Source organism: Pseudomonas sp. BIGb0558 (assembly GCF_024807515.1).
In the GTDB taxonomy this organism is placed as follows: domain Bacteria; phylum Pseudomonadota; class Gammaproteobacteria; order Pseudomonadales; family Pseudomonadaceae; genus Aquipseudomonas; species Aquipseudomonas yamanorum_A.
This window is the reverse complement of record NZ_JANUEW010000001.1, coordinates 113,715-170,798: the sequence shown is the minus strand read 5'-3', so window position 1 is coordinate 170,798 and position 57,084 is coordinate 113,715. Positions and strand designations below refer to the sequence as shown.

The window sequence follows — 57,084 nt, the reverse complement described above, 5'->3', positions numbered from 1 at the left end:
CTGGTCACGGTCGCGCTGTTCCAGGTCGCCATGCAGGCCGACAGCGGAAATGCCCTTGGCGGTCAGGTGGTCGACGGTTTCCTGCACTTGCTGCTTGGTAAAGCAGAAGGCTACGCAGGAAGCCGGACGAAAATGCGCCAGGACCTTGGTCACCGCGTCCATGCGCTCTTCCGGGGAAATCTCGTAGAAGCGCTGCTCGATCTGGTCGTCCGAGTGGAACGCTTCGGCCTTGACCTGTTGTGGCGCGCGCATGAATTTCGAGGCCAGCTGCTTGATGCTCACCGGGTAGGTGGCCGAGAACAGCAGGGTCTGGCGGCGGGCCGGGGTCTTGCTGATGATGTCTTCGATGGCGTCGTAGAAACCCATGTCGAGCATGCGGTCGGCTTCATCGAGGATCAGCGTGTTCAAACCGTCCAGAACCAGCGAACCCTTGCGCAAATGCTGCTGGATGCGGCCCGGGGTGCCGACGATGACGTGGGCACCGTGTTCCAGGGAAGCGATCTGCGGGCCGAGGGACACGCCGCCGCACAGGGTCAGAACCTTGATGTTGTCTTCGGCGCGGGCCAGGCGGCGGATTTCCTTGGCGACCTGGTCGGCCAGCTCGCGGGTCGGGCACATCACCAGCGCCTGGCAGCCGAAGTAGCGTGGGTTGATCGGGTTCAACAGGCCGATACCGAAGGCGGCGGTCTTGCCGCTGCCGGTCTTGGCCTGGGCAATCAGGTCCAGCCCTTTGAGGATCACCGGCAAGCTTTGCGCCTGGATCTGCGTCATCTCGACATAACCCAGCGAGTCGAGGTTAGCCAGCATGGCGGCGGACAGGGGCAAAGTATTAAAAGCGGTGGCGATGGTAGTCACGGGACTGGCTCTGCAAAACAAAATGTCGCGCAGTGTACCAGTCTCGTGGGAATTTCCCTGCAAGTTCTAGACGAGAAGCCTGTTAATGCTCGATGTCGTGCTCGCGGCTGACCACCCGTTTGCCGTCTTTTGGCGACAGTTGCAGGAAGATCGCCGCCGCCAGCATCGCCATGATGCCTACGGTGACGAAGGTCAGCTGGAACGCACCGAGCACGGTGTCGACCCCGTCGTTGCCCACTTCGGCGGTAAAACCACCCAGCAGCGCACCGGCGCAGGCCACGCCCAGGCTCAGGGACAACTGCGCCACCACCGACAGCAAACTGTTGCCACTGCTGGCCTGGGCGTCGTCGAGGTCGATCAGGGTCACGGTGTTCATCGCGGTAAATTGCAGCGAGTTGATCGCCCCCAGTATCGCCAGCATGCCGAGCAGCAACGGGTAGGGCGTGTGTTCGCTGACCAGGCCCATGCTCGCCAGCATGATGCCCAGCGCAAGGGTGTTGCCGGTGAGCACTACGCGGTAGCCCAGGCGCTCGATCAGCGGCCGGGCGATGGACTTGGCAAACATCGCCGCCGCCGCCAGGGGCAGCATGCTCATCCCAGCTTCCGACGGTGAGTAACCCAGCGCCACCTGCAACAGCAGCGGCACCAGGAACGGCAGGGCGCCGCTGCCCAGGCGGGCGAACAGGTTGCCGAGGATGCCCACGGCAAAGGTCCGGGTCTTGAACAGCACCGGCGAGAACAGCGGGTTATCGATATGCCCGGCTCGCAGCCAATACGCCGCCAGGCAGGCCAGGCCGCCGAACAGCAGCAACATCACCCGCAGGTGCGGCAGGTGCAATTCGCCCAGGCCTTCCATGGCGATGGTGATCAGCACCATCGCCGCGCCGAACAGCAGGAAGCCCACGCCATCGAACCGCGTGCGCTCGCTGCCCCGCAGGTCGGGGATGAATTTCCACACGGCGTAGCAGCCGATGATGCCCACCGGCAGGTTGATCAGGAAGATCCAGTGCCAGGTCAGGTATTGCACCATCCAGCCGCCCATGGTCGGGCCGAGCAACGGGCCGAGCAGCCCGGGAATGGTGATGAAGCCCATGATCCGCACCAGCTCCGAACGCGGGTACGCGCGCAGCACCACCAGCCTGCCCACCGGCAACATCAAGGCGCCGCCCAGGCCCTGGATGACCCGGGCGCCCACCAGCATGGTCAGCGTGCTGGAGAGTGCGCAGAGCAATGAGCCGATGCTGAACAGCATGATCGCGCCGAAGAAAATCTTCTTGGTGCCGAAGCGATCGGCCACCCAGCCCGAGGCGGGAATCAGCAAGGCCACCGTCAACATGTAGGCGATCACCACGCCTTGCATGCGCAAGGGGTTCTCCGCCAGGTCTCGGGCCATGGCCGGCAATGCAGTGTTGAGAATCGTCCCATCCAGCGACTGCATGAAGAAGGCAATCGCTACCACCCAGGGTAGCCAGCGGGCGGTCTTGGCATCGAGAGGGGTGCGATTCGGCATGAGTTACCTTTTTTTGTTAGCAGCCTATGTGTCGGCGATTATGCGCCATCGGCAGCTCCTTTTCCCACTGGCGCTTCGTCTATATCCGACAACGCCACGTCTTTCCCCACCAGGAAGTCGAGCAGCGCCCGGTGCACTGCCAGGGCCGCTTCGCGGGATTCCAGGTCGAGCAAATGGCCGGTGTGTTCGGCGGTGGCGAAGCTGCTGCGGCCCACGTATTTTTTGAACAGTTGGGCTTCATCTGCCGGGGTGTACTCGTCCAGTACGCCGTTGAGGAAGTGCACCGGGGTTTCGATCTGGCTCAGTTGCGGCAGGTAGTTGCCGTCACCGAGGGCCAGCACCTGGTGGATATGGAAGCGTGCCTGGCGATACTCGGTGGTGGCCATGGTCGACAGGTGCCGGTGGTTGTTGCGCTTGAGCCGGGGCGACAGGTATTTGCCCACGGTTTCATTCAGCAGATGGCCGACGGCGGATTTGTCATCGGCCTCGATCAGCACGCGCACCCGTTCTACGTATTCGAGCATGGCCTGGTTGAGGTTGGGCGCCAGCGCCATCACCACCGAGCTTTCAATGGACGGCGGGTTATGGGCCAGGGTCAGCAGCGTGGAAATCCCGCCCCACGAGGCAGATACCAGGTGGTTGACCTGAAAGCGCTCCACCAGTGCCCGCAGGATCTGCACTTCATCGTCCTTGGTCACAAGGTCCAGGTCGGTGTTGTACGGGCGCGAATAGCCGGAGAACGGCAGGTCGAACATCAGCACATTGAAGTGCTCCGACAGGCACTTGCTGGTGCGCGCGAACGAGCGGGTGGTGGACAGCGCGCCATTGACCAACAGCACGGTTTTTTTCTCTGGGTTGTTACCAAGCTGCTCTACGTGAACGTTGTAGTGCTTGAACAGCTTCTCAATGACAAAACTTCCATGGTTCATGTCAACGCTCCAGCTTGCCCTATCCCGGGCAAGGTCATGCATCACTTGCGTGCAAGTGGGTTGAGGACGGCGGGGTGTTGTTTGAGTTTTTTTACCGCGCGGACGTGGCTAGGTGCCACCAACCTTTATAACGAGGTTTTTGATGGGCCACAACGGGGTGGCGCAGGAAGAGAGGGATCGCAGGTGGAGAATGGATTCAGCTGTAGGAGGCGTCGTGCGTAGCAGCTGTCGAGCGCAAGCGAGGCTGCGTCCGCGGTGTGTCTGATACACCGCTGACGCAGCCTCGCTTGCGCTCGACAGCTGCTACGTATGAGTTAAAGGGTCAGGGTCAGCCGTTTTACCAAGGCGCCCGGTAATAGGTTGGACGAGGTATTGCGCTGGCTATACGTACTCGCCGACAACAGCAATTCCCGATCAGCGGTCAATGCCTCCAACTGCGAACCCAGCAGGCTGTACACGCTGTCATCAAAACGCATGGTGCTGACCGGCGCCTTGATCTCGCCGTCTTCGACCCAGAACGTGGCGAAGCGGGTCATGCCCGTCAGGCGCGCGGCGGGCTGGTCGGAGTAGTTCAGGTACCACAGGTTGCTGATGTACAGGCCAGTGCCCAACTGCTTGAGGATATCGGCCTGGGCCAGGTTGCCGGCCGCCATCTGCAACGCGCTTGGGGATTCATCGCTGCTGGCGCCGTTGGTGCTTAACCCGTATTCGGCGGCGCTGCGGGAATTCACCAGTTGGCCTTCGGCCCTGCCGCCGCTGATCAGCTTCACGTCACTGCGCGGATAACCGTCACGGGAAAATGCCGAACTCAAAGAGCCACTGACCTGTTCGTCCACCGTCACCAGCGGGCTCAACGCTTGATCGCCGGCATACAGGCGCTGCAGCGGGCTGCCCTTGCTGGCGATGGCCTGTGCGGAAAACCCGCCCCAGGTGAGCATGCTGATGATCTCTTCCATGGCCGCCGGCGCCAGGTAGGCGCGGTATTGCCCGGGTGCCAGCGGGTGCAGCGGGCGGCCGAGGAATTCCAGTTGCTCGCGGGCCTGCTGGAAACGCTGGGCGAAGGCCGCGCTGTCCCACTCGTTACCGGCGTAGCTGGCTTTTACCGCTTCGCCGTTGGCGTGGAACAGGCTGAAGTCGAAATTGAAGCTGTTGGCCTGGTGCCAACCGAAGGCGCCTGACGAACTGGCAAAGCCACGGCTGATAGGGCCGGCAGCGTAGAAGCCGACCATGTCCACACCTTCGGCGGCCTGGCTGATTGCTTCCAGCACCTGGGCCAGGTCCGGCAGCGGTCGGTCCTGCTGGTCCTTGTTTTGCCAGGCGTTGTGATTGAGCAGCAGGTACGGATCCTGGGGCAGCAACGGCAAGGTCTCGCGCAGTTGTTGCAGGCCGGCGGCCAGGCGCTGGCGGTCCAGCTCCGGCTCGCCCGCCAGGGTGATGCCGAGGTCGGCATGGCGCCCGCCGTCAATCAGCTTGAGGTTCACGCTGGCCTGCTGCACCTGGCCGGCCTGGCGTACTTTGCCGTGATTGAAACGCACGAACTCGGACGACTCTGCCGCGTAACCGAGGTGGAATTGTTCTGTCTCGGTGATGGCCTGCTTGAGCCAATCCACCAGCGCCTTGAATGTGTGCATCAGGCGTCTCCTCCAAATACATCAATGTTGCTGAATACGCAGGCCGGCGATGCATGGCCGACGCGGATCACCTGGTTGGGTTCGCCCTTGCCGCAGTTTGGCGTGCCCAGGACCCGCGAGGTACCGGCATCGCCCACGGCGCTGAGGTTGCGCCAGAACTGCGCAGAAATGGCGCGGTAGTTGGGGTTTTTCACCACGCCTTTGAGCTCGCCGTTTTCAATCAACTGGCCCCACTCGCAGCCGAACTGGAATTTGTTGCGCGCATCGTCAATCGACCAGGAACGGTTGGTGGACATCAGGATGCCGTTCTCGATACCGCCAATCAGCTGCGCCATGCTCTGGTCGCCGGGCTCGATGTTGAGGTTGGCCATGCGGTCGATCGGCGCGCGGTTCCAGCTGCAGGCGCGGCTGTTGGCCACGCCTTGCATACCGGAGCGATATTGCGACAGTGCTCCGCCCAACGGTTTGAGCAACAGGCCTTCGCGAATCAGGAACTGCTTGGTGGCCTTGGTGCCGTCGTCGTCATGGCCGTAGCTGGCAAGCTGCTCGGGAATGTCCGGGTCGAAGGTCACGTTGAGCAGGCTGGAGCCGTATTGCAGGTGGCCGAAGTCGCTGGCCTTGACGAAGCTGGTGCCGGCGTAATTGCGCTCATCGCCCAGGATGCGGTCCAGCTCCAGCGGGTGGCCGATGGATTCGTGGATCTGCAGGATCATCTGGTCGGGCAGCAGCAGCAGGTCGCGCTGGCCGTTGGGCGTGTTGGGTGCCAACAGCAATTGCAGCGCGCTGTCGGCGACTTTCGGGGCCGCGCCCACCAGGCCGAAGCGGCTGATCACGTCAAAGCCGCCTTGCTGGCCGAAGTTGGTGCCGCCCAAGGTGCGGGTCTGGCTGTCGTTGCCGTCGTAGGCGGTGACGTTGACGCCGGGGAATACAAAACGCTGGGCCTGGCGCAGTTCGGCGCCGGCGCTGTTGAGGTAGATCTGTTCGACGTGGGTGATGCCCAGGCTGACTTCCCAGTTCACCAGGCGCTCGTCCTTGGGCACGGCGGCGGATTCGGCGCCCAGCAGTTGGTAGCAATCGCTCAGGGACGGGAAGGGTTGGTCGAGGTTCGGCGACAGGTAGTCGGCGACATCGCTGGACACCGGTTGGTCGCGCAGGTCGAGCAGGGCGTGGGGCAAGATTCGCCGAGCTTGCTGTTCGGCGCGCTCAAGGGCGGCTTGCAGGCCGGGCAGGGAAATGTCGTGGGTCGCGGCGTAGGCTTCGACGCCGTTGAGGCGTACGGTGAGCATCGCGCCTTCGTCCTGGCTCAGGCTGGGCGGCTCGGCGACGTTCTTGCGTACCGACAGGTACTGGCCGGACTCGCGGACATAGCGCAGGGAAAAAAATTCGGCGGTGGTGCGCAGGGCACTGAACTGCTTTTTGAGTGTGGCGTGGTGGTCGAACATGGGGCCTTCCTTGTGGGCGGCTCGGCGCGGGCAGGCAAACAGAGTAGGCCTGGGGCGGGGAGCGGATCAAGGAAAGTGTAGGCAGGCGGGAGGTCTTGCGGTGTCAGACAGGGCCTCATCGCGGGCAAGCCCGCTCCCACATTTTTGGTTTGTGAATACAGTCAAATGTGGGAGCTGGCTTGCCTGCGATGCAGGCACCTCGGTGTATCGGTTACTGCGCGGTAGGACCCACTTCACGCATCGGCTTGCCACGCACCGGCGCGTCGCCCGCTACGTAGTAGTCCGCCGTGCTGCGCGGCAGCGGCTTGCGGCCACGGATCTTGTCGGCGATTTTCTCGGCGATCATGATCGTCGGCGCGTTCAGGTTACCGGTGGTGATGATCGGCATGATCGAGGCATCAACCACGCGCAAACCCTGCATGCCATGCACACGGCCTTCAGCGTCAACCACGGCCATCTCGTCGGTGCCCATCTTGCACGAGCAGGACGGGTGGAACGCGGTCTCGGCGTGCTCGCGGATAAATTTATCCAGTTGCTCGTCGGTCTGCACGTCGATGCCCGGGCTGATTTCGCGGCCACGGTATTGGTCGAGTGCCGGCTGTTGCATGATTTCACGGGTCAGGCGGATGCCGTCGCGGAATTCCTGCCAGTCCTGCTCGGTGGCCATGTAGTTGAAGAGGATGCTCGGGTATTCCCGCGGGTTCTTCGACTTCAGCTGCACGCGGCCACGGCTCGGCGAACGCATGGAGCCCATGTGCGCCTGGAAACCGTGCTCTTTCACACCGTTGCTGCCGTTGTAGTTAATCGCTACCGGCAGGAAGTGGTACTGGATGTTCGGCCAATCGAATTCTTCACGGGTACGGATGAAACCGCCGGCTTCGAACTGGTTGCTGGCGCCGATGCCGGTGCCGTTGAACAGCCACTCGGCACCAATGGCCGGCTGGTTGTACCAGAGCAGCGACGGGTACAGCGAGACCGGTTGGGTGCAGGCGTATTGCAGGTACAGCTCGAGGTGATCCTGCAGGTTTTCGCCGACGCCAGGCAGGTCGTGGACCACCGGGATGTCGAGGCTTTCCAGCAGTTTCGCCGGGCCAACGCCGGAGCGTTGCAGCAGTTGCGGCGAAGCGATTGCGCCGCTGCACACCAGGACTTCCTTGCGGGCGCGGGCTTCAACGCGCTCTTCGGCGGCGCCGATCAGGTAGCGCACGCCAACGGCGCGCTTGCCTTCGAACAGCACCTTGTCGGTCAGTGCGTGGGTGACGATGGTCAGCGTCGAGCGCTTCTTGGCCGTGTCCAGGTAACCGCGAGCGGTGCTGGCGCGACGGCCGTTCGGCGTCACGGTACGGTCCATCGGGCCGAAGCCTTCCTGCTGGTAGCCGTTCAAGTCTTCGGTACGCGGGTAGCCGGCCTGTACGCCTGCTTCAACCATCGCGTGGAACAGCGGGTTGTTGCCCGCTTTTGGCGTGGTCACGCTGACCGGGCCTTCGCCACCGTGGTAGTCGTTCGGGCCGATGTCGCGGGTTTCGGCTTTACGGAAATACGGCAGGCAGTCGAGGTAGGTCCAGTTTTCCAGACCCGGGAGTTTCGACCAGTTGTCGTAGTCCATCGCGTTGCCGCGGATGTAGCACATGCCGTTGATCAGTGAAGAGCCGCCGAGGCCCTTGCCGCGACCGCATTCCATCCGGCGGCCGTCCATGTGTGGCTCTGGATCGGTTTCGTAGGCCCAGTTGTAGCGACGGCCTTGCAGCGGGAACGCCAGGGCGGCGGGCATCTGGGTACGGAAATCCAGACGGTAGTCCGGGCCGCCGGCTTCCAGCAGCAGGACGGTGACGCCTTCGTCTTCGGTCAGACGGGTCGCCAGGGTGTTACCGGCGGAGCCGGCACCCACAATGATGTAGTCGTATTCTTGGGACATTGAATGCACCCTCGTGAAAGTTGGTTCAGGCTGCTTTTGTGGCGAGGGAGCTTGCTCCCGTTCGACTGCGCAGCAGTCGCAAAGTCAGCGCTCGAGTTCTGTCTGAAAGAACTGCGGTACCTGGCATGGGGCTGCTTCGCAGCCCGACGGGAGCAAGCTCCCTCGCCACATGGGCCATGCCAGGCTCAATCAGGTTTTAGAACACCGAGGCGTAGTCGCCCAGCTCAACCTGTACCGATTTGATGCGGGTGAAGTTGTTCAGCGAGCTGATCCCGTTTTCACGGCCAACACCCGACTGCTTGTAGCCACCCACCGGCATCTTCGCGTCGGACTCGCCCCAGGCGTTGATCCAGCAGATACCGGCTTCCAGCTGATGAATCACGCGGTGAGCGCGGTTCAGGTCGCGGGTCACCAAACCAGCGGCCAGGCCGAAGTCGGTGTCGTTGGCGCGGCGGATCACTTCTTCTTCGGTGTCGTAGGTGAGGATGCTCATCACCGGGCCGAAGATTTCTTCACGGACGATGGTCATGTCGTCGGTGCAGTCGGTGAACACGGTCGGTGCAACGTAGGCACCCTTGGCGTATTCGCCGTCGGTCAGGCGGTCGCCGCCGCACAGGACGCGTGCGCCTTCTTCTTTACCTTTGGCGATGTAGCCCAGCACGCTTTCCATGTGGGCAAAGCTGACCAGCGGGCCGAAGTTGGTGTTGGCATCTTCCGGGTTGCCGATGCGGATGCGCGCGACACGCTCGGCGATCTTGGCTTCGAACGCGCCTTTGAGGGCGGTCGGAACGAACACGCGAGTGCCGTTGGTGCAGACCTGGCCCGAGCTGTAGAAGTTGGCCATCATCGCGATGTCGGCGGCGCGGTCGAGGTCGGCGTCGTCGAAAATGATCAGCGGGGACTTGCCGCCCAGTTCCATGGTGACTTCCTTGAGCGACGAGCTCGAGGCGCTGGCCATGACTTTCTTGCCGGTGTCGGTGCCGCCGGTGAAGGAGACTTTCTCGATGCGCGGGTGCTCGGTCAGCCAGGTGCCGACTTCACGGCCGCTGCCGGTCAGCACGTTGAACACGCCATCCGGAACGCCGGCGGCGGTGTAGATTTCGGCCAGTTTCAGGGTGGTCAGCGAGGTGACTTCGCTTGGCTTGAAGATCATCGCGTTACCGGCGGCCAGGGCCGGGGCGGATTTCCACAGGGCGATCTGGATCGGGTAGTTCCACGCGCCGATACCGGCCACCACGCCCAGTGGCTCGCGACGGGTGTAGACGAACGACGTGTCACGCAGCGGGATCTGCTCGCCTTCAATGGCGGGCACCAGGCCTGCGTAGTATTCCAGCACGTCGGCGCCGGTGACGATGTCGACGTATTGGGTTTCGGAGTACGGCTTGCCGGTGTCCAGGGTTTCCAGGGCGGCCAGTTCGTCGTTGCGCTCACGCAGGATATCGACGGCGCGACGCAGGATGCGCGAACGCTCCATGGCGGTCATGGCGGCCCAGATTTTCTGGCCCTTTTCGGCGCTGACCACAGCGCGCTCGACGTCTTCTTTAGTGGCGCGTTGCACGTTGGCGAGAACTTCACCGTTAGCCGGGTTGATGGCTTCGAAAGTGGCATCGCTGCCAGCGTCGGAGTAGCCGCCGTCAATGTAGAGTTTTTGCAGTTCGAAACGGGCCATAAAGTCCTCGCAAGTGCATAAGTGGTTGGCGCGGTTCGGGAGTTGAGCGTCTATGTGTGCTCTAACTCACCTGCTTGGCCAATTGGAAATCCATGTATTCGTAAGCGATCCGTTGCGCCTGCTCCGTGTCGAAAGCGTCTCCCGACAGGGCGCCGCGCAACCACAAACCGTCGATCAGGGCCGCCAGGCCTCGGGCTGCGCTGCGTGCATCGGACAGCGGCAGCGCGCGGCGGAACTGGCAGCACAGGTTGGAATACAGGCGGTGATCGTTGATCCGCTGCAACCTGTGCAATGACGGGTGGTGCATGCTGGTGGCCCAGAAGGCCAGCCAGGTTTTCATCGCCGGGCCGTTGACCTGGCTGGCGTCGAAGTTGCCTTCGATGATCACCTGAAGATGCGCCCGCGGGCTGTCATCTTTCAGCGCCAACCGGCGCTCGGTGACGTTCTCGATCAGGACGTTCATCAGGTACCGCATCGTGGCGGCGATCAGGCCATTCTTGTCCTGAAAATAGTGACTGATGATGCCATTCGAGACACCGGCCAGACGGGCGATCAGCGCAATGCTGGCATCCCCCATTCCAACCTGATCGACCGCAGTCAATGTGGCTTCGATCAACTGCTGGCGGCGTATGGGTTGCATACCGACCTTGGGCATCGTGCACCTCTCCTTAGGCCTGCCAACGGGCGATAAACGTCCGTCGGCTTGTGGGCCAGTCTATTTTGTTTTGATTGAACGTTCAATCAACAAAGAATAAGATCTGCGACAAATGGTCGCTGCCTACAGGTATTTCCTACGTGTATGTGGCGCCACCTGACATCGGGAAAACCCATGAAACAGCCCGGCACAGCGGTTCGCCGTGGGTTCATGGTTTTTCGGGGTGTCTTTATACACCCGTCCGTCGACTGCCGAAAAATCGATGGCTCGGGTCATGCGTTGCCTTGTGTTTCTCTGCACTGCCCGGAGCATCTGTGCCATGAGTTCTGCCTCTCTTATAAAGACCCCGCCAGAAAAGGTGCGGGTCAACGGTTGGGTGTTCTACACCTCCACCGCGCTGATTCTGTTGTTGACCGCGATTCTGATCATCGCCCCGCAGGAAGCCGGCAGGATGCTCGGTGTGGCCCAAGCCTGGTTGTCGAAAAGCTTTGGCTGGTACTACATGGTCGTGATCGCCGCCTACCTGGTGTTTGTGGTGGGCCTGGCGTTTTCGTCCTACGGTAAATTGAAACTGGGCAGCAAGGACGACACCCCGGACTTCAGCTACGGCGCCTGGGCCGGCATGCTCTTCTCGTCGGGCATCGGCATCTCGCTGCTGTACTTCGGCGCTTCCGAGCCGCTGGACCACTACTTCAACCCGCCTGAAGGCGCGTCGGCCACCGGCGAAGCCGCACGCCAGGCGTTGCAGCTGACGTTCCTGCACTGGGGCCTGCACGGCTGGGCGATCTACGCACTGGTCGGCCTGGCCGTGGCGTACTTTGCCTACCGTCATAACCAGCCGCTGGCCCTGCGCTCGGCGTTGTACCCGCTGGTGGGCGAGCGCTGGGTGAAGGGCGCGGCCGGTCACGCAGTGGACGGCTTCGGCATGTTCGTGACCCTGCTGGGCCTGGTGACGAACCTGGGGATTGGTTCGATGCAGGTGTCGTCCGGGTTGGAAAACCTGTTCGGCATGCAGCACAGCAACACCAACCTGCTGATCGTGATCATCGTGATGAGCACCGTGGCGACCATCGCTGCCGTGTCGGGTGTGGAGAACGGCATTCGCCGCCTGTCCAACCTGAACATCGTGCTGTTCAGCGGCCTGCTGATTTTCGTGCTGCTGTTTGGCCCGACCCTGCACTTGCTTAATGGCCTGGTGCAAAACACTGGCGACTACCTGAACGGCATCGTGCTGAAAACCTTCGACCTCTATGTGTACGAAGGCGACGCCGACAAGACCGAGCGCTGGATGGGCCTGTGGACCCTGTTCTACTGGGCCTGGTGGATTTCCTGGGCGCCATTCGTGGGCATGTTCATCGCGCGTATTTCCCGTGGTCGCACGGTGCGTGAACTGGTGGCCGGCGTGCTGCTGATCCCGCTGGGCTTCACCCTGGCGTGGCTGTCGATCTTCGGCAACTCGGCCCTGGACCTGGTGTTGAACCATGGTGCGGTGGAGTTGGGCAAGACAGCGCTGGAACAGCCGTCCATGGCGATCTACCAACTGCTTGAGCATTACCCGGCGTCGAAGATCGTGATCGGTGTGTCGATCTTTGTGGGCTTCGTACTGTTCCTGACCCCGGCGGATTCCGGCGCGGTGATGATGGCGAACCTTTCCTGCAAGGGCGGCAACGTTGACGAAGATGCGCCGCACTGGCTGCGGATTTTCTGGTCGGCGGTGATCACCCTGGTGACCATCGGGCTGTTGTTCGCCGGTAACTTCGAAGCCATGCAAACCATGGTGGTGCTGGCAGGTTTGCCGTTCTCGGTGGTGCTGGTTTTCTTCATGTTCGGTCTGCACAAGGCGATGCGCCAGGACGTGGCGATTGAGCTTGAGCAGGCGCAACTGGCCGAGCGTGGCCGTCGTGGTTTCAGCGAGCGCCTGACCGCCCTGGACCTGCAACCGAGCCAGGGTACCGTGCAGCGCTTTATGGACAAACATGTCACGCCGGCGCTGGAAGAAGCGGCGACTGCGTTGCGTGATCAGGGCCTGGAAGTGCAAACCCTGCTGGGCAAATCCAAGCGCTGCATTGGTGTGCGCATCGAGATGGAAGAGGGTAATCCGTTTGTCTACGAGGTGAGCCTGGATGCTTATTCGTCGGCACCGAACGATTTGCCCGAGGAAGAGCGCACGCGCTACTACCGCGCCGAGGTTTACCTGCACAACGGGCCTCAGGAATACGACCTGATGGGCTTTGCCCAGGAACAGATCACCCGGGACGTGCTCGATCAGTTTGAAAGCCATCGGCAGCTCCTTGGCCGTGTCTATAGCTGATGGTTGAGCCGAGCGGCGCCTTCACTGGCGCCGCTGTTCCAAGGTCGGAATGGGGTCAAATGTGGGAGCTGGCTTGCCTGCGATTGCAGTGGTGAATTCACTGCAGCTATCGCAGGCAAGCCAGCTCCCACATTGACCCCGTTCCTTCAGGAGGATTTACCCCAGGTTCTTGCCCAGGAGGGCATGGTAGAGCTCACTGTCACCCAAAATCCCCACCACCTTGTCGTTGTCCTGCAGCACCAGCTTGTTGCCGGTCTGATAGCGAATCTGCAACGCCTCACGCATCCCGATATTGGAATCCACCAACGTCGGCATCCGCCCCAAACCTTCCACCGATTGCCCCGGTACCCAGTTCTGCAGGTTCAACGGTGTACCGTTCTGCCGTGCGCCCTTGATCACGTTGCCTTCGGCCAGGTCCAGCCACGAGTCGCCGCCCGGGTCCAGGCTGATGGAGCCGTTGACGCGGGTGCAGTTGTCCACCGTGCGCATCAGGCTGCGGCCACACAGCACATTCAGCGGGTTGGTGTGGGCCACAAAGGTGCGCACATAGTCGTCCGCCGGGTTCAGCACGATCTCTTCCGGCACGCTGTACTGGATGATCCGGCCGTCTTTCATGATCGCAATGCGGCTGCCGAGTTTCAGCGCCTCATCCAGGTCGTGGCTCACAAATACGATGGTCTTGCTCAGCTTGCGTTGCAGCTCCAGCAGCTCGTCCTGCAAGCCCTGGCGGATCAGCGGGTCGAGTGCGGAGAAGGGTTCGTCCATCAGCAGGATATCGGCGTCCATCGCCAGGGCGCGGGCCAGGCCGACGCGCTGCTGCATGCCGCCGGAAAGCTCGTCGGGCTTCTTGTTGCGCCACTGCGACAGGCCCACCAGTTCCAGCTTGTCGTCCACCAGCTTGCGCCGTTCTTTCTCGGGCCGGCCCTGCATCTCCAGGCCGAAGCTGATGTTTTCGCGCACCGTCAGCCAGGGCATCAGGGCGAACTTCTGGAACACCATGGCGATGCGCTGGGTGCGCATCATTTTCAGCTCGGCGGGGGTGCAGGAAGCGATGTCGATCTGCCGACCTTCATGCTCCACAAACAGCTTGCCGCGGCTGACCGTGTTCAAGCCGTTGATGCAGCGCAGCAGGCTCGACTTGCCCGAACCGGAGAGCCCCATCAGCACGCAGATTTCGCCTTTCTCCACATCCAGGCTGGCGTTTTCAACGCCGACAATCTGCCCGGTCTTTTTCAGGATCTCGTTGCGCGTCATGCCCTGGTCCAGCAGCTTGAGCGCCTCACGCGGGTCTTTGGAAAAGATCACGTCGACATTTTCGAATCGGATAATGCTCATGCATCACCCCCTACTTTGGCGTCGGGTTGTTTGCAGATGCGGTCGAGCATGATGGCCAGCAATACGATCGCCAGGCCTGCTTCAAAGCCCAGGGCGATATCAGCGGTGTTCAGCGCGTTGACCACCGGTTTGCCGAGGCCGTCGGCGCCCACCAGGGCCGCGATCACCACCATCGACAACGACAGCATGATGCATTGGGTAATGCCGGCGGCGATGCTCGGCATGGCGTGGGGCAGTTCGATCCGCGAGAGCAACTGACGGCGCGAGCAGCCAAAGGCCTTGCCGGCGTCCATCAACTCTTGCGGCACATCACGGATACCCAGGTAAGTCAGACGGATAGGCGCGGCAATCGCAAACACCACCGTGGAAATCAGCCCGGGCACCACACCCAGCCCGAAGAGGGTCAGGGTAGGGATGAGGTAGACGAAGGTCGGTACGGTCTGCATCAGATCGAGCACCGGCCGCATCAGGGTGTAGAACATCGGTTTGTGCGCGGCAACAATGCCCAGCGGCACGCCGATCACCACGCAGACCAGGGTGGCGAACAGCACCTGCGCCAGGGTCTCCATGGTTTCCTGCCAGTACCCCAGGTTCAGGATCAGCAGGAAGGAGGCGATGACAAAAACGGTCAGGCCCCATTTGCGTTGAATGAAATGAGCGAGCAGCGCAATCAGACCGATCAATGCCAGCGGATTGAACCAGGTCAGCGCGAACGTCACGCCGTGGATCATCGTTTCCAGGGTCGATGCGATTGCGTCGAAGTAGGCGGCCCCGTGTTGGGTCAACCATTCAACGAAGGCAGCGATGTACTGGCCTAGCGGGATTTTATGTTCAGTCAGCATGGTAGTGAATGTCCACATGCGAAGAGGAAAAACATCCCGGGCCAGCGTACCGGCCCGGGGTCAGCGGTTACTTGGCGAGGTAAGCTTTGACGGCCTCCAGTCCTGGTTTGCCATCGACAGTGGTCACACCGGCCAGCCAGGTGTCGAGCACTTGCGGGTTCTTCTTCAGCCACGCCTTGGCGGCTGCGTCAGGCTTCATTTTGTCGTCCAGGACGTTACCCATCAGGGTGCTTTCCATGTTCAGGGTGAACGACAGGTTTTTCAGCAGCTGGCCCACGTTGCTGCATTCCTGGGTGTAGCCCTTGCGAACGTTGGTGTAGATGGTGGCCTGGCCGTAGTTGGGGCCGAATGAATCATCACCCCCGGTCAGGTACTTCATCTTGAAGCGGGTGTTCATCGGGTGCGGTTCCCAGCCGAGGAACACGATGGCCTGGTCGCGTTTGGTGGCGCGTTCCACCTGCGAGAGCATCCCGGCTTCGCTGGACTCGACCACTTTGAAGCCTGCGGTTTTCAGGCCGAAAGCGTCTTTGTCGATGAGGGTCTGGATGGTGCGGTTACCGTCGTTGCCCGGCTCGATCCCGTAGATCTTGCCGCCCAGTTCGTCCTTGAATTTGACGATGTCGGCGAAGTCTTTCAGGCCCTTGTTGTACAGCGCTTCCGGCACGGCCAGGGTGTATTTGGCGTTTTCCAGGTTGGCGCGCACGGTTTCCACAGTGCCGGCATCACGGTACTGCTTGATGTCGTTTTCCATGGTCGGCATCCAGTTGCCGAGGAAGATGTCCATGTTCTTGCCGTCGGCCAGGGACTTGTAGGTCACCGGGACGGAAATCATCGTGGTGCGGGGTTTGTAGCCGAGGCCCTTGAGGACTTCGCTGGTGGTGGCCGTGGTGACGGTGATGTCGGTCCAGCCGACATCGGAGAAGTTGACGGTCTGGCATTGCGCCGGTTCTGCAGCGTGAGCCAGGACTGGCAGACTCAGCATGGCGGCCAACAACAACGACGGGGAACCTTTCATGGGGGTGGACTCCTGGTGTTTTTCTGGCGGCAATAACACCGCGCTTATAGGTGTTGCGGTTGGGCGTGCGGCACAGCTCTGCCACGCAACTGTGCAAACGAGTCGAGACTGATCATGTACCAGTGAAAATCTGACGCCTACAGGGGGCGTCGTATCCAGTACAGGGATGGTCGTATCCAGTGTCGGTGACGTCGCTTACAGATTTTTTCCACGACAAAACTGCACTTTTTACCGATCTGCACCGCAAAAAACGGCCAAAACGTCGCCTTCCACAACAGCGGCGCTGATGAGCATGGGTACGTCGGTGTGAGACGCCGTGACGGCGAGTAAAAGCTTGATGATGCCGCCATCTGGGCGATCTGAGCGTAGCAGCTCATTCAAGCCCGGCCCGTTCACCTGCGGAGTTTCACGGCAATGGCTATCAGCGTTTTCGACCTGTTCAAGATCGGCATTGGGCCTTCGAGTTCTCACACCGTCGGCCCCATGCGCGCCGCGGCGTTGTTCGTTCAAGGACTGCGTGAACGTGATGTGTTGGAACAAGTAACGCGCGTTGAAGTTCAGCTGTACGGCTCATTGTCGGCCACCGGCATCGGTCACGGCAGCGACAACGCCGTGATCATGGGCCTGATGGGCGAGTGGCCGGACGCGATCGATCCGTCGCAGATCGGCATCCGCATCGAGACCCTGCGCGAGACCAACACACTGCTGCTGGACGCACGTTTGCCGGTGCCATTCATCTGGGCGCGGGACATGCGCCTGATCGATGAAAACCTGCCGTTCCATCCCAATGCCATGACCCTGGTGGTGTTCGGTGACAACGGTGAGCTGCACCGCGACACCTACTACTCGGTGGGCGGTGGATTTGTAGTGGATGAAGCCCAGGCCGCCAGCGGAGTGGCAGACATGGACCGCACCGAGCTGCCCTATGATTTTTCCAGTGCGGTGGAATTGCTCCAGCTGTGCAAGACCCACAACCTGCGGGTCGCTGAACTGATGTTGGCGAATGAAAAAACCTGGCGCTCGGAAGAAGAGATCCGCAGCGGCCTGATGAAGCTGTGGCGCGCCATGCAGGATTGCGTAGAGCAGGGCCTCAAGCACGAAGGCATCCTGCCTGGCGGCCTCAATGTGCGGCGCCGTGCCGCCAAGTTGCACCGCAGCTTGCAGGAGCTGGGCAAGCCGAACGTGATCGGCTCGACCTTGAGCGCGATGGAATGGGTCAACCTGTTCGCCCTGGCGGTGAATGAAGAAAACGCCGCCGGCGGGCGCATGGTCACGGCGCCGACCAATGGCGCGGCGGGGATCATCCCGGCGGTGCTGCATTACTTCATGAAGTTCAGCGAAGAGGTGACCGAGGCCAACGTCGTCGACTATTTCCTGGGCGCGGCGGCGGTGGGCATCCTGTGTAAAAAGAACGCGTCGATCTCGGGTGCCGAAGTCGGTTGCCAAGGCGAAGTCGGCTCGGCGTGCGCCATGGCGGCGGCGGGGCTGGCGGAGATCCTTGGGGCTACGCCGGAGCAGTTGTGCAACGCGGCGGAGATCGGCCTGGAACACAACCTCGGCCTGACCTGCGACCCGGTGGGCGGGCTGGTGCAGGTACCGTGCATCGAGCGCAATGCGATTGCCGCGGTGAAGGCGATCAATGCGGCGCAGATGGCGCTGCGGGGTGATGGCCAGCACTTTATCTCCCTGGACCGAGTGATCCGCACCATGCGCGATACCGGGGCGGATATGCATGACAAGTACAAGGAGACATCGCGGGGTGGGTTGGCGGTGAGTGCTGTCGAGTGTTGATCCCGCTTTTATGTGGCGAGGGAGCTTGCTGTGGCGAGGGAGCTTGCTCCCGCTGGGCTGCGTAGCAGCCCCAAAATCTTGGGAGCGCTTCGCACTCCAGCGGGAGCAAGCTCCCTCGCCACAGCAAGCTCCCTCGCCACAGAAGAACGACGCTGCGCATAAAGTGAACACCCGAACCAAAAGCGCCACCTTTTAGCGCGTCGCAATTAGATAAGTAGCTCCCGAACGATTTCCCCTCATGACCACCTGTCACCCGTGCGTGTGGTGACAGACTTTTCCTACGTCGTTTCTCTCCCTTCCCACAAGTGATACCGAACTGCTCACACACCTTGAGCCTGCGTTCTCTCCTGCCTTTTTCGGGTCATATCCCCCACTCCATGCGCGGGCTTATATAGACACGTCATGAGGTCGTTTTCAGGAGTTATTGAATGTGCATTCAACTTTAGGCATGGCATTTGCTCTATCAATTCCAAAGCCTCTCTCCTGACCGGGATGAGCGCAATAACAAGAGCCTCGCCTGAGGCCATCACCCGCTTTGTGTGAGGAGATACCGCGATGACGTCGTTCAACTCCGGGGCTCAACCCCAGAACCGTGCGCCTCAATCCATCGGCTTTTTGCTGCTGGACAATTTCACGCTGATTTCCCTGGCCTCCGCAGTCGAACCCCTGCGCATGGCCAACCAACTCTCCGGCCGCGAGCTGTATCGCTGGACGACGTTGAGTGTGGACGGAAACCAGGTGTGGGCCAGCGACGGTCTGCAAATCACCCCCGATGCTTCCATGCACAAAGCCCCGGCCCTGGACACTGTGATTGTCTGCGGCGGCGTGGGTATCCAGCGCACTGTGACCCGTGAACATGTGTCGTGGCTGCAAAGCCAGGCGCGCCAGTCCCGTCGCCTCGGCGCGGTGTGCACCGGCAGCTGGGCCCTGGCCTGCGCCGGCTTGCTGGACGGTTTTGATTGCAGCGTGCACTGGGAATGCCTGGCGTCGATGCAGGAAGCCTTCCCGCGGGTGGCGATGAGCACACGCCTGTTCACCCTCGACCGCAACCGCTTCACCAGTTCGGGCGGCACCGCGCCGCTGGACATGATGCTGCACCTGATCAGCCGCGACCACGGCCGTGAATTGTCGGCGGCGATCTCCGAGATGTTTGTGTACGAGCGCATCCGCAACGAACAGGATCACCAGCGTGTGCCGCTCAAGCACATGCTTGGCACCAACCAGCCGAAACTGCAGGAAATCGTCGCGCTGATGGAGGCCAACCTGGAAGAGCCGATCGACCTCGATGAACTGGCGGTGTACGTCGCGGTTTCCCGGCGTCAGCTGGAGCGGCTGTTCCAGAAATACCTGCACTGTTCGCCGTCGCGCTACTACCTGAAGCTGCGCCTGATCCGTGCACGGCAGCTGCTCAAGCAAACGCCGATGTCGATCATCGAAGTGGCGTCGGTGTGCGGGTTTGTCTCCACGCCGCACTTCTCCAAGTGCTACCGCGAATACTTCGGCATTCCGCCACGGGATGAGCGCGTGGGTTCCAATACCACGCAGCAGGTTGCGATGATGCCGATTCCCCAGGCGCTGGTGTTGTCACCGTTGTCCGGGCCGTTGTCGGCGTTGAGTCAGGCGCGCAATGAGTCGACTTTCGCGAGCGTAAGGCTCTAGACCGAGGCGCCTGCATCGCAGGCAAGCCAGCTCCCACATTTGACCGAGTTGTTGCTTAAAACACCGATCAATGTGGGAGCCGGGCTTGCCCGCGATAGCGATCTGTCAGGCGCCAGAGTTCTGCCTGAACTGCACCAAGGCCGGCAACAACTGCTTGTCGATCGCCTGCCTCACCGCCGGCAAAATCGTCGCACTGCCGGTGTACATCTGCTCAACCATACCCTTGAGCGCCTTGGCCCGGGCCGCGCTCAAGCCGCGCACCGCACATTCACAAGCCTGCTCGGCGGTCGCGCCGCTGGACACCTCGAAACCCAACGACCGCAGCTGGCCCAGCAGGTCATCCTGGTCAATCAAATCCGCGTGCATCATGACGTTTATCCTTGTTAGGGGAGCGGGAGACTGAGGTCGATTCTGGTAGGCCGCCACCGAGTCGGCAAGGCCTGAATGCGCGAATGTCCGGCACACCTATGAACAGGTCGTTTTCGGCTAACTCGAAGGGGAAGGGAGTGTGCACACTGGAACCCAGCAAGCAGCTTGAAGGTTTGGTCACCCTCGGGATGCGCAGCTCACACAAAGCACTCTGCCCCGATCCAGTCACGGCTTGATCGGGGCTTTTTTTGGCTGGGATTTGTGGGGTTGCAACTGGCCTCATCGCAGGCAAGCCAGCTCCTACAGTTTGATTTGTGAACACCTTCAAATGTGGGAGCTGGCTTGCCTGCGATGGCGGTCTATCTTTGCAACACCAATATCCGGGACAACAACTCATCCCGGTCGATATAGCAGCCCTGGAAATGCCGCGCCCCGGACGCCGGATCAAACGCATTGCGCGCATGCAGCGTGCGGCGATTATCGAAGCACCACAGCTCGCCCGGATTCAGGCGTTTGACCAACCGAAAACGCTCCTCCCGAGTCATCGCAATAAACCGGCGATACGCGCGATACAACAACGGCATCTGCGCGACTGGCGCCTCAAACGGCCCGCGCAAAAAGTTGGCCATGCGAATCTCGGCGACCTCACCCAACGCATCCAGCGCAATGATCGGCGCCAGCCGACGATAGTCGCTGTGGCGGTCCTTGTTGCGAAACTCCACGGGTATCTCGCACAGCGCACGAAAGGCCTCCGGGTCTTCATCCCGCAGCGCCCGGACAATCGCAAAACCATCGACAAAAATACTCTCGCCACCGTCGGCGTCGTTCACCAGGCAATGCAGGAATTGCAGCCCCGGTTGCAGCTCGCGCGTTGGCAAATCACTGTGCAGCGGCAGGTTGAAAGCGGTGTAGGCGTTGCTGTCGGCATCGGCCTTGGATTGCACGTTGAACAACACGCCGAAGTTGCTCTCGCGGATAAATGAAATGCGCTTGGCAATCAGCGCCAGCGAGCCGGGTTCGGTGGGCACGCCGCGTACTTGCGTAAGGCCGCTGTCACGCAGGGCCAGCAGCCATTGCAGCAGGGCTTTCGGGCCTTCCATCAGCGCCGCGTAGTCGAATACGGGCAGCTCAAACGTACGGTCCCAGAGCCGGGATTTCGGCTTGGCAGCCCGGCGTTCAGCGCGGGATTCATCGTCATAGGCATGCGCCCGCAGCCACCCGGGATCGTATTGGCTGCGATGCCCGCCGCTCCATTCCACCGTCAGCAGACCCTGCTCGATTCGCGCACCGAGCGCCGTGAGGTTTTCGTCCACGTCGACGATTTCCAGCACCTGTTCACGGGTCACGCTGTAGACGCAGAGGGGGCAAGGGCAGTTGTCCCGCAGCCACTGGTGATGGAACGGGCTGACCCGCCCATCGGCCCATTCCACGCTGAGGTGATCACTGTGCACCTGCACAGCGGCCAGGTTGCTGATCAGCGGGTAAGTACGGAAGTCGGCAACAGCGGCGGCGGTTTGCATGGCGATTCCTTATTTTTGGGGTGGCAGTCCAATCACGCGGCCGAGCAGGGGGGGCCTGGGCAGGTCGATCTGTTCGGCGCTGATGCTGGCGAGCTTGCCCAGCACCGCCTCGCTGAACGGCGCGGAATGCGGGCCGGCGAGGTCGACGTGGAGCAGCATTTGCTCGTTGCCGGCCAGCTCCTTTTCGTCGCCCACCCGATGCAGGCTGTGATAGAGGTGCAGGCGCTTGCGGTCGTGGGCGATCAGTTGGGTGTGCACCTCGACGTCGGCGCCCTGCTTCACTTCGTGCAGGTAGTTGAGGTGCAGTTCCAGGGTGAACAGCGAGTGGCCGCTGGCTTCGCGGTTTTCGCTGTCCAGGCCGAGGGTGTCCATCAGGGCATCGGTGGCGTAGCTGAAGATCAGCAGGTAGAACGCATCACGCAGGTGGCCGTTGTAGTCGACCCACTCGGGGAGGATTTTGGTGGTGTAGGTGGTCAATGCGGCCATGGTTCGGTTCCCGGTAGGTACTCGGTCAAAATGTAAGAGCTGGCTTGCCTGCGATGGCGGCAGTGAATCCAACATCGCTATCGCAGGCAAGCCAGCTCCCACAGAGAATCAAAAGCTGTTATTCAGCGAAGGTCATACCGTGTTTTTCCTTGGTGGTCTTCACTGCCTCCAGCACCGCCAGCAGGCAATCATCACGATAGCGCTCCAGCGCCGAAATGCTGTGTTTGCCCAATTGATCGCTGGTGCCGTCCACCACGTCGTCAATCAACTTGTCGGTCAATTCCGGTGCCGGCAAATAGGTCCATGGCAACTGCAAGGCCGGGCCAAACTGTGCCATGAAGTGGCGCATCCCGGCATCACCGCCCGCCAAGGTGTACGTCAGGAATGTGCCCATGAATGACCAGCGCAACCCAGCGCCGAAGCGAATCGCATCATCGATCTCACCGGTGGTTGCCACGCCGTCGTTGACCAGGTGCAACGCTTCACGCCACAAGGCTTCCAGCAGTCGGTCGGCGATAAAACCAGGCACTTCCTTGCGCACGTGCAACGGACGCATGCCGAGGGATTCATACACCTTGATCGCTGCCTGAATCGCTTCCGGCGCGGTGTTCTTTCCGCCGACCACTTCCACCAATGGCAACAAGTAAACCGGGTTGAACGGGTGACCCACCACGCAACGTTCCGGGTGCGTGGAGCCTTCATAAAACTCGCTCGGCAACAGGCCCGAGGTGCTCGAACCGATCAGTGCGTTTGGCTTGGCCGCGGCGCTGATCTTGCTGTGCAATTCCAGCTTCAGCTCCAGGCGTTCCGGTGCGCTTTCCTGAATGAAGTCGGCGTCTTTCACGCACTCTTCAATGGTGGCGACAAAGCGCAGGCGGTCTTGGGAGGCACCGGGTGCCAGGCCCTGTTTTTCCAGAGCGCCCCAGGCGTTGGCGACACGCTTGCGCAGGGCCGCTTCGGCGCCGGGGGCCGGGTCCCAGGCGACTACATCCAGCCCGTGGGCGAGGGCGCGAGACACCCAGCCGCTGCCGATAACGCCACTGCCGAGGGCGGCAAAGGTTTTGATTTCGGTGATAAAGCTCATGGCAAATTCCTAAAGAGTTCGGTGATCAATGTGGGAGCTGGCTTGCCTGCGATAGCGGTGTGTCAGCAGCTGTATTCGGTGCAGGTGTACCGCGATCGCGGGCAAGCCCGCTCCCACAAGGTTCGGTGGTGTTCGGGACAGTCAGCCGCGTTTGGTCAAGCCCATCTTCACGCGGCCTTCGGCCGGGGTCATGACCCGTGCACCAAGGCGGCTGAGGATTTCGCTGGCGCGTTCCACCAGTTGGCCGTTGGTGGCCAGTACGCCCTTGTCCAGCCACAGGTTGTCTTCCAGGCCGACCCGTACGTTGCCGCCCAGCAGCACCGCTTGCGCCGCCATCGGCATCTGCATGCGACCAATCCCGAAGCCGGCCCATACCGCGTCTGCCGGCAGGTTGTCGACCATGGCTTTCATGGTGGTGGTGTCGGCCGGCGCGCCCCACGGGATGCCCAGGCACAGCTGGAACAGCGGGTTGTCGAGCAAGCCTTCCTTGATCATCTGCTTGGCGAACCACAGGTGACCGGTGTCGAAAATTTCCAGCTCGGCCTTGACGCCCAGCTCCTGGATTCGCTTGGCGCCCGCCCGCAGCTGGGCCGGGGTGGAGACGTAAATGGTGTCGCCATCACCGAAGTTCAGGGTGCCGCAATCGAGGGTGCAGATTTCCGGCAGCAGCTCTTCCACGTGGGCCAGGCGGGTCAGCGGGCCGACGAGGTCGGTGTTGGGGCCGAACTCCATGGGGTTCTCGCCGCCGCCGATTTCCAGGTCGCCGCCCATGCCGGCGGTGAGGTTGACGATGATGTCGACGTCCGCCTCACGGATGCGCTCCATCACTTCGCGGTACAGCGCCACGTCGCGGCTGAACTTGCCGGTTTCGGGGTCACGTACGTGGCAATGCACCACGGTGGCACCGGCCTTGGCGGCTTCCACCGCAGCGGCAGCGATTTGTTTGGGAGTGACCGGCACGTGTGGGCTTCTGGCGGTCGTGTCGCCAGCACCGGTGAGTGCGCAGGTGATGATGACGTCGTGGTTCATGAGGCAGGTTCCTTACAGGCGTGGTGGTGCCGTTCGCGGTCGAAAGTGACCGCGAAACGGTGATTCAAAAAACGGTTATTTGCTGGTCAATTGCAGATTGGCGGCGGCCGGCTTGCCGTCGAAGGTGGTCACGCCTTCCAGCCAGCGTTGCTGGTCTTGCGGGTGGTCCTTGAGCCATTGCTTGGCCGACTCGAAAGCGTCCTTGTGATCCAGCAGCGGCTGCATCATTCGGCTCTCGTCGGCGGCGGTGAAGGTCAGGTTGCTCAGCAGCTTGTGCACGTTGGGGCATTGCTCGGCGTAGGTCGGCGAAGTGACGGACCACACGGTGGCCATGCCTTCGTTCGGGCCCAGGGCATCATCGCTGCCGGTGAGGTAAGTCATGGCCACGTTGACGTTCATCGGGTGCGGCGCCCAGCCGAAGAACACCACGGCTTCCTTGCGGCGCACGGCGCGGTCGACAGCGGCGAGCATGCCGGCCTCGCTGGACTCCACCAATTGGAACTTGCCGAGGCCGAACTGATTCTTGGCGATCATCGCCTTGATCTGGGTGTTGGCGCCCGAGCCTGGTTCAATCCCGTAGATCTTGCCGCCCAGTTCCTTCTCGAACCTGGCGATGTCGGCGAAGGTTTTCAGGCCCTTGTCCGCCAGGTAAGTCGGCACCGCCAGGGTCGCGCGGGCGTCTTCCAGGGACGGCTTGTCGAGCACCTTGACCTGCTTGGCGTCGACAAACGGGGTGATGGTCTGGGTCATCAGCGGGTTCCAGTAGCCCAGGAACATGTCCAGGCGCTGGTCGCGGATCCCGGCAAAGATGATTTGCTGGGACGCGCTGGTCTGTTTGGTCTTGTAGCCGAGGCCGTCGAGCAATACCTGGGTCATGGCGCTGGTGGCGATTACGTCGGTCCAGTTCACCACGCCCATGCGCACGTTCTGGCAAGAAGCCGCATCGGCTGCCATGACGTTGGTGCTCAAAATGGCGCTGGCGCTGAGTGCGAGCACGCAGCGGCTGATCAGTCGGTTCATGGTGGTTCCCTCGGCAGGTTGTTATTGTGGGTTCCGGCGTCTTTGTGCGCCGTGCAGCCAAGTTACGCAGCTTGGAGCCCGATAAAACGCACGGCGGCGACCCACTCTTGCACTGCAGCGACCTGCCCCCTTGAATGACCGATTGAACTGGCGTATCACAGTGACACGCTGCCCGTCCTACGAGAGCGCTCCATGTCCCAGGATTTCTACTTTCTGCTGATGCCGGGTTTCTCCGCCATCGGCTTTATCTCGGCGATCGAACCGCTGCGGGTTGCCAACCGCTTTCGTGGTGAGTTGTACCGCTGGCATGTGTTGAGCGCCGACGGCGGCGCGGTGCTGGCGAGCAATGGCATGTCGGTCAACGCCGACGCCGCGCTGGAACCGTTGAAGAAAGGCGCCACGTTATTGGTGGTGGCCGGCTTCGAACCGCTGAAGTTCGCCACGCCCGCACTGGAACACTGGCTGCGCCGCCTCGACCACGACGGCGTGACCCTCGGCGCCATCGACACCGGCGCCTGCGTCCTCGCTGAAGCCGGCCTGCTCGACGGCCACCGCCTGACCCTGCACTGGGAAGCCATCGACGCCTTCAAGGAATCTTATCCACAGCTGACGGTGACCCAGGAGCTGTTCGAAATCGACCGTCGGCGCATCACCTCGGCGGGCGGCACGGCTTCCATCGACCTGATGCTCGACCTGATCAGCCAGGCCCACGGGGCGGAGTTGGCGATCCAGGTGTCCGAACAGTTTGTGCTCGGCCGCATCCGCCCGCGCAAAGACCACCAACGCATGCAGATCGCCACGCGCTACGGCATCAACAACAAGAAGCTGGTGCAGGTGATCGGCGAGATGGAACAGCACACCGAACCGCCACTGAGCACGCTGGCGCTGGCGGAGACGATCAAGGTGACGCGGCGGCAGTTGGAGCGCTTGTTTCGGCTGCACCTGAACGACACGCCGAGCAATTTCTACCTGGGGTTGCGCCTGGAGAAGGCCCGGCAGTTGTTGCGCCAGAGCGACCTGAGCGTGCTGGAGGTGAGCATTGCGTGCGGGTTTGAATCGCCGTCGTATTTCACCCGCAGTTACCGGGCAAGGTTTGCCAGGTGCCCAAGGGAGGATCGGCGCCGGGAGGCGGTGTAAGCACCGCTCTTGAGAACAACAAAGATCAAATGTGGGAGCTGGCTTGCCTGCGATAGCGGTGTTTCAGTGCCTGATGTACTGGCTGATACACCGCTATCGCAGGCAAGCCAGCTCCCACAGTGGATTTGCGGTGTGGCTTATTTCTTCACCAGTGCCGAGCAGGCCGCTTTAAACGCCTCATGCTGATACTTGTTCAACGTCGCAGGCAGACCAAAGTCGTGCTTCTTGTTCTGCGCATTGATGGTCTGCGGCGACAACAGCGTCACCTCCACACCCTCCAGCAACTGAAACACCCCTTCAATCTTGAACGTGGTCGGCCCACCGGCGAATTCGCCTTTCTTGCTGCGCTTCTTGATGGCGATCCGAGTGATCGAATTTTCCCGCACAAACGCACTCACCTGAGCGGCGAAGGCTTTGACGTTGGCCGCCTCATCGTCGTCTTCAAGGGCGATTTTCTTGGTGGCCAGGGCAACGTGGCTCAGTGCCTGGCCGTCCAGCGAGGCGACGGCGATGATGGCTTCACTGCCTTTGATTTCGATGCCGCAGATAGTCATGGAGTCGCCTTGGAAAAGTGGAGAAGGCGCGAATGGTATCAGGCTCGACGCGGTTGGCGCGCTCCGGCCATCAGGCTCAGGCACGCTGCCGCCAGGGCTGATGCCGTCACCAGAGCACCCACCAGCGGCGTGATTTCCAGGCTGCTCTTGGCGATTACCACACCGCCCAGCGCCGCGCCCAAGGCTACGCCCAGGTGCATCGCCGAGGTATTGATCCCCACATTGGCCTCCCCGGACTCTGGCGCGGTGTGCAGCAAGTAGTTCTGGACCACGGGCGAGATGGTCCAGCTCAACGCCATCCACAACGCGTACAGCGCCAGGAAACTCGCCAGCGACCCTGTGGCCCATGGCAGCAGCGCCATGACCAGGGTGAACAGCGCCGGGATCAACACCAGCGCGCGCTTGAACCCCAGCCGGTCCGACAGCCAGCCGCCGCAATAACCACCGCAGATGGCTGCGATGCCGAAGAATACATAGAGATAGCTCAAGGACACGCCATGGATGCCCATGGTCTGTTGCACGTAGGGCGCGAGGTACGCGAACAGCACAAAATGCCCGGTCAACAACAGCACCGACACCAGTTGCGCCAACAGCAGCTTGGGAATCGCCAGTTGGCGACAGTAATCACGCAGTGAGGTGGGCGGGCGGCTGGCGAACGTCGGCAGGCTCAGGCGCAACAGTGCGGCAATCACCACCGCCAGCAGTGCCAGCAGCAGGAACGGCGCACGCCAGCTCAGCGACTCACTTACGGCAATACCCAGCGGAACCCCCAGCACCAGCGAACCGCTGATGCCCATGAACACAATACCGATCGCCCGGCCACGCAAGCGCACATCCACCAGCGACGCCGAGAGGGTCGAGGCCAGCACCACCACCAACGCACAACTGGCCGCGCTGATGATGCGACAGACCAGCAGCATCCAGTAATTCACCGCCAGCCCGGAGCCGAGGTTGCCCACCGCAAACGTCAGCAATGCGGCAATCAGCAAGGTGCGCCGTTCAATGCGCGAGGTCAGCGACAGCAGGGGTGCGGCGCACAGGGCAAAGGTCAGGGAAAACACCGCCGTCAGTTGCCCGGCAGCGCTCAGGGTGACACCCATCTCCCGGGATAACAGCGGCAGAATCCCGCCCACCAGGTTTTCATCGATACCGGCGACGAAGGCGGCGAGGGCGAGGAGGTAGATGCGTGGGTTCATGGGGCGGCATTGGTAGAAATGGGCGCTGATCATGGCGGTCAATGTGATTGACTGGCAAGTCAACAAAATTGTTCGGGGCCGGGCCGGAAGGTAAAGGTTCAGAAAATTAATTATATATAAAAGATAAAATATTGTCCTTTAAAGGCAATATTTTGCCATTAAAGATATCCCATTACCCATTATAGATTTGTTCTTTTTATCGCTGCTACACTTGCTCACACTCCACCGGAAGTCGAACCATGGCCCTTATTCATATCCTTTACGCCCCTGGTGAAATCGCCCTGCAGATCGCTGGCAACGCCAAAGCGCTTCGGTTGAGTAAAAACCTTTCTCGACGTGCGCTGGCGACCAAATCCGGGGTGCCCGAGTCCACGATCAAGCGTTTCGAGACAACCGGCAAGGTTTCCCTGGACGCGCTGTTATTGATCGCGATGAGCCTGGGCGTCGGCGAGCAAATGGCGCAACTGTTCAGCGCGCCAGCACCGGTCAGCCTTCAAGAACTGAAAAATCACACCAGGCTTCGAGGTCGTCAATGAAACCGGTCACCGCGCTCCACGTCATGTTGCAAGGTTCCCGGGTGGGTGAGTTGGTCGATATCCCCCGTAAAGGCCTGTATTTCTCCTATGACCCGAGCTGGCTGTTGAAGGGTTTCAACCTGGCGCCCCTGCACATGGAGTTTTCATCGAGGCCCCAGCTGGCTGCGGACACCACGCTGTTCAATGGGCTGCATGGCGCCTTCAGCGACTCCCTGCCCGATGGTTGGGGGTTGCTGCTGATGGATCGTTTCTTTCGCCGCTCAATGGCGATTGAGCGGCATGCATTGGGACCTTTGGACCGATTGGCCTACATGGGCGACCGGGGCATGGGAGCATTGGAATACGTGCCTATGTTCGAGAACGATCCCGGTCAGGCGGCCCTGGATCTGGCCTCTCTCTACCAGGCTTCCCAAGACGTTCTGTCGGGTGAAACCTGCGAAGTGATTGAATCGTTGCGTTTCGCCGGTGGTTCCCCCGGCGGTGCCCGTCCCAAGGCGGTCATCGGGCTGTCGCCTGACAAGTCCCGGGCCATTTCTTCATTTGGTGAGATGCCGGATGAATACGAACACTGGTTGATCAAATTCCGCAGCCAGGACGAGCATCGCGACAGCGGAGCGATCGAGCAGGTATACGCAATCACGGCTCGTAGTGCCGGCGTCGAAATTTCCGCTTCGGACTTGTTAGAGGTCCGGACACCGACAGGCATTGAGCGCTTCTTTGCCACTCGCCGTTTTGACCGTGACGGCGCCACCCGGCGGCATATGCTGACAGCCGCTGCGATTCTGTACGCAGACTTCCGCATGCCCAGCTTGGATTATGGCGACCTGTTGCGCCTCACGTTCGCGGTTACCAAGGATGCCAGCCAGGTACAGAAAATGGCGCGGCTGATGGTGTTCAACGCGCTTGCCCACAACCGGGACGATCACGCTAAAAACTTCTCGTTCTTTGGCGCAACCAGTGGCTGGCAGATGGCGCCAGCGTATGACCTGACATTTTCCAGCACCAGTGGTCGCGGCAATGAGCACACCACGGCGTTTGCAGGCGCCGGCTACCCGACACGCAAGGTGATCACCGAAGTCTGCAAGCCATTCAGCTTTCTGGAGCCTGAGCTTTACATCGAGCAGACCCTGGACGCGTTATCGCAATGGAATCAGCACTGTGCCGACTTCAAGGTCGATAAGGACCAGCGGGAAAGTGTGCTGCTGACGCTTAACTCGGTGTGGAAAGACTTCTAACGCTTATTCCTGCCCAATCGACTCCAAAAACTCCGACCGTTCATCACTCATCCGCGCCAAACAATCATTCTGCTGGATCGCATATTCCTTGCTTCCCGCCACCGCCGGGAAGGTGTCCACGGCGCAATCCGCATCCCGTAACTTTTCCCACTTCTGCTGGGCATCCTTCAGACGAGCGGTAATGTCTGCCAGCTGCGTCTTGTTGCTGCCATAGGTCGAACCCATGCGTTCCAGCAGCCCCTGGTAGTTATCCTTGAGCAGTTGTTCGGCGGTGGTTTTGTTGTAGGTGGCGCATTCCAGGGTTTGTTTGTCGTTCTCGATGCCATCGCAGGGCGTGTTGTCAGTGTCTTCCGCCGCGTGTACGCCGGTTGCGATGAGTGCCAAAGCCAGGAAAATCGATTTCATTGCGCCGTCTCATATCAGTTGATCAGCAAATTCTGGCTCAAGCGTAAGACAAAGAACAGACACCCGTCAGAGATGTCATGTTGGCCTTTGTCGCGGATTGACGCTTTCGGCAATTCCCTTGTCGTTTTTGCACCCGGCTCCTTCTGCCCCGGGGCATATGCTGGCCCCAAAGCGCCGGCAGACGATTCGGCGCATGAATCGCCAATAAGGGGACGCCTGATGAGCCCAGCCGAATTGCACGCCGACAGCATCGTTATCGACGGGCTGATCATTGCCAAGTGGAACCGCGACCTGTTCGAAGACATGCGCAAGGGTGGCCTCACTGCCGCCAACTGCACTGTGTCGGTATGGGAAGGGTTCCAGGCCACCATTAACAACATCGTGGCCAGCCAGACCCTGATCCGCGAGAACAGCGACCTGGTGATCCCGGTGAAAACCACCGCCGATATCCGTCGCGCCAAGGAACAGGGCAAGACCGGCATCATCTTCGGCTTCCAGAACGCCCACGCGTTTGAAGACCAGCTCGGCTACGTCGAGATCTTCAAGCAGCTCGGGGTGGGCGTGGTGCAGATGTGCTACAACACCCAGAACCTGGTGGGCACCGGCTGCTACGAGCGCGACGGCGGCCTGTCGGGTTTCGGTCGCGAGATCGTCGCCGAGATGAACCGCGTCGGCATCATGTGCGACCTGTCCCACGTGGGCTCCAAAACCTCTGAGGAAGTCATCCTCGAATCGAAAAAGCCGGTGTGCTACTCGCACTGCCTGCCGTCGGGCCTCAAAGAGCACCCGCGCAACAAGTCCGATGAAGAGCTGAAGTTCATCGCCGACCACGGCGGCTTTGTGGGCGTGACCATGTTCGCGCCGTTCCTCGCCAAGGGCATCGATTCGACCATCGACGACTACGCCGAAGCCATCGAATACACCATGAACATCGTGGGCGAAGACGCCATCGGCATCGGCACCGACTTCACCCAGGGCCATGGCCAGGATTTCTTCGAAATGCTGACCCACGACAAGGGCTACGCCCGCCGCCTGACCAGCTTCGGCAAGATCATCAACCCGCTGGGCATCCGCACCGTGGGCGAGTTCCCCAACCTCACCGAGACCCTGCTCAAGCGCGGCCATCCTGAGCGTGTGGTGCGCAAGATCATGGGCGAGAACTGGGTCAACGTCCTGAAGGACGTCTGGGGCGAATAAGCCACCGTACTTTTTCCCCCGACCGTCCGCGTCGGGGGCATTACCAAGCATTTTCCGGAGTTAAGTTTCCATGGCCAAGATCGCCCCTCAATTGCCTATCGAAGTCGACAGCGAAACCGGTGTCTGGACCTCCGACGCCCTGCCGATGCTGTACGTGCCGCGCCATTTCTTCGTCAACAACCACATGGGTATCGAAGAAGTCCTGGGGGCCGACGCCTACGCCGAAATCCTCTACAAGGCCGGCTATAAATCCGCCTGGCACTGGTGTGAAAAAGAAGCTGAATGCCACGGCCTGGAAGGCGTCGCAGTGTTCGAGCACTACATGAAGCGCCTGTCGCAGCGCGGCTGGGGCCTGTTCAAGATCCAGGACATCGACCTCGACAAAGGCACCGCCAGCGTCAAGCTCGAACACTCGGCATTCGTCTACGTGTACGGCAAGGTCGGGCGCAAGGTCGACTACATGTTCACTGGCTGGTTTGCCGGCGCGATGGACCAGATCCTCGAAGCCCGCGGCAGCAAGGTCCGCACCGTTGCGCAGCAAGTCTATGGCGGCTCCGAAGAGGGCCACGACGACGGCCTGTTCACCGTCAAGCCGTTGTAAGTCGAGGAACCTGCCATGGCTTTCGAAGCAATGTTTGCGCCGATCCAGATCGGCAAACTGACCATCCGCAACCGCGTGCTCAGTACCGCCCACGCCGAGGTGTATGCCACCGACGGCGGGATGACCACCGACCGCTATGTGAAGTACTACGAAGAGAAAGCCAAGGGCGGCATCGGCCTGGCGATCTGTGGCGGTTCCTCGGTGGTCGCCATCGACAGCCCCCAGGAATGGTGGAGCTCGGTGAACCTGTCCACCGACCGCATCATCCCGCACTTCCAGAACCTGGCCGACGCCATGCACAAGCATGGCGCCAAGATCATGATTCAGATTACCCACATGGGCCGTCGCTCGCGTTGGGATGGCTTTAACTGGCCGACCCTGATGTCGCCGTCCGGCGTGCGTGAGCCGGTGCACCGTGCCACCTGCAAGACCATCGAGCCGGAAGAGATCTGGCGTGTGATCGGCAACTACGCCAGCGCCGCCAAGCGCGCCAAGGCGGGTGGCCTGGACGGTGTGGAACTGTCTGCCGTGCACCAGCACATGATCGACCAGTTCTGGAGCCCGCGGGTCAACAAGCGGACCGACGAGTGGGGTGGCACCTTCGAAGGCCGCATGAAGTTCGGCCTGGAAGTGTTGAAAGCGGTGCGCGCCGAAGTCGGTGACGACTTCTGCGTGGGCATGCGCCTGTGCGGCGACGAGTTCCATCCGGACGGCCTGTCCCATGAGGACATGAAGCAGATCGCCAAGTACTACGACGACACCGGCATGCTCGATTTCATCGGCGTCGTCGGCTCGGGCTGCGACACCCATAACACCCTGGCCAACGTTATCCCCAACATGAGTTATCCACCGGAGCCGTTCCTGCACCTGGCGGCCGGTATCAAGGAAGTGGTCAAGGTTCCGGTGCTGCACGCGCAGAACATCAAGGACCCGAACCAGGCCACGCGCATCCTCGAAGGCGGCTATGTGGACATGGTCGGCATGACCCGTGCGCACATCGCCGACCCGCACTTGATCGCCAAGATCAAGATGGGCCAGATCGACCAGATCAAACAGTGTGTCGGCGCCAACTATTGCATCGACCGCCAGTACCAGGGCCTGGATGTGCTGTGCATCCAGAACGCCGCGACCTCCCGTGAATACATGGGCGTGCCGCATATCATCGAGAAGTCCACCGGGCCGAAACGCAAGGTGGTGGTGGTCGGTGCCGGCCCTGCGGGGATGGAAGCCGCGCGCGTTGCCGCCGAACGTGGCCACGACGTGACCCTGTTGGAGAAAAAAGAGTTTATCGGCGGGCAAATCACCACCGCCTCCAAAGCCCCGCAACGCGACCAGATCGCCGGGATCACGCGCTGGTTCCAGCTGGAGCTGGCGCGCTTGAAAGTCGACCTGCGCCTGGGCGTGGCCGCTGATGCCGAGACCATCCTGGACCTGCGTCCGGACGTGGTGGTGCTGGCGGTGGGCGGGCATCCGAACGTGGAGCAGAACGAACACTGGGGCGCGGCCGAAGGGCTGATCGTCAGTAGCTGGGACGTGCTCGACGGCAAAGTCGCGCCGGGCAAGAACGTGCTGGTGTACGACACCATCTGCGAGTTCACCGGCATGTCGGTGGCGGATTTCCTTGCGGACAAAGGCAGCCAGGTCGAGATCGTCACCGACGACATCAAGCCGGGCGTGGCCATCGGCGGTACATCGTTCCCGACCTACTACCGCAGCATGTATCCGAAAGAAGTGATCATGACCGGCGACATGATGCTGGAAAAGGTCTACCGCGAGGGCGACAAGCTGGTGGCGGTGCTGGAGAACGAATACACCGGCGCCAAAGAGGAGCGGGTGGTGGACCAGGTGGTGGTCGAAAACGGCGTGCGTCCGGACGAAGCCATCTACTACGGGCTCAAGGAGGGTTCGCGCAACAAGGGCCAGATCGACGTTGAAGCCCTGTTCGCGATCAAGCCGCAGCCGTGCCTGAGCGAGCCGGGTGAAGGGTATTTGCTGTTCCGCATCGGTGACTGCGTGGCCCAGCGTAATACCCACGCCGCCATCTATGACGCCCTGCGCCTGTGCAAGGATTTCTGATCCGACACTGAACTCATGTGGAAATTGATCAATGTGGGAGCCGGCTTTTCTGTGGGAGCCGGGCTTGCCCGCGATGCAGGCGACTCGGTCTTCAGTGAAACCGAGTTGATGCCATCGCAGGCAAGCCAGCTCCCACACTGATTCGGTTTCCATGCAGGACCAGTGTGGTCTGTGGAGCTTCACCATGTTGAACACCTTGCTTCCTGTTCTTTTGTTTGCCGCACTGGGCCTCGCCGTCCTCGGCGCCCTGCGCCGGGTGAACATGTGGCGCCGTGGTCGTGCTTCCAAAGTCGACCTGCTTGGCGGCCTGTTGGCCATGCCCAAGCGCTACATGGTCGACCTGCACCACGTGGTCGCCCGCGACAAATACATCGCCAACACCCACGTCGCCACCGCCCTGGGCTTTGTGCTCTCGGCGCTGCTGGCGATCCTGGTGCACGGTTTCGGCCTGCATAACCGCATCCTCGGCTACGCGTTGCTGCTGGCCTCGGTGCTGATGTTTGTCGGCGCCACCTTCGTCTACCTGCGCCGGCGCAACCCACCTGCGCGCCTGTCGAAAGGCCCATGGATGCGCCTGCCGAAAAGCCTGATGGCGTTCTCGGTAAGCTTCTTCCTGGTGACGTTGCCGGTGGCCGGGATCCTGCCTGCCGACTTCGGCGGCTGGCTGCTCGCCGCGCTGCTGAGCCTGGGCGTGTTGTGGGGCGTGTCGGAAATGTTCTTCGGCATGACCTGGGGCGGCCCGATGAAACACGCCTTCGCCGGTGCCTTGCACCTGGCCTGGCATCGCCGCGCCGAGCGCTTCGGCGGTGGCCGTTCCACCGGTTTGAAACCGCTGGATCTGGCCGATAAAACCGCGCCCCTGGGCGTGGAAAAACCGCTGGATTTCACCTGGAACCAGCTGCTTGGCTTCGACGCCTGCGTGCAGTGCGGCAAGTGCGAAGCCGCGTGCCCGGCGTTCGCCGCCGGCCAGCCGCTGAACCCGAAAAAACTCATCCAGGACATGGTGGTCGGCCTGGCCGGTGGCACCGACGCCAAGTTCGCGGGCAGCCCTTATCCGGGCAAAGCCATCGGCGAACACGGTGGCAATCCGCATCAGCCGATCGTCAACGGTCTGGTGGATGCTGAAACCCTGTGGTCGTGCACCACCTGCCGCGCCTGCGTGGAAGAGTGCCCGATGATGATCGAGCACGTGGACGCCATCGTCGACATGCGCCGCCACCTCACCCTGGAAAAAGGCGCGACCCCGAACAAGGGCGCCGAAGTCCTGGAAAACCTGATCGCCACCGACAACCCGGGCGGTTTCGCGCCGGGCGGGCGGATGAACTGGGCGGCGGACTTGAACCTGCCGTTGCTCAGCGACCGGAAAACCGTCGACGTGCTGTTCTGGGTCGGCGACGGCGCGTTCGACATGCGCAACCAGCGCACTCTGCGCTCGTTCGTCAAAGTGCTGAAAGCCGCCAAGGTCGACTTCGCGGTACTGGGCCTTGAAGAGCGCGACAGCGGCGACGTGGCCCGGCGTCTTGGCGATGAAGCCACCTTCCAGCTGCTGGCCGCGCGCAATATCCAGACCCTGGCCAGGTACAGCTTCAAGCGCATCGTCACCTGCGACCCCCACAGTTTCCACGTGCTGAAAAACGAATACGGCGCCTTCGACGGCAACTACCTCGTGCAGCACCACAGCACTTACATGGCCGAGCTGATTGACGCCGGCGCCTTGAACCTGGGCCAGCACAAAGGCAACAGCGTGACCTATCACGACCCGTGCTACCTGGGCCGCTACAACGGCGAGTACGAGGCACCGCGCCAAGTGCTGCGGGCGCTGGGAATCGAGGTCAAGGAAATGCAGCGCTCCGGCTTCCGCTCCCGCTGCTGCGGTGGCGGTGGCGGCGCGCCGATTACCGATATTCCCGGCAAGCAGCGGATTCCCGACATGCGCATGGAAGACATCCGCGAGACCGGCGCCGAGCTGGTGGCCGTAGGTTGTCCACAGTGCACGGCGATGCTTGAGGGCGTTGTAGAACCGCGCCCACTGATCAAGGACATCGCCGAGCTGGTGGCCGATGCCTTGCTTGAAGACGCCGCCCCGGCCAAGACCCCGAAACGCGAACCTGCGCAGGTGCATATATGAGCGACATTATCCGCCGCGACCCACGGGCTGAATGGATCGCGCGTAACCGCCTGCACCCGCTGCACGCGGCGATGCAGCCGGTGCAACACAGCTGGATGGGGCCTAACGGCGTCATCCGCAAGAACGTGCACGGTGTCGGTTTTATCGGCCCCAACGGCCTCAAGCGTATCGACCGCAGCGGCGCCCAGCAGGGCGGCGCGGCCAAGCGTTCGGCGGCGGTGGAAGTGCAGTTGCCGTTGCATCAGGTGGCAGCCCCGGCGTTCTACATCAACGTGGTGCCGGACATGGTCGGCGGCCGCCTGAGCAGCCACGACCGCGACCTGCTGGGCCTGGCCCGGCAACTGGCCGGCGACGACGGTGCGGTGCTGGCCGTGGTGTTCGGCGAGCACAAGGAAAACGCCTTTGCCACCGCCGGTGTCGACCGGCTGCTGGTGCTGGACGGTCATGAGTTCGACGGTTATTCACCGGAGCAACGGGTCCATGGCCTGCGGGCTGTGGATAACCAGTTCAACCCGCGCCACTGGTTGCTGCCCGACAGCCGCAACGGCGGTGGTGAGTTGGGCCGGCGCTTTGCCGCCAGCCTCAAGGAACGCCCGGCCACGCGGGTCTGGCAGATCAAGGGCCAGGAATGTATTGGCCGCGCCGGTGCCGGCCAGGAAGACCTGGCCAGGCCTTTGCCTCGGATGATCCTGGCAGCGGCGGAATGCGCCGATCCTGTCAGCGAGACCCGTCACGAAGTGCTGCCGGTAGAGTTATCCACAAGCCTGGCCCGCAGCTTGCCGCGTATTGAAGATTTGGGCGCGGTGGCCGTCGACCCGGCGGCGATTCCCATGGCCGAAGCGGAGTTTATTTTCTCTGGCGGCAACGGGGTCAAGGACTGGGCGCTGTTCCACCAGACCGCCGCCGCGCTGGGCGCCACCGAAGGCGCCTCGCGGGTGGCGGTGGACGACGGCTTCATGGCCCGTGACCGCCAGGTGGGTGCCAGCGGCACCTGGGTCACCGCCCGGGTTTACGTGGCGGTGGGGATTTCCGGGGCGATCCAGCACCTGCAAGGCATTGGTGCCTGCGACAAGGTGGTGGCGATCAACCTCGACCCGGGCTGCGACATGATCAAGCGTGCCGACCTGTCGGTGATCGGCGAAAGCGCCGCGATACTGCAAGCCTTGATCGTTGCGGTCGAGGCCTACCGCAATGGCGCCAAGCGCGATGCGGCTTAAGGAAATGGCCATGACCACGAATGTAATCAGCCTGGTGTCCATCGGCGCCCACCCGACGTCCGGCCGCCCACGGCGCGCCGAGCAAGATGCCCGTGCGGTAGAACTGGGCCTGCAACTGGCTGGGGATAACCTGCAAGTGCTGCACGCCGGCGACATCGGCGAACCGACCCTGCGCGCCTACCTGGGCATGGGGTTGGCGCAGATGCATGTACTTGAGCAACCGGCCGGGGCGGACGCCTTGCCGGTGCTCAGCGACTATCTGCGGGACGCGGGCGCCCAAGTGGTGCTCACCGGCAGCCAGGCGGAAACCGGTGAAGGCTCGGGCATGTTGCCGTTCCTGCTGGCCGAGCAATTGGGCTGGCCACTGATTGTCGGCCTGGCCCAGGTGGAATCTATTGAGGGCGGCGTGGCTCATGTGCTGCAAGCGCTGCCTCGGGGCCAGCGGCGGCGCCTGAAGGTGCGCCTGCCGTTTCTGGCGACGGTGGATAACGCGGCGCCCAAGCCCCGGCAAAGCGCCTACGGCCCGGCTCAGCGCGGGGTGCTGGAGGCGCATGATGTTGAGGTGTTGGAGGATGAGTTATTCACAGGTGCTGTGTTGCAGCCAGCCAAGCCACGGCCCAAGCGCCTCAAGGTAATCAAGGCCAAGAGCGGTGCGGACAGGATGAAGGCGGCCACGGCCAAGGCCAGTGGTGGTGGGCAGGTGCTCAAGGGTGTCAGCCCGCAAGACGGTGCCCAGGCCATCCTTAAATTGCTTATAGAAGAAGGTGTCGTTCGCTGACCCCTTGTAGGAGCGAGCTTGCTCGCGAAGAGCCTGAGACCTCCGCGTTAAACCTGACACGCTGCGTTATCGTTGACGTTTTTCGCGAGCAAGTTCGCTCCTACAGGAGATTTGTGGGTTTACCCACAATCCCTGTTAACCCACCTGTGGATAACCTGTTCGCCGCTGTCCACACCCCATGCAAATCAAGCCCTGCAGCCCTCTGTACGAAAAACAACCAACCTAACTGCCGGTTTTTCCTTGGGTTTTTCTGTGGATAAGGAAAATGCCCGGCGCACACTTGCCCCCAAAGTCTGTTGGTGCTTCTGTGGATAAGATGTTCGCTATCCGCTGTATGCCTTATAAAACGTGGCCTGTAGTTGTTTGATCAAAATATGATCAATATCGTCTTTTTCGCTGGTTTTCCCTCTCAAACCCGCGATTTCACTCATTCACAGGCGGTTTTCCACAGATAGGCCAAAGTTGCCCCCAAAGTCTGTTGGCGCTTCTGTGGATAAGGTGTTTGCGTTCCTCTGTAGCCCATACAGAACGTGGCTTTCAGGCTTTAGATCAAAAAATGATCAATGCGGGATAAAACCCGGACGTTTGAATAAGTCACGGATTTTCTTGATTTTATTTCGATAGGAAAGCGCAGTTGCCCACAATTGCTGTGGGTGCCTTTGTGGATAAGTTGTTGGGCAATGGCTGGAGGGCAGGGCGGCACTGGTCTGTCAGGGTGTTGGATGAATTATGTACAGCCACAAACTATTGTGGGAGCCGGGCTTGCCCGCGATGACGGAGTAACAGCCAACAGAAGGGTTGAATGTTAAATCGCTATCGCGGGCAAGCCCGGCTCCCACATTTTGATCAGCCGCGTGTCAGCGGTTTACTCATGTACGGCCACGCCTTTCAGGTAAGGCGCCGGCGCCGCCCCCAGGTTGCTCAGCATCCGCTCGCTGTACCAGTCCACAAAGTTCACCACGCCAAACTCATAGGTCTTGGAGTACGGCCCCGGCTGGTAGGCGGTGGAGTTGATGCCGCGCTGGTTCTCTTCGGCCAGGCGACGGTCCTGGTCGTTGGTGGCGTCCCACACTTTGCGCATGCGCTCCACGTCGTAGTCCACGCCTTCCACGGCGTCCTTGTGCACGATCCACTTGGTGGTGACCATGGTTTCCTGGGCGCTGATCGGCCACACGGTGAACACGATGATGTGGTCGCCCATGCAGTGGTTCCACGAGTGCGGCAGGTGCAGGATGCGCATCGAGCCCAGGTCCGGGTTCTTGATGCGACCCATCAGCTTGTTGCAGCCCTGCTTGCCGTCGAGGGTCATCGACACGGTGCCCTTGAGCAGCGGCATGCGCACGATGCGGTTACGCAGGCCGAAGCTGGCGTGGGCGTAAGGGATCTTCTCGGCGTCCCAGGCAGCGGCAGAGGCGGCCACATGGTCCTTGAAGGCCTGGTCGGCCCGTGGGTCGGTGACGTCGTCCCATTCCAGCAGGGTTTTCAACAGTTCCGGGTGCGACGCGTTGCAGTGGTAGCACTCGCGGTTGTTTTCCAGCACCAGCTTCCAGTTGGCTTTTTCGAACAAGGTGGTCTGGATCGCCACCTTGGTGTTTTCCATGTCGTAGGGTTCCATGTAGTGGCTCAGCGTCGACAGGAAGTCGTCGATGGCCGGCGGAGTCGAAGACAGGCTGATGAAGATATAGCCACCGGCGGTCTTCACGTTTACAGGCTTGAGGCCGTACTGCTTCATGTCGAAGTCGGCGCCCATCTCGGTGCCGGCGAACAGCAGGCGGCCGTCCAGCTCGTACGTCCACTGGTGGTAATGGCACACCAGCTTGGCGACCTTGCCCTTGTCGCTGGTGCACAAGCGCGAACCGCGATGGCGGCACACGTTATGGAACGCATGCACCACGCCGTCGGCGCCGCGGATCACGATGATCGGGTTTTTGCCCACCTGCAGGGTGATGTAGTTGCCTTTGGCTGGGATCTCGCAGGTCATGCCGGCGATCAACCACTCTTTCTGGAAAATTTCCTGCATGTCGATATCGAACAGCCGCTCATCAGAGTAAAACGGCTGCGGCAGCGAAAAGGTGCGCTCGCGCTCTTGCAGCATTTGCGCGGTGGCCTTGCGTGCGGGTTCCAGCGGATCGCCCAAGCTTAAGGTTGCGGTGACGTCCATCGTGTGTGTCCTCATGGCCATTCTGTGTGGCCGGCGAATAGTGGCTACGGTTGGTGCTGTGCAAGGCGTAAAGAAAGCGTCTTTATGTGAAGCGAGTGTGGGGCCGGCGCAGGCCGGAACCTTATCCATGAGCGACATGGCCCACTCTGTTCCCGACGCGCAACCCCCGTGGTATGGGGGCTGGTCGCGATAAGTATGTGAATGTCGCAGATAGGTAAATGGGTGGTTCGCGCGTTACGCAGAATCGCCACCATAAGGCCGACCTTCGGCGGTGGAGAACAGCATGTCCAACAGCTTCCTGAATCCGGTAACTACCCAGACCTGGGCCAATGGTCGGCACATCGTCCGTTGCGTCAAAGTCATCCAGGAAACCTGGGACGTGCGCACCTTCTGCTTTATGGCCGACCAGCCGATCCTGTTCTTTTTCAAGCCGGGGCAGTTCGTCACCCTGGAGCTGGAGATCGAAGGCCAGCCGATCATGCGTTCCTACACCATTTCCAGCTCGCCCTCGGTGCCTTACAGCTTTTCGGTGACCATCAAGCGCGTGCCCGGCGGCCGGGTGTCCAACTGGTTGCATGACACCTTGCACGAAGGCCAGGAGCTGGCGGTGCACGGGCCGGTGGGCCTGTTCAACGCCATCGACTTCCCGAGCCCGAAAGTGCTGTACCTCAGTGGCGGTGTGGGGATCACCCCGGTGATGTCCATGGCACGCTGGTTCTACGACACCAACGCCAACGTCGACATGACGTTTATCCACAGCGCCCGCTCGCCGAAAGACATCATTTACCACCGCGAGCTGGAGCACATGGCGTCGCGGATCGATAACTTCAGCCTGCACCTGATCTGCGAGAAGCATGGACTTGGCGAGCCGTGGGCCGGTTATCGCGGTTATTTGAACCACAAAATGCTCGAACTTATGGTGCCGGACTTCCTGGAGCGCGAAGTCTTCTGCTGCGGCCCTACGCCGTACATGAATGCGGTGAAACGCCTGCTGGAAGCCTCCGGTTTCGACATGGCGCGGTACCACGAAGAGTCCTTCGGTGCCACACCACCGGAAGCGCGTGCCGACGCGGTAGAGCAAGCCGAACAAGCGGCGGATGCACCGGAAATCGACCTGGCGGACTTGCATCAGGTGGAGTTCATTGCCTCTGGCAAGAGCATCCGTGTTGCGCCGGGTGAAACTGTGCATGCAGCGGCCGCCAAACTGGGCCTGCTGATTCCGAAAGCCTGCGGCATGGGGATTTGCGGTACGTGCAAGGTGATGAAGCTGGGCGGGGAGGTCGAGATGGACCACAACGGCGGGATCACCGAGGAAGACGAAGCCGAGGGTTACATCCTGTCGTGCTGCAGCGTGCCGAAGGGTGATGTGCGTATCGAGTTCTAACCCTGCACTTTGATCGCTCCCACGCAGAGCGTGGGAGCGATCGGTTAGAGGTTATTGGGCGTAGATGTGGACGACGAAGTGCTGGCCTGACGCTGTCAATTCATAGACTTTGTCGGTGATTTTCAGGGTTCTGAAGGGTTCCCTGATGGTGTCACCGACTTTTGCCGACTTCCTGAATTCATCCCAGTCGATAACCGTGGTGCTGACAGTGCCTTCGCCTTGCAGGTTGATGCCGTAGCTTTGAATTTCCATGGTATTGCCCTCTGCTGGATTTCCGTTTCCGGCCGATTGTTCGGCAGGCGGTTGATCCCGAAAGGCGGCCTTTCCTTCCGGGTTCCAAGAGGCTAGTCAATGAAATTACGGTTTGCTGCTGTCAGAAATATCAAAAAACAGTCTCGGCAATCCGCCAGTATCCATTGGCTTGATTCCTACTTTAGGCGCTCATCACTTCCCGAATATCGGCGGCCAGTTCTCTTACGCGCTCTTCCTCGGTGTCCCACGCACACATGAAGCGCGCGCCGCCTTTGCCGATGAAGGTGTAGAAGCGCCAGCCCTTGGCCGTCAGGGCCGCAATCGCCGGTTCCGAGAGTTGCAGGAACACGCCGTTGGCCTGCACCGGGAACATCAATTCCACGCCGGGAATGTCGGCCACCAGGCTGCTGAGCAACTGCGCGCAGTGGTTGGCGTGGCGGGCGTGTTTGAGCCAGGCGTCGTTTTCCAGCAGGCCCACCCATGGGGCGGAAAGGAAGCGCATCTTTGATGCAAGCTGCCCGGCCTGTTTGCAGCGGTAGTCGAAGTCTTCGGCCAGCTTGTGGTTGAAGAACAGGATCGCTTCACCCACGGCCATGCCGTTCTTGGTGCCGCCAAAGCACAGCACGTCGACCCCGGCTTTCCAGGTCAGGTCGGCAGGCGAGCAGCCGAGGAAGGCGCAGGCGTTGGAGAAGCGTGCGCCGTCCATGTGCAGGTTCAGCCCCAGTTCCTTGCAGGTGACGCTGATGGCGCGGATTTCTTCCGGGGTGTACACGCTGCCGACTTCGGTGGCCTGGGTCAGGGTCACGACGCGGGGCTTTGGATAGTGAATGTCCTGACGCTTGAGGGCGATCTCGCGGATCGACTCCGGGGTCAGCTTGCCGTTTTCGGTGCGGGCGGTGAGCAGCTTGGAGCCGTTGGAGAAAAACTCCGGCGCGCCGCATTCGTCGGTTTCGACGTGGGCGGTTTCCGAGCAAATCACGCTATGGTAGCTCTGGCACAGTGAAGACAGGGCCAGGGAGTTGGCGGCGGTGCCGTTGAACGCGAAGAACACTTCGCAGTCGGTTTCGAACAGTTTGCGGAAACCGTCGGCAGCGCGGTGGGTCCATTCATCATCGCCGTAGGCGCGTTGATGGCCCTGGTTGGCGAGCTCCATGGCGGCCCAGGCTTCCGGGCAGATGCCAGAATAGTTGTCGCTGGCGAATTGTTGGCTCTTGTCAGTCATGGCCCAGTCCTGTGGTCGATGTTGGTGCGCACTTTACCCAAGATTGTCGGGCGGGCGCACGCACTGTTAATGCAAAGTCAGTGGGGAATTATGCACGGTTCTGAAAGCCTTCCTGTAAGCCGCGTCCGCGATGGGGCTCTGGATCTGCTCAAGTGGCTGGCGCTGCTCTGCATGGTGCTGGACCACCTGCGTTATGTCGGTTTGAGCCTGGACGGGCTGTACGTGCCGGGGCGCCTGGCGTTCCCGTGGTTTTGCCTGGCGATTGCGGCGAATCTGCACCGGGTAAAGGATGCGCCGGTGACTGGCCAGTGGCGCTACCTGGGCTGGTTGCTGTTGTTCAGCGTGATCAGTGAAGTGCCGTACCGGCTGTTCATTGACGACGCCGACACGCTGAACGTGCTGCCGACCCTGGCGCTGGGTTTGCTGGTTGCCCGGGGATGGCAGCAGAAGGCGGTCATTGATCGAGGATTGGCGTTGATTGCGCTGGTTTTGGCGGGGTTGTTTTCGGCGCAGTTGATGTTCGGCTTTTTTGGCGTGCTGCTGCCGTTGGCGATGCTGCTGGTGTTTCGTCGGCCTTGGTATTTCAGCGTGTTGCCGGGAGTGGTGTGCCTGGCTGCCAATCAATGGCAGATCCTGCTCAATAGCGGCACGCTGGTGGCGATGCTGGGATTGGCGACATGCCTGATTGCGCCACTGGCCGGATTGGTCTTGTTGCGACAGGTCAGGCACGTGTCGCCGCCGGCCATGCGGCGCTGGGCGTATGCGCTTTATCCGGCGCATTTCCTGCTGCTGCTACTCGTGCGCAAGATCATCGCCTGACCCCTGTGGGAGCTGGCTTGCCTGCGATGCAGACGCCTCGGAGTATCAGGTACACCGAGGCGTCTGCATCGCAGGCAAGCCAGCTCCCACACAAGCCTGCTCCCACATTTTTTCTGTGTTGTTCCGGTCATGTCGTAAACGCACCTTTGCGTGGCGTGCGTAGGCATTTGGTCTCTCTGCGCCAGCCCTACCATCGCATCAAAGGGCGCTGCCGCGTGCGTGAGCCTCAACAAGACAAAATGCCGGGAGAGACGCGATGTTCAGCAAGCAAGACCAGATCCAGGGTTATGACGATGCACTGCTGGCGGCCATGAATGCCGAGGAGCAGCGTCAGGAAGATCATATCGAGCTGATCGCGTCGGAGAACTACACCAGCAAGCGCGTCATGGAAGCCCAGGGCAGCGGCCTTACCAACAAATACGCCGAAGGTTATCCGGGCAAGCGCTACTACGGTGGCTGCGAGCACGTGGACAAGGTTGAAGTGCTGGCCATCGAGCGCGCCAAGCAACTGTTCGGTGCCGACTACGCCAACGTGCAGCCGCACTCCGGTTCGTCCGCCAACAGCGCGGTGTACCTGGCGCTGTTGAACGCCGGCGACACGATCCTCGGCATGAGCCTGGCCCACGGTGGTCACCTGACCCACGGCGCCAAAGTGTCGTCGTCGGGCAAGCTGTACAACGCGGTGCAATACGGCATCGACACCACCACCGGCCTGATCGACTACGACGAAGTCGAGCGCCTGGCCGTGGAGCACAAGCCGAAGATGATCGTGGCGGGTTTCTCCGCTTACTCCAAGACTCTGGATTTCCCGCGCTTTCGCCAGATTGCCGACAAGGTTGGTGCGCTGCTGTTCGTCGACATGGCCCACGTCGCCGGCCTGGTTGCCGCCGGCCTGTACCCGAACCCGCTGCCGTACGCCGATGTGGTCACCACCACCACCCACAAGACCCTTCGCGGTCCGCGTGGCGGTCTGATTTTGGCCAAGGCCAACGAAGAAATTGAAAAGAAACTCAACTCGGCGGTCTTCCCCGGCGCCCAGGGCGGCCCGCTGATGCACGTGATCGCAGGCAAGGCGGTGTGCTTCAAGGAAGCCCAGGAGCCGGGTTTCAAGGCCTATCAACAGCAAGTGATCGACAACGCCCAGGCCATGGCCGGCGTGTTTATCAAACGCGGCTACGATGTAGTGTCCGGCGGCACCGATAACCACTTGTTCCTGGTCAGCCTGATCCGTCAGGGCCTCACCGGCAAAGAGGCGGACGCCGCCCTGGGTCGCGCCCACATCACCGTCAACAAGAACGCCGTGCCCAACGACCCGCAGTCGCCCTTCGTGACTTCGGGCCTGCGCATCGGCACCCCGGCGGTAACCACGCGCGGCTTCAAAGTGACCCAATGCCTCACGCTTGCCGGCTGGATCTGCGACATCCTCGACAACCTCGGCGACGCCGATGTGGAGGCCAACGTCGCCAAGCATGTGGCCGCCCTGTGCGCTGATTTCCCGGTTTATCGCTGAGCGCGGTTTTGGAGTAATGACTATGCAACGCTACTCGGGCTTCGGCCTCTTCAAGCACTCACTCAGCCACCACGAAAACTGGCAGAAGATGTGGCGCACGCCCACGCCGAAAAAGGTCTACGACGTGGTCATCGTCGGCGGCGGCGGGCATGGTCTGGCGACGGCTTACTACCTGGCCAAGGAGCACGGCATCACCAACGTGGCCGTGGTCGAGAAAGGCTGGCTGGGCGGCGGTAACACCGCGCGCAACACCACCATCGTGCGCTCCAACTACCTGTGGGATGAGTCGGCGCACCTGTACGAACACGCGATGAAACTCTGGGAAGGCTTGTCCCAGGATTTGAACTACAACGTGATGTTCTCCCAGCGTGGCGTCTACAACCTGTGCCACACCCTGCAGGACATCCGTGACTCCGAGCGTCGCGTCAGCGCCAACCGTCTCAACGGTGTGGACGGCGAGCTGCTCAACGCCAAGCAAGTGGCCGACGAGATTCCGTACCTCGACTGCTCGAAGAACACCCGCTACCCGGTGATGGGCGCCACCGTGCAACGTCGCGGCGGCGTGGCCCGTCACGATGCCGTGGCCTGGGGCTTTGCCCGCGCCGCCGATGCACTGGGCGTGGACCTGATCCAGCAGACCGAAGTCATCGGTTTTCGCAAGGAAAACGGCGTGTGCATCGGCGTGGAAACCAACAAGGGCTTTATCGGCGCCAAGCGCGTTGGTGTGGTGACCGCCGGTAACTCCGGCCATATGGCGTCGCTGGCGGGCTTTCGCCTGCCGATCGAATCCCACCCGCTGCAAGCGTTGGTGTCGGAGCCGATCAAACCCATCATCGACAGCGTGATCATGTCCAACGCCGTGCACGGTTACATCAGCCAGTCCGACAAGGGCGACCTGGTGATCGGCGCCGGCATCGACGGCTACAACGGCTACGGCCAGCGCGGCTCGTACCCGGTGATCGAACACACCATCCAGGCCATCGTCGAGATGTTCCCGGTGTTGTCGCGCGTGCGCATGAACCGCCAGTGGGGCGGCATCGTCGACACCACGCCGGATGCCTGCCCGATCATCTCCAAGACCCCGGTCCCGAACATGTTCTTCAACTGCGGTTGGGGTACCGGTGGCTTCAAGGCCACCCCAGGCTCAGGCAACGTATTTGCCGCGAGCCTCGCCAAGGGTGAAATGCACCCGTTGGCCGCTCCATTCTCCATCGACCGTTTCCACAACGGTGCGCTGATCGACGAACACGGCGCTGCGGCCGTCGCCCACTAACAGGAGAAATTCCCTATGTTGCATATCTTCTGTCCTCACTGTGGCGAACTGCGCTCCGAAGAGGAATTCCACGCGTCCGGCCAAGCGCACATCCCGCGCCCGCTGGACCCGAACACCTGCACCGACGAGCAGTGGGGCGACTACATGTTCTTTCGCGACAACCCGCGCGGCCTGCACCACGAACTGTGGATTCACGCCGCCGGTTGCCGCCAGTATTTCAACGCGACCCGCGACACCGTGACCTACGAAATTCTTGAAACCTACAAGATAGGCACCAAGCCGCAATTCACCGCCAAGGCTTCTGGAGAGAAGGTATGAGCCAGATCAATCGCCTGTCCAACGGTGGCCGCATCGACCGCAACAAGGTGCTGACCTTCAGCTTCAACGGCCAGAGCTACAAAGGCTTTGAAGGCGACACATTGGCCGCTGCACTGCTGGCCAACGGCGTCGACATCATCGGTCGCAGCTTCAAGTATTCCCGCCCGCGCGGCATCTTCGCCGCCGGTAGCGAGGAGCCCAACGCCGTGCTGCAGATCGGCGCCACCGAAGCCACGCAAATCCCCAACGTGCGCGCCACGCAACAGGCGCTGTACCAGGGTTTGGTCGCCACCAGCACCAACGGCTGGCCGAGCGTGAACAACGACATGATGGGCATTCTCGGCAAGGTCGGCGGCAAGCTGATGCCGCCGGGCTTCTACTACAAAACCTTCATGTACCCGCAATCGTTCTGGATGACTTACGAGAAGTACATCCGTAAGGCCGCTGGTCTTGGCCGCTCGCCGACCGAGAACGATCCGGACACCTACGACTACATGAACCGTCATTGCGACGTGCTGATTGTGGGCGCTGGCCCTGCCGGCCTGTCTGCTGCATTGGCCGCTGCCCGCAGTGGCGCACGGGTGATCATCGCGGACGAGCAGGAAGAGTTCGGCGGCTCCTTGCTGGACTCCCGTGAAAGCCTCGATGGCAAGCCAGCGGCCGAGTGGGTTGCCAGTGTTATCGCTGAACTGAAATCCCTGCCGGACGTGGTGCTGCTGCCTCGCGCCACAGTTAACGGTTACCACGACCATAACTTCCTGACCATTCACGAGCGCCTCACCGACCACCTCGGTGACCGTGCGCCGATTGGCCAGGTGCGTCAGCGTATTCACCGGGTTCGCGCCAAGCGTGTGGTGCTGGCGACCGGCGCTTGTGAACGTCCGCTGGTGTACGGCAACAACGACGTGCCGGGAAACATGCTGGCCGGTGCCGTCTCCACTTACGTGCGCCGCTACGGCGTGGCGCCGGGTAAAAAACTGGTGCTGTCGACTAACAACGATCACGCCTACCGCGTTGCACTGGACTGGTTTGATGCTGGCCTCTCCGTGGTGGCTGTGGCGGATGCGCGCCACAACCCGCGCGGTGCACTGGTTGAAGAGGCGCGTGCCAAAGGCATCCGCATCCTCACCGGCAGCGCCGTGATCGAGGCCCGTGGCAGCAAGCACGTCACTGGCGCCCGCGTGGCCGCCATCGATGTCAAAGCCCACAAGGTCACCAGCCCCGGCGAATGGCTGGACTGCGACCTGGTCGCCAGTTCCGGCGGCTACAGCCCGGTGGTTCACCTGGCCTCACACTTGGGCGGCAAGCCGACCTGGCGTGAAGACATCCTCGGTTTTGTACCGGGCGAAGCACCGCAGAAACGCGTGTGCGTCGGTGGTATCAATGGCGTCTATGGCCTCGGCGACTCCCTGGCCGACGGTTTTGAAGGTGGCGTGCGCGCAGCCAGCGACGCCGGTTTCGCGCCGGTGGAAGGGACGCTGCCCAAAGCCTTGAGCCGTCTGGAAGAGCCGACCCTGGCGCTGTTCCAGGTGCCCCACGAAAAAGCTACCGCACGGGCGCCGAAGCAATTTGTCGACCTGCAAAACGACGTCACCGCGGCCGCCATCGAACTCGCCACCCGCGAAGGTTTCGAGTCGGTAGAGCACGTCAAACGCTACACCGCACTGGGCTTCGGCACCGACCAGGGCAAGCTCGGCAACGTCAACGGCCTGGCCATCGCGGCCCGTTCGCTGAACGTGACCATCCCGCAGATGGGCACCACCATGTTCCGCCCCAACTACACGCCGGTGACCTTCGGCGCGGTAGCAGGCCGGCACTGTGGGCACATCTTCGAGCCGGTACGCTACACCGCGCTGCAAGCCTGGCACGTGAAAAACGGCGCCGAGTTTGAAGACGTCGGCCAGTGGAAACGCCCGTGGTACTTCCCGCGCAACGGTGAAGACCTGCACGCCGCCGTGAAACGCGAATGCCTGGCCGTGCGCGACAGCGTCGGCCTGCTGGACGCGTCCACCCTCGGCAAGATCGACATCCAGGGCCCGGATGCCCGCGAGTTCCTCAACCGCATCTACAGCAACGCCTGGACCAAGCTCGACGTGGGCAAGGCCCGCTACGGCCTGATGTGCAAGGAAGACGGCATGGTCTTCGACGACGGCGTAACTGCCTGCCTCGCCGACAACCACTTCCTGATGACCACCACCACCGGCGGCGCCGCGCGCGTGCTGCAATGGCTGGAAATCTACCAGCAGACCGAGTGGCCAGACCTCAAGGTGTACTTCACCTCGGTCACCGACCACTGGGCGACCATGACCCTGTCCGGCCCCAACAGCCGCAAGCTGCTGAGCGAAGTCACCGACATCGACCTGGACAAGGACGGCTTCCCGTTCATGACCTGGAAAGAAGGTTTGGTGGGCGGCGTGCCGGCGCGGGTGTTCCGGATTTCGTTTACCGGTGAGCTGTCGTACGAAGTCAACGTGCAGGCCGACTACGCCATGGGCGTGCTCGAGAAAATCGTCGAGGCCGGCAAGCAATACAACCTGACGCCATACGGCACCGAGACCATGCACGTGCTGCGGGCCGAGAAGGGTTTCATCATCGTCGGCCAGGACACCGACGGCTCGATGACCCCGGACGACCTGAACATGGGTTGGTGTGTAGGCCGCACTAAACCGTTCTCGTGGATCGGCTGGCGCGGGATGAATCGCGAAGATTGCGTGCGTGAAGACCGCAAGCAACTGGTGGGCCTGAAGCCGATTGACCCGAACGTGTGGCTGCCGGAGGGCGCGCAGTTGGTGTTCGACACCAAGCAGACGATCCCGATGAAGATGGTCGGCCACGTCACCTCAAGTTACGCCCACAACTCCCTCGGTTATTCGTTTGCCATGGGCGTGGTGAAGGGCGGCTTGAAGCGCATCGGCGAGCGGGTGTTTGCCCCGTTGGCGGATGGCAGCGTGATCGAGGCGGAGATTGTTTCTTCGGTGTTCTTTGACCCTAAAGGCGACCGCCAGAACATCTGACCGACCGAGTCGCCTGCATCGCAGGCAAGCCAGCTCCCACATTTGAAAGTGTTCACAATTCAAAAATGTGGGAGCCGGGCTTGCCCGCGATGAGGCCAGAACAGTCACTGCAAGACCCACAGAATTCAAACAGGTGCTTTATGACAGCAGCCAATGTTTACCAACAACGCCCCACCTCCGGAGCCAAGGCCGAGTCGTCGCTGCACCATGCCGACCTCGCCAGCCTGGTAGGCAAGGGCCGCAAGAATGCCGGCGTGACCGTGCGTGAAAAGAAACTCCTCGGCCACCTGACCCTTCGTGGCGACGGCCATGACGCTGCCTTCGCGGCCGGCGTGCACAAGGCCCTGGGCATCGAATTGCCCGGCGCGTTGACCGTCATCGTCAAGGGCGAAACCAGCCTGCAATGGCTTGGCCCGGATGAGTGGCTGCTGGTGGTGCCGAGCGGTGAAGAATTCGCCGCCGAGAAAAGCTTGCGCGAGGCGCTGGGTGAGTTGCATATCCAGATCGTCAACGTCAGCGGCGGCCAGCAGATTCTGGAACTCAGCGGCCCGAACGTGCGGGATGTGCTGATGAAGTCCACCAGCTACGACGTGCACCCCGACAGCTTCCCGGTGGGCAAGGCCATCGGCACGGTGTTCGCCAAGTCGCAACTGGTGATTCGCCATACCGCGCAAGACACCTGGGAGCTGGTGATTCGTCGCAGCTTCTCGGATTACTGGTGGCTGTGGTTGCAGGATGCGGCGGCTGAGTATGGCCTGGCCGTCGAAGCCTGATATGACGCTTACCCTGTAGGAGCCCGGCTTGCCGGCGATGGCGTCGGTGAGATCGTCATCGCCGGCAAGCCGGGCTCCTACAGAGGGCGCGTTGCCTGAAGTTGTTTGAGGAGTTACCCGCAATGAGCCGCGTACCCGACACATGGATTTTGACCGCCGACTGCCCCAGCGTGCTCGGCACGGTGGACGCGGTGACCCGCTATCTGTTCGAGCAGGGCTGCTACGTCACTGAGCACCACTCCTTCGATGACCGGCTTTCGGGCCGGTTCTTCATCCGCGTGGAGTTCCGCCAGCCCGACGGTTTCGACGAACAAGCTTTCCGCGACGGCCTGGCCACCCGCGGCGAAGCGTTCGGCATGATCTTCGAACTGACCGCGCCGAACTACCGGCCGAAAGTGGTGATCATGGTCTCCAAGGCCGACCACTGCCTCAACGATTTGCTCTACCGCCAACGCATCGGCCAACTGTCGATGGACGTGGTCGCCGTGGTCTCCAACCACCCCGACCTCAAGCCTTTGGCCGACTGGCACCAGATTCCCTACTACCATTTTCCCCTGGACCCCAACGACAAACCGTCCCAGGAGCGCCAGGTGTGGCAGGTGATCGAAGAGTCGGGCGCCGAACTGGTGATTCTTGCGCGCTACATGCAAGTGCTGTCGCCGGAGTTGTGCCGCAAGCTCGACGGGAAGGCCATCAACATTCACCACTCCCTGTTGCCCGGTTTCAAGGGCGCCAAGCCGTATCACCAGGCGTACAACAAGGGCGTGAAACTGGTGGGCGCCACCGCGCATTACATCAACAACGACCTGGACGAAGGTCCGATCATCGCCCAGGGTGTGGAGGTGGTGGACCATAGTCACTACCCGGAAGACTTGATTGCCAAGGGGCGGGATATCGAAGGCCTGACCCTGGCCCGGGCGGTGGGGTATCACATTGAGCGGCGGGTGTTCTTGAACGCCAATCGCACGGTCGTTCTTTAGATTGCTATCGCAGGCAAGCCAGCTCCCACAGTTGAATGTGTTCACAAATCAACATGTGGGAGCCGGGCTTGCCCGCGATGAGGCCATTACTAACAACGCAAAAACAGCATCTGTACCCGAGCACTTAAACGCGCTGCCTGCCTGGGCAACGCGGTTCCATAAAAACAACAGCGAGGTGAAAGCATGTCTGGTAATCGTGGTGTCGTGTATCTCGGCAACGGCAAGGTCGAAGTACAGAAAATCGACTATCCCAAAATGCAGGACCCCCGTGGCAGGAAGATCGAACACGGCGTCATCCTGCGCGTGGTCTCCACCAACATCTGCGGCTCCGACCAACACATGGTGCGCGGCCGTACCACCGCCCAGACCGGCCTGGTCCTGGGGCATGAAATCACCGGCGAAGTGATCGAGAAGGGCAGCGACGTCGAGAACCTGAAGATCGGCGACCTGGTGTCCGTGCCATTCAACGTGGCGTGCGGCCGTTGCCGTTCCTGCAAAGAGCAGCACACTGGCGTATGCCTGACCGTCAACCCGGCTCGTGCCGGTGGCGCCTACGGCTATGTCGACATGGGCGACTGGACCGGTGGCCAGGCCGAATACGTGCTGGTGCCTTACGCCGACTTCAACCTGCTGAAGCTGCCGAACCGCGACAAGGCCATGGAGAAAATCCGCGACCTGACCTGCCTCTCCGACATTCTGCCTACCGGCTACCACGGTGCAGTCACCGCGGGCGTTGGCCCGGGCAGCACCGTCTACATTGCCGGTGCCGGTCCGGTGGGCCTGGCGGCTGCCGCTTCCGCTCGCCTACTGGGCGCCGCAGTGGTGATCATTGGTGACGTCAACCCGATCCGCCTGGCCCACGCCAAGGCCCAGGGTTTTGAAATTGCCGACCTGTCGAAAGACACGCCGCTGCATGAGCAGATCGCTGCGTTGCTGGGCGAGCCCGAAGTGGACTGCGCCGTCGATGCCGTTGGTTTCGAAGCTCGCGGCCATGGCCATGAAGGTGCCAAGGCGGAGGCCCCGGCCACTGTGCTCAACTCGTTGATGGGCGTGGTGCGGGTGGCCGGCAAAATCGGCATTCCTGGCCTGTACGTGACCGAAGATCCGGGCGCCGTGGACGCCGCTGCAAAAATGGGCAGCCTGAGCATTCGTTTCGGCCTGGGCTGGGCCAAATCCCACAGCTTCCACACCGGGCAAACCCCGGTGATGAAGTACAACCGCCAGTTGATGCAGGCGATCATGTGGGACCGCATCAACATTGCCGACATCGTTGGCGTGGAAGTCATCAGCCTGGATGACGCGCCACGCGGTTATGGCGAGTTCGATGCGGGTGTGCCGAAGAAGTTTGTGATCGATCCGCATAAGTTGTTCAGCGCGGCGTAGGCGATAGATAAGGGCGACCCTGGGGTCGCCCTTGTTATATAAAATTTCAGTTTTCTATAAGAAACCCGGTGATGGTGATACCTATAAGCGAGAGGCAGGTAACGAGTGTTGGTATGACCATCCAATACTTGAGGTGCCGTGGTATTTGTTCAACGTCCTCAACCAGTACCATACCCCTGCGTTGAATTATTCTCGGAATGAGAATAACGGTCGCCATAGCGAATACGCGTTGCGGCCTTCCTTCAAAGTGGCTATGACGAAACGTGTACCTGTATCCGACTATAAAGGTGCTGTATTGCATATAGCGCTCAGCGGCATCGAGCTTTTTGTACATGGCAGAAAAGACGATCGGGAAGCTGAGCAGCAGGAGGGCGCATGAGCCCACCGCAAAGTATTCCAAGTACATTCAATCCACCACTGCCTGATAGAGAACTTTACCCACCCATTCTCCAGCATTGCTTCCAAGCTTGCCCAAGGCGAGTCCACCTGCTGCACCACCGATGATGGCGCATGCCAAAGCACCGGCGCCAGCCGTAGGTATACCAAAAATAATCGCGCAGGCGCCGACACCGCCAGCTGCTCCAAGTGTCCCGCCCGCAGATGCGCCACCCACTCCAATCACCAACTTGCCACCTTCAACATACTTCGCTTGCGTACACGCTTGCTCGCGGCCCGTGGAGCACGCCTCCGTTATCTCCAGTGCTGTCGCCCCAACATCCAGCGCGATACCAATATAGGTCCCCTTTTTCAATATCTGCGAAGCCTTGGCTACTCGCTTGACCGCCTCCTCATACCCGCGAATTTCTCCATGATGCCAATAGCTTTTACTGGAGATACCCAACATTTTCTTGATGGATCCTTCATTTCTCAATCCGCTCCCTAAGCGTGCAATGCCGTGGAGTTGACGCTCGAGCCGGGAGAATAAGGTTCTTCGTTTAACCACGAACTCATCCCTTGCGGCCACAGTGCCCTTGCTCAAGTACTGCTTATGCAGACCTTCGATTTCCTGAAGAGTCTTTTCGATTCCTTCCAGGTGTTTGCTCCACGCGCTGGTGGCACTCCCGACGCCGATGGAAGCGTAGGCCATGATTTCCTGCAACTGATCGTAATTTTTGATCAGGAATTGATCAGTTGCGGAGTGTGCCAACAGGGCATGTTTTATGTTCTGCGCGGAACTCATCAACCGCGCTTCTTCGACGGTACAAGAAGCCGTACGGCTGTCACCGATAATCACCAGTTGCCCAGGTAACACCACGGTGTTGCGGATATGTTGGTTGAGGATGTCGAACTTGGTTTGAACGTGAGGATTAAGCGAGAGGCGTTGTTTCAGTAGCGGATAAGGCTGTGATCGATCATTGATAAATGCGTAAGGTCCCTGCATTGCGTGCACCTCCAAGTGACTGAGGCGCACGACTATAAGAAAGCGCTGCAGGCGGGGTAAGACGCGTGCTGGGACGTTTTCAGTGTTTCGGAAATGGACTACTTAAGTGTCGGCGTATGCCTACTCCTGCAGCCGCCGGCCGAACACAATCTTGCGCACCATGAAGATCAAATGTGGGGCTTGCTCGCGAAGGCGGTGTGCCAGACGACAAAAAGGCGACCTGGGGGCCGCCTTTTTTGCGTTGCTGATTTGCCGGGTGAATCAGCGAATCGCCAAAGCCCCCTGATACACCGTCGGCCCCGTAGGCTGCTTGCTCACCGAGCCGCCCTTGGTTTCCGAACTGACCATCAGCGTCACCGGTTTGCTGATCGATGCCTGCTGGCGCGGGTTGATGCCAATAATGCCTTTGCCGTCTTCAGGCAACAGGCCGAGTGACACCGGCGTACCGTCAGCCGGGACAGCCCACAGCTCCAGGCTTTGGTCCGGGGCGGGTGCCGTTGCGGCAATCGGCTGCACTTCGAGGTAATCCTTATGGGCCACGATTTGCGTGGCCGGTTGCTGGGTAGTGTTCACCAGCAGCGCGGCAGCCTTGACGCTGTCCTGGGTGTAGAGGGCGCCGCCGACGCCGGCGACTACCACCAAACAGGCGCCGATGAACAGGCGTGGGCGGTTCCAGAATGAAGGCTTGTGCTCAATCACTTGGGGGTTGATCGCGGTCATTAGGCTCTTCCTGACATGTTTTGTAGTCTTTCATCGACCCAGATAATGGCGATCGGTTCCTCACCCATCGTCAGGTACCTCGGATCAAAGTGATGCCAATTGGCCCTGATACAGCACTGGCCCGGTAGGTTGTCCGGTCGGCGAACCACCCTGCGGCTCAAGACTCACCGCCAACGTCAACGGTGCCGTCAGCAGCGCCTGCTGTGCCTTGCTCAACTGAATCCGCCCTTTACCCGACACCGGCACCAGCCCCAGCGAGATCGGCTTGCCGCCCGCCGGAATCGCCCACAGCTCAAGAGCCCGGGCCGGTTCCACCGCTGCCAGCGCCAGCGGTTCAACCTGCAGATGGTCCGCGTACGCCTGGATCTTCAGCGCCGGCTGCTGGTCAGCCGCCAGCAGCGTGGCGTTGTATTCCACCCCAAGATCGCGCTGGTACAACACCCCCACCAACACCGCGATCACTAGCCCGCACACCGCCGCCAGCAACCGCAGGTTCATCCAGAACGGTTTCTTCGCCGGCATGTGCAGCACTTGCGGCTCAATGCGTGCCTTGATCCCTTCCCACACAGGGTCGGGCACCTGCCGCTCGAGCAGTGGCCCGGTGAGGCTGGCGAGGGCGTCCTGCCAATGGCCCAGTTCGACCCGCAACGCTGCATCGTCCAGCAACAGCTGTTCAAAACGTCGACGAGCGGTGGCAGGCATCAGCCCGATGGCGTAATCCGCCGCGAGGGCGCGGCGCAGTGAGGTGGTCTGGTAGTTCATGATTCAAGGCACCTGCGCAAGCGCTCCATGCCGCGGCGAATCCAGGATTTGACCGAGCCCAGGGGCGCGGCCAGGTGGTCGGCCAGTTCCGAGCAGGACAAGCCCTGGAAGTAAGCCACGGTGATCGATTGGCGCTGCATGCCTTCAAGGCTGTCCAGGCAACGGTTCAGGGCGTGGGCTTCACGCTCGCTGTCGAGCAGTTCATGGGCGCTGGGGCTTTCGTCGGCCATGGCCTCCTCCTGGCCTTCGCCCAGGGGCTGTTCGCGGTGTTTGCGCAACTGGTCGATGGCCAGGTTGCGGGTGATGTTGATCATCCAGGTCAGCGGCGCTGACAAGTGGGCTTCATACCGGGAGGCGTTGAACCAGATGCGTACGAAGCTCTCTTGCAACACGTCCTCGGCCAGGTCCTGGCGGCCCATGAACCGCAGGGCAACACCGTGCAAACGCGGGGAAACACTGCGATAGAGGGTTTCGAACGCCTGGCGGTTACCCAAAGAACACTGGGCCAGCAATTGCCGTAGCTGATCTGCATCGTGGGTCGAAATGGGGCTTCTCCAGGCACTTGCAACAGGGCGATGGGACGGCGCACGGTAAAGAGGGCAGGCTGAGGTTAGTCCAGTTTGGGCATTCATTCCATCTACCTCCGCGCGGCTCGTGATGGATATACGCAGCCCAGGGCGATTCGGATGCAGTGGTTTTCTGAACTAATCTGCAGGGAGGGAACAATCCTTCGGCGTACCCAGTCAAACCCGTGCTTTTAGCGCTTACTTTCAGAGGTTGTCTTGATGAAGATTTCACGCGGTTTTGCCCTGTCCTGCCTGTTGACCGTGGCATCCAGCCCGGTGTTTGCGGCAGGTTTCAGCCTCGGCGACGTGGCCAATGCCGTTTCCGGTGCACAGGGTGGCGACAAGGCGGCAGCAGCTGCGCCCACCTCACAGACCGCCGGTCTGCTGGGCGCCCTGACCTCGCAACTGAACGTGACCCCTGAACAGGCCGTCGGCGGCA

The 57,084-nt window shown here is 61.2% G+C and carries 50 protein-coding genes (2 of these 50 running past the window's edge); 23 read left to right on the top strand and 27 right to left on the bottom strand.

The features are described from left to right. The 8 genes from dbpA to betI form a co-directional block, all read right to left on the bottom strand. Positions 1 to 807, bottom strand: the 5' portion of a protein-coding gene (gene dbpA, locus M2400_RS00755; protein ID WP_237151081.1) for an ATP-dependent RNA helicase DbpA. The gene continues 531 nt to the left of window position 1, outside the view; the window shows 807 of its 1,338 coding nt (coding positions 1-807); it begins with the start codon at positions 805 to 807; its stop codon lies off the left edge, out of view. A 130-nt stretch (positions 808 to 937) separates the two neighbouring features. Continuing rightward, a complete protein-coding gene (mdtD, locus tag M2400_RS00750) occupies positions 938 to 2,365 on the bottom strand; it encodes a multidrug transporter subunit MdtD (protein ID WP_177043162.1) in 1,428 nt (475 codons plus the stop codon). A 38-nt stretch (positions 2,366 to 2,403) separates the two neighbouring features. After that, positions 2,404 to 3,294, bottom strand: coding sequence for an alpha/beta fold hydrolase (locus M2400_RS00745; RefSeq protein ID WP_177043163.1), 891 nt, complete (start codon positions 3,292 to 3,294; stop codon positions 2,404 to 2,406). Between the two features lie 314 nt (positions 3,295 to 3,608). Further along, positions 3,609 to 4,925 (bottom strand): TldD/PmbA family protein, encoded by a 1,317-nt coding sequence (locus M2400_RS00740; protein ID WP_259195614.1) that lies wholly within the window; start codon positions 4,923 to 4,925, stop codon positions 3,609 to 3,611. After that, positions 4,925 to 6,367, bottom strand: coding sequence for a TldD/PmbA family protein (locus M2400_RS00735; RefSeq protein ID WP_259195615.1), 1,443 nt, complete (start codon positions 6,365 to 6,367; stop codon positions 4,925 to 4,927). Before M2400_RS00735 ends, M2400_RS00740 begins: the two co-directional genes overlap by 1 nt. 211 nt (positions 6,368 to 6,578) lie before the next feature. Further along, the gene (gene betA / locus M2400_RS00730) at positions 6,579 to 8,282 is read right to left on the bottom strand and encodes a choline dehydrogenase (RefSeq protein ID WP_177043166.1); all 1,704 of its coding nucleotides are present in this window, start codon (positions 8,280 to 8,282) and stop codon (positions 6,579 to 6,581) included. Between the two features lie 196 nt (positions 8,283 to 8,478). After that, positions 8,479 to 9,951: a betaine-aldehyde dehydrogenase gene (betB, locus tag M2400_RS00725; RefSeq protein ID WP_177043167.1), complete on the bottom strand. Its 1,473-nt coding sequence runs from the start codon at positions 9,949 to 9,951 to the stop codon at positions 8,479 to 8,481. A 61-nt stretch (positions 9,952 to 10,012) separates the two neighbouring features. Next, entirely contained in the window at positions 10,013 to 10,606 is a 594-nt protein-coding gene (betI, locus tag M2400_RS00720; RefSeq protein ID WP_177043168.1) for a transcriptional regulator BetI, read from the bottom strand. A 376-nt stretch (positions 10,607 to 10,982) separates the two neighbouring features. Here betI and M2400_RS00715 point away from each other — a divergent pair, with 376 nt between their 5' ends. Continuing rightward, a complete protein-coding gene (locus tag M2400_RS00715) occupies positions 10,983 to 12,917 on the top strand; it encodes a BCCT family transporter (RefSeq protein ID WP_259195640.1) in 1,935 nt (644 codons plus the stop codon). Between the two features lie 156 nt (positions 12,918 to 13,073). Here M2400_RS00715 and choV read toward each other — a convergent pair whose 3' ends face one another. From choV to M2400_RS00700, 3 genes are all read right to left on the bottom strand, one after another. Then, positions 13,074 to 14,252, bottom strand: coding sequence for a choline ABC transporter ATP-binding protein (gene choV, locus M2400_RS00710; RefSeq protein ID WP_177043170.1), 1,179 nt, complete (start codon positions 14,250 to 14,252; stop codon positions 13,074 to 13,076). Next, on the bottom strand, positions 14,249 to 15,094 hold the full coding sequence (choW, locus tag M2400_RS00705; RefSeq protein WP_003216909.1) for a choline ABC transporter permease subunit: 846 nt from the start codon (positions 15,092 to 15,094) through the stop codon (positions 14,249 to 14,251). The genes choV and choW overlap by 4 nt, the downstream gene beginning before the upstream one ends. Before the next feature lie 67 nt (positions 15,095 to 15,161). Further along, positions 15,162 to 16,109 carry a choline ABC transporter substrate-binding protein gene (locus M2400_RS00700; RefSeq protein WP_017476446.1) on the bottom strand — a complete coding sequence of 316 codons (948 nt, stop codon included), beginning with the start codon at positions 16,107 to 16,109 and terminating at the stop codon, positions 15,162 to 15,164. Positions 16,110 to 16,523: 414 nt separating this feature from the next. Here M2400_RS00700 and M2400_RS00695 point away from each other — a divergent pair, with 414 nt between their 5' ends. Continuing rightward, entirely contained in the window at positions 16,524 to 17,900 is a 1,377-nt protein-coding gene (locus M2400_RS00695) for an L-serine ammonia-lyase (RefSeq protein WP_177043171.1), read from the top strand. Positions 17,901 to 18,455: 555 nt separating this feature from the next. After that, complete coding sequence (locus tag M2400_RS00690) at positions 18,456 to 19,559, top strand: GlxA family transcriptional regulator (RefSeq protein WP_003216915.1); 1,104 nt, start codon at positions 18,456 to 18,458, stop codon at positions 19,557 to 19,559. Between the two features lie 105 nt (positions 19,560 to 19,664). Here the strand turns inward: M2400_RS00690 and M2400_RS00685 are convergent, their stop codons facing one another. The 6 genes from M2400_RS00685 to M2400_RS00660 form a co-directional block, all read right to left on the bottom strand. Then, positions 19,665 to 19,928 carry a hypothetical protein gene (locus M2400_RS00685; RefSeq protein ID WP_003216918.1) on the bottom strand — a complete coding sequence of 88 codons (264 nt, stop codon included), beginning with the start codon at positions 19,926 to 19,928 and terminating at the stop codon, positions 19,665 to 19,667. Between the two features lie 359 nt (positions 19,929 to 20,287). Beyond that, a complete protein-coding gene (locus M2400_RS00680) occupies positions 20,288 to 21,448 on the bottom strand; it encodes a gamma-butyrobetaine dioxygenase (RefSeq protein WP_259195617.1) in 1,161 nt (386 codons plus the stop codon). Between the two features lie 9 nt (positions 21,449 to 21,457). Further along, complete coding sequence (locus tag M2400_RS00675) at positions 21,458 to 21,934, bottom strand: thioesterase family protein (protein WP_259195618.1); 477 nt, start codon at positions 21,932 to 21,934, stop codon at positions 21,458 to 21,460. A gap of 118 nt (positions 21,935 to 22,052) precedes the next feature. Then, the gene (locus M2400_RS00670; protein ID WP_017476440.1) at positions 22,053 to 23,018 is read right to left on the bottom strand and encodes an L-carnitine dehydrogenase; all 966 of its coding nucleotides are present in this window, start codon (positions 23,016 to 23,018) and stop codon (positions 22,053 to 22,055) included. 141 nt (positions 23,019 to 23,159) lie between these two features. Beyond that, positions 23,160 to 24,047 (bottom strand): 3-keto-5-aminohexanoate cleavage protein, encoded by an 888-nt coding sequence (locus M2400_RS00665; protein ID WP_003216924.1) that lies wholly within the window; start codon positions 24,045 to 24,047, stop codon positions 23,160 to 23,162. A gap of 75 nt (positions 24,048 to 24,122) precedes the next feature. Further along, on the bottom strand, positions 24,123 to 25,067 hold the full coding sequence (locus tag M2400_RS00660; RefSeq protein WP_219406239.1) for a choline ABC transporter substrate-binding protein: 945 nt from the start codon (positions 25,065 to 25,067) through the stop codon (positions 24,123 to 24,125). A 192-nt stretch (positions 25,068 to 25,259) separates the two neighbouring features. Here M2400_RS00660 and M2400_RS00655 point away from each other — a divergent pair, with 192 nt between their 5' ends. Beyond that, complete coding sequence (locus M2400_RS00655) at positions 25,260 to 26,204, top strand: GlxA family transcriptional regulator (RefSeq protein WP_259195620.1); 945 nt, start codon at positions 25,260 to 25,262, stop codon at positions 26,202 to 26,204. A gap of 137 nt (positions 26,205 to 26,341) precedes the next feature. Here the strand turns inward: M2400_RS00655 and M2400_RS00650 are convergent, their stop codons facing one another. Both M2400_RS00650 and M2400_RS00645 read right to left on the bottom strand, forming a co-directional pair. Continuing rightward, entirely contained in the window at positions 26,342 to 26,758 is a 417-nt protein-coding gene (locus M2400_RS00650) for a DUF3010 family protein (RefSeq protein WP_177112537.1), read from the bottom strand. 38 nt (positions 26,759 to 26,796) lie between these two features. Continuing rightward, positions 26,797 to 27,987 (bottom strand): MFS transporter, encoded by a 1,191-nt coding sequence (locus M2400_RS00645; RefSeq protein ID WP_259195621.1) that lies wholly within the window; start codon positions 27,985 to 27,987, stop codon positions 26,797 to 26,799. Between the two features lie 206 nt (positions 27,988 to 28,193). Here M2400_RS00645 and M2400_RS00640 point away from each other — a divergent pair, with 206 nt between their 5' ends. Both M2400_RS00640 and M2400_RS00635 read left to right on the top strand, forming a co-directional pair. Further along, positions 28,194 to 28,490 (top strand): helix-turn-helix transcriptional regulator, encoded by a 297-nt coding sequence (locus M2400_RS00640; protein WP_259195622.1) that lies wholly within the window; start codon positions 28,194 to 28,196, stop codon positions 28,488 to 28,490. Continuing rightward, entirely contained in the window at positions 28,487 to 29,725 is a 1,239-nt protein-coding gene (locus tag M2400_RS00635) for a type II toxin-antitoxin system HipA family toxin (protein WP_259195624.1), read from the top strand. The genes M2400_RS00640 and M2400_RS00635 overlap by 4 nt, the downstream gene beginning before the upstream one ends. Positions 29,726 to 29,728: 3 nt before the next feature. Here the strand turns inward: M2400_RS00635 and M2400_RS00630 are convergent, their stop codons facing one another. Further along, entirely contained in the window at positions 29,729 to 30,130 is a 402-nt protein-coding gene (locus M2400_RS00630) for a lysozyme inhibitor LprI family protein (RefSeq protein ID WP_010167522.1), read from the bottom strand. A gap of 219 nt (positions 30,131 to 30,349) precedes the next feature. Between M2400_RS00630 and M2400_RS00625 the strand changes: the two genes are divergently transcribed. The 6 genes from M2400_RS00625 to M2400_RS00600 all read left to right on the top strand — a co-directional run bounded on the left by M2400_RS00625 (position 30,350) and on the right by M2400_RS00600 (position 38,127). Further along, positions 30,350 to 31,327 (top strand): dipeptidase, encoded by a 978-nt coding sequence (locus M2400_RS00625; protein ID WP_005792153.1) that lies wholly within the window; start codon positions 30,350 to 30,352, stop codon positions 31,325 to 31,327. A 70-nt stretch (positions 31,328 to 31,397) separates the two neighbouring features. Next, positions 31,398 to 31,928 (top strand): DUF5943 domain-containing protein, encoded by a 531-nt coding sequence (locus tag M2400_RS00620; protein ID WP_177043181.1) that lies wholly within the window; start codon positions 31,398 to 31,400, stop codon positions 31,926 to 31,928. A 15-nt stretch (positions 31,929 to 31,943) separates the two neighbouring features. Continuing rightward, positions 31,944 to 34,004, top strand: a complete 2,061-nt coding sequence (dgcA, locus tag M2400_RS00615) for a dimethylglycine demethylation protein DgcA (RefSeq protein ID WP_177043182.1) — start codon at positions 31,944 to 31,946, stop codon at positions 34,002 to 34,004. Positions 34,005 to 34,188: 184 nt separating this feature from the next. Next, positions 34,189 to 36,132 carry a dimethylglycine demethylation protein DgcB gene (gene dgcB, locus M2400_RS00610; protein ID WP_259195625.1) on the top strand — a complete coding sequence of 648 codons (1,944 nt, stop codon included), beginning with the start codon at positions 34,189 to 34,191 and terminating at the stop codon, positions 36,130 to 36,132. After that, entirely contained in the window at positions 36,129 to 37,349 is a 1,221-nt protein-coding gene (locus M2400_RS00605) for an electron transfer flavoprotein subunit alpha/FixB family protein (protein WP_259195626.1), read from the top strand. The genes dgcB and M2400_RS00605 overlap by 4 nt, the downstream gene beginning before the upstream one ends. A gap of 10 nt (positions 37,350 to 37,359) precedes the next feature. After that, positions 37,360 to 38,127, top strand: a complete 768-nt coding sequence (locus M2400_RS00600; protein WP_259195627.1) for an electron transfer flavoprotein subunit beta — start codon at positions 37,360 to 37,362, stop codon at positions 38,125 to 38,127. 865 nt (positions 38,128 to 38,992) lie between these two features. On the opposite strand, the gene gbcA is transcribed toward M2400_RS00600, so the two are convergent. Beyond that, positions 38,993 to 40,288 (bottom strand): glycine-betaine demethylase subunit GbcA, encoded by a 1,296-nt coding sequence (gene gbcA / locus M2400_RS00595; protein WP_177027994.1) that lies wholly within the window; start codon positions 40,286 to 40,288, stop codon positions 38,993 to 38,995. A 283-nt stretch (positions 40,289 to 40,571) separates the two neighbouring features. On the opposite strand from gbcA, the gene gbcB reads away from it, so the two are divergent. After that, a complete protein-coding gene (gene gbcB, locus M2400_RS00590; RefSeq protein ID WP_010167504.1) occupies positions 40,572 to 41,672 on the top strand; it encodes a glycine-betaine demethylase subunit GbcB in 1,101 nt (366 codons plus the stop codon). Positions 41,673 to 41,723: 51 nt separating this feature from the next. On the opposite strand, the gene M2400_RS00585 is transcribed toward gbcB, so the two are convergent. Then, positions 41,724 to 41,924, bottom strand: coding sequence for a hypothetical protein (locus tag M2400_RS00585; RefSeq protein ID WP_177043187.1), 201 nt, complete (start codon positions 41,922 to 41,924; stop codon positions 41,724 to 41,726). A gap of 181 nt (positions 41,925 to 42,105) precedes the next feature. Continuing rightward, complete coding sequence (locus M2400_RS00580) at positions 42,106 to 43,146, bottom strand: low specificity L-threonine aldolase (RefSeq protein WP_010167499.1); 1,041 nt, start codon at positions 43,144 to 43,146, stop codon at positions 42,106 to 42,108. A gap of 90 nt (positions 43,147 to 43,236) precedes the next feature. On the opposite strand from M2400_RS00580, the gene M2400_RS00575 reads away from it, so the two are divergent. The 9 genes from M2400_RS00575 (at position 43,237) to M2400_RS00535 (ending at position 53,595) form a co-directional block, all read left to right on the top strand. Beyond that, on the top strand, positions 43,237 to 43,965 hold the full coding sequence (locus tag M2400_RS00575) for a TraX family protein (RefSeq protein WP_177079279.1): 729 nt from the start codon (positions 43,237 to 43,239) through the stop codon (positions 43,963 to 43,965). Between the two features lie 256 nt (positions 43,966 to 44,221). Further along, positions 44,222 to 45,475 carry a serine hydroxymethyltransferase gene (gene glyA, locus M2400_RS00570; RefSeq protein ID WP_177079280.1) on the top strand — a complete coding sequence of 418 codons (1,254 nt, stop codon included), beginning with the start codon at positions 44,222 to 44,224 and terminating at the stop codon, positions 45,473 to 45,475. Between the two features lie 22 nt (positions 45,476 to 45,497). Next, positions 45,498 to 46,748 (top strand): sarcosine oxidase subunit beta, encoded by a 1,251-nt coding sequence (locus M2400_RS00565; protein WP_003209185.1) that lies wholly within the window; start codon positions 45,498 to 45,500, stop codon positions 46,746 to 46,748. A gap of 15 nt (positions 46,749 to 46,763) precedes the next feature. Continuing rightward, positions 46,764 to 47,066 (top strand): sarcosine oxidase subunit delta, encoded by a 303-nt coding sequence (locus M2400_RS00560; RefSeq protein ID WP_088423301.1) that lies wholly within the window; start codon positions 46,764 to 46,766, stop codon positions 47,064 to 47,066. After that, positions 47,063 to 50,080: a sarcosine oxidase subunit alpha gene (locus tag M2400_RS00555; RefSeq protein ID WP_259195629.1), complete on the top strand. Its 3,018-nt coding sequence runs from the start codon at positions 47,063 to 47,065 to the stop codon at positions 50,078 to 50,080. Before M2400_RS00560 ends, M2400_RS00555 begins: the two co-directional genes overlap by 4 nt. Before the next feature lie 140 nt (positions 50,081 to 50,220). After that, positions 50,221 to 50,853: a sarcosine oxidase subunit gamma gene (locus tag M2400_RS00550; protein WP_177043192.1), complete on the top strand. Its 633-nt coding sequence runs from the start codon at positions 50,221 to 50,223 to the stop codon at positions 50,851 to 50,853. 122 nt (positions 50,854 to 50,975) lie between these two features. Then, entirely contained in the window at positions 50,976 to 51,833 is an 858-nt protein-coding gene (purU, locus tag M2400_RS00545) for a formyltetrahydrofolate deformylase (RefSeq protein ID WP_003209192.1), read from the top strand. A gap of 183 nt (positions 51,834 to 52,016) precedes the next feature. Further along, positions 52,017 to 53,216 (top strand): formaldehyde dehydrogenase, glutathione-independent, encoded by a 1,200-nt coding sequence (gene fdhA, locus M2400_RS00540; RefSeq protein ID WP_177043193.1) that lies wholly within the window; start codon positions 52,017 to 52,019, stop codon positions 53,214 to 53,216. 31 nt (positions 53,217 to 53,247) lie between these two features. Next, positions 53,248 to 53,595, top strand: a complete 348-nt coding sequence (locus M2400_RS00535; protein WP_177043194.1) for a hypothetical protein — start codon at positions 53,248 to 53,250, stop codon at positions 53,593 to 53,595. A 27-nt stretch (positions 53,596 to 53,622) separates the two neighbouring features. On the opposite strand, the gene M2400_RS00530 is transcribed toward M2400_RS00535, so the two are convergent. The 4 genes from M2400_RS00530 to M2400_RS00515 form a co-directional block, all read right to left on the bottom strand. Further along, positions 53,623 to 54,597, bottom strand: coding sequence for a hypothetical protein (locus tag M2400_RS00530; protein ID WP_259195630.1), 975 nt, complete (start codon positions 54,595 to 54,597; stop codon positions 53,623 to 53,625). A gap of 261 nt (positions 54,598 to 54,858) precedes the next feature. After that, the gene (locus M2400_RS00525; RefSeq protein WP_063026662.1) at positions 54,859 to 55,317 is read right to left on the bottom strand and encodes an anti-sigma factor domain-containing protein; all 459 of its coding nucleotides are present in this window, start codon (positions 55,315 to 55,317) and stop codon (positions 54,859 to 54,861) included. A gap of 84 nt (positions 55,318 to 55,401) precedes the next feature. Beyond that, complete coding sequence (locus M2400_RS00520; RefSeq protein WP_259195631.1) at positions 55,402 to 56,079, bottom strand: anti-sigma factor domain-containing protein; 678 nt, start codon at positions 56,077 to 56,079, stop codon at positions 55,402 to 55,404. Beyond that, positions 56,076 to 56,711, bottom strand: coding sequence for a sigma-70 family RNA polymerase sigma factor (locus M2400_RS00515; protein WP_259195632.1), 636 nt, complete (start codon positions 56,709 to 56,711; stop codon positions 56,076 to 56,078). Before M2400_RS00515 ends, M2400_RS00520 begins: the two co-directional genes overlap by 4 nt. Positions 56,712 to 56,864: 153 nt before the next feature. Between M2400_RS00515 and M2400_RS00510 the strand changes: the two genes are divergently transcribed. After that, positions 56,865 to 57,084 carry the start of a DUF2780 domain-containing protein gene (locus M2400_RS00510; protein ID WP_177079284.1) on the top strand. 350 nt of this gene lie beyond the right edge of the window, so only the first 220 of its 570 coding nucleotides appear in the window; the start codon lies at positions 56,865 to 56,867; the stop codon falls past the right edge of the window.

What these genes read in the sequence shown, in the direction of transcription:
- mdtD (WP_177043162.1), bottom strand. Translation starts at nt 2,365, where the DNA reads ATGCCGAATCGCACCCCTCTCGATGCCAAGACCGCCCGCTGGCTACCC.
- M2400_RS00745 (WP_177043163.1), bottom strand. Translation starts at nt 3,294, where the DNA reads ATGAACCATGGAAGTTTTGTCATTGAGAAGCTGTTCAAGCACTACAAC.
- M2400_RS00740 (WP_259195614.1), bottom strand. Translation starts at nt 4,925, where the DNA reads ATGCACACATTCAAGGCGCTGGTGGATTGGCTCAAGCAGGCCATCACC.
- M2400_RS00735 (WP_259195615.1), bottom strand. Translation starts at nt 6,367, where the DNA reads ATGTTCGACCACCACGCCACACTCAAAAAGCAGTTCAGTGCCCTGCGC.
- betA (WP_177043166.1), bottom strand. Translation starts at nt 8,282, where the DNA reads ATGTCCCAAGAATACGACTACATCATTGTGGGTGCCGGCTCCGCCGGT.
- betB (WP_177043167.1), bottom strand. Translation starts at nt 9,951, where the DNA reads ATGGCCCGTTTCGAACTGCAAAAACTCTACATTGACGGCGGCTACTCC.
- betI (WP_177043168.1), bottom strand. Translation starts at nt 10,606, where the DNA reads ATGCCCAAGGTCGGTATGCAACCCATACGCCGCCAGCAGTTGATCGAA.
- choV (WP_177043170.1), bottom strand. Translation starts at nt 14,252, where the DNA reads ATGAGCATTATCCGATTCGAAAATGTCGACGTGATCTTTTCCAAAGAC.
- choW (WP_003216909.1), bottom strand. Translation starts at nt 15,094, where the DNA reads ATGCTGACTGAACATAAAATCCCGCTAGGCCAGTACATCGCTGCCTTC.
- M2400_RS00700 (WP_017476446.1), bottom strand. Translation starts at nt 16,109, where the DNA reads ATGAAAGGTTCCCCGTCGTTGTTGTTGGCCGCCATGCTGAGTCTGCCA.
- M2400_RS00695 (WP_177043171.1), top strand. Translation starts at nt 16,524, where the DNA reads ATGGCTATCAGCGTTTTCGACCTGTTCAAGATCGGCATTGGGCCTTCG.
- M2400_RS00690 (WP_003216915.1), top strand. Translation starts at nt 18,456, where the DNA reads ATGACGTCGTTCAACTCCGGGGCTCAACCCCAGAACCGTGCGCCTCAA.
- M2400_RS00685 (WP_003216918.1), bottom strand. Translation starts at nt 19,928, where the DNA reads ATGATGCACGCGGATTTGATTGACCAGGATGACCTGCTGGGCCAGCTG.
- M2400_RS00680 (WP_259195617.1), bottom strand. Translation starts at nt 21,448, where the DNA reads ATGCAAACCGCCGCCGCTGTTGCCGACTTCCGTACTTACCCGCTGATC.
- M2400_RS00675 (WP_259195618.1), bottom strand. Translation starts at nt 21,934, where the DNA reads ATGGCCGCATTGACCACCTACACCACCAAAATCCTCCCCGAGTGGGTC.
- M2400_RS00670 (WP_017476440.1), bottom strand. Translation starts at nt 23,018, where the DNA reads ATGAGCTTTATCACCGAAATCAAAACCTTTGCCGCCCTCGGCAGTGGC.
- M2400_RS00665 (WP_003216924.1), bottom strand. Translation starts at nt 24,047, where the DNA reads ATGAACCACGACGTCATCATCACCTGCGCACTCACCGGTGCTGGCGAC.
- M2400_RS00660 (WP_219406239.1), bottom strand. Translation starts at nt 25,067, where the DNA reads ATGAACCGACTGATCAGCCGCTGCGTGCTCGCACTCAGCGCCAGCGCC.
- M2400_RS00655 (WP_259195620.1), top strand. Translation starts at nt 25,260, where the DNA reads ATGTCCCAGGATTTCTACTTTCTGCTGATGCCGGGTTTCTCCGCCATC.
- M2400_RS00650 (WP_177112537.1), bottom strand. Translation starts at nt 26,758, where the DNA reads ATGACTATCTGCGGCATCGAAATCAAAGGCAGTGAAGCCATCATCGCC.
- M2400_RS00645 (WP_259195621.1), bottom strand. Translation starts at nt 27,987, where the DNA reads ATGATCAGCGCCCATTTCTACCAATGCCGCCCCATGAACCCACGCATC.
- M2400_RS00640 (WP_259195622.1), top strand. Translation starts at nt 28,194, where the DNA reads ATGGCCCTTATTCATATCCTTTACGCCCCTGGTGAAATCGCCCTGCAG.
- M2400_RS00635 (WP_259195624.1), top strand. Translation starts at nt 28,487, where the DNA reads ATGAAACCGGTCACCGCGCTCCACGTCATGTTGCAAGGTTCCCGGGTG.
- M2400_RS00630 (WP_010167522.1), bottom strand. Translation starts at nt 30,130, where the DNA reads ATGAAATCGATTTTCCTGGCTTTGGCACTCATCGCAACCGGCGTACAC.
- M2400_RS00625 (WP_005792153.1), top strand. Translation starts at nt 30,350, where the DNA reads ATGAGCCCAGCCGAATTGCACGCCGACAGCATCGTTATCGACGGGCTG.
- M2400_RS00620 (WP_177043181.1), top strand. Translation starts at nt 31,398, where the DNA reads ATGGCCAAGATCGCCCCTCAATTGCCTATCGAAGTCGACAGCGAAACC.
- dgcA (WP_177043182.1), top strand. Translation starts at nt 31,944, where the DNA reads ATGGCTTTCGAAGCAATGTTTGCGCCGATCCAGATCGGCAAACTGACC.
- dgcB (WP_259195625.1), top strand. Translation starts at nt 34,189, where the DNA reads ATGTTGAACACCTTGCTTCCTGTTCTTTTGTTTGCCGCACTGGGCCTC.
- M2400_RS00605 (WP_259195626.1), top strand. Translation starts at nt 36,129, where the DNA reads ATGAGCGACATTATCCGCCGCGACCCACGGGCTGAATGGATCGCGCGT.
- M2400_RS00600 (WP_259195627.1), top strand. Translation starts at nt 37,360, where the DNA reads ATGACCACGAATGTAATCAGCCTGGTGTCCATCGGCGCCCACCCGACG.
- gbcA (WP_177027994.1), bottom strand. Translation starts at nt 40,288, where the DNA reads ATGGACGTCACCGCAACCTTAAGCTTGGGCGATCCGCTGGAACCCGCA.
- gbcB (WP_010167504.1), top strand. Translation starts at nt 40,572, where the DNA reads ATGTCCAACAGCTTCCTGAATCCGGTAACTACCCAGACCTGGGCCAAT.
- M2400_RS00585 (WP_177043187.1), bottom strand. Translation starts at nt 41,924, where the DNA reads ATGGAAATTCAAAGCTACGGCATCAACCTGCAAGGCGAAGGCACTGTC.
- M2400_RS00580 (WP_010167499.1), bottom strand. Translation starts at nt 43,146, where the DNA reads ATGACTGACAAGAGCCAACAATTCGCCAGCGACAACTATTCTGGCATC.
- M2400_RS00575 (WP_177079279.1), top strand. Translation starts at nt 43,237, where the DNA reads ATGCACGGTTCTGAAAGCCTTCCTGTAAGCCGCGTCCGCGATGGGGCT.
- glyA (WP_177079280.1), top strand. Translation starts at nt 44,222, where the DNA reads ATGTTCAGCAAGCAAGACCAGATCCAGGGTTATGACGATGCACTGCTG.
- M2400_RS00565 (WP_003209185.1), top strand. Translation starts at nt 45,498, where the DNA reads ATGCAACGCTACTCGGGCTTCGGCCTCTTCAAGCACTCACTCAGCCAC.
- M2400_RS00560 (WP_088423301.1), top strand. Translation starts at nt 46,764, where the DNA reads ATGTTGCATATCTTCTGTCCTCACTGTGGCGAACTGCGCTCCGAAGAG.
- M2400_RS00555 (WP_259195629.1), top strand. Translation starts at nt 47,063, where the DNA reads ATGAGCCAGATCAATCGCCTGTCCAACGGTGGCCGCATCGACCGCAAC.
- M2400_RS00550 (WP_177043192.1), top strand. Translation starts at nt 50,221, where the DNA reads ATGACAGCAGCCAATGTTTACCAACAACGCCCCACCTCCGGAGCCAAG.
- purU (WP_003209192.1), top strand. Translation starts at nt 50,976, where the DNA reads ATGAGCCGCGTACCCGACACATGGATTTTGACCGCCGACTGCCCCAGC.
- fdhA (WP_177043193.1), top strand. Translation starts at nt 52,017, where the DNA reads ATGTCTGGTAATCGTGGTGTCGTGTATCTCGGCAACGGCAAGGTCGAA.
- M2400_RS00530 (WP_259195630.1), bottom strand. Translation starts at nt 54,597, where the DNA reads ATGCAGGGACCTTACGCATTTATCAATGATCGATCACAGCCTTATCCG.
- M2400_RS00525 (WP_063026662.1), bottom strand. Translation starts at nt 55,317, where the DNA reads ATGACCGCGATCAACCCCCAAGTGATTGAGCACAAGCCTTCATTCTGG.
- M2400_RS00520 (WP_259195631.1), bottom strand. Translation starts at nt 56,079, where the DNA reads ATGAACTACCAGACCACCTCACTGCGCCGCGCCCTCGCGGCGGATTAC.
- M2400_RS00515 (WP_259195632.1), bottom strand. Translation starts at nt 56,711, where the DNA reads ATGAATGCCCAAACTGGACTAACCTCAGCCTGCCCTCTTTACCGTGCG.